The sequence below is a fragment of the Microbacterium sp. R86528 genome (genome assembly GCF_044596335.1).
Lineage (GTDB): Bacteria > Actinomycetota > Actinomycetes > Actinomycetales > Microbacteriaceae > Microbacterium > Microbacterium marmarense.
In genome coordinates this window covers 2,867,532-2,924,865 of sequence record NZ_CP138996.1, presented here as the reverse complement: position 1 = coordinate 2,924,865, position 57,334 = coordinate 2,867,532, and the positions used below count along the sequence as shown (strand labels likewise).

Here is a 57,334-nt window from a genome sequence, read left to right as displayed (position 1 = left end):
CCGGCGTACTGCGGGCTGACGACCTCCGGTCGCACATCTTCGAAGAAGATGCGGAGAAGGGACCGGAAAAGATCCTGGCTGTCGTACTCATCGTTCACCTCAATCGTGGCTCTCGAATCGTGTCGATGGGCGAGTTCGCGCTCAACCAAAAGCATCCGGTCGCCCAAGCTCTGAACGACTTCCACGGCGTCCATCTGGGCGTCAGCGAACGTGAGCCGCCCGACGGAATTCGCTGTGAGCAGATCGCCTCGAACGAACGCGGCAAGTGCGACAGCCAAAAGGCTCGCTTTCTCGCCCGTGGAGTTCTCGCACGCTTTGAAGTTCTTGTCGCCGAATGCGTTGACCTCATCTTTTCCACTCATGAAGAACGGCATATACCAGCCGTTCAGCGAGAACAGGCTCCGCATCTTGGGATGGCGCGCGAAGTCGCTTCCGTAGCGCCCTTCGATCATGGCATCAAGATCGTAGAGGCGGTCGTCACTAAACACCGCTGGCGCATCGCTACCGAACAGGTATCGGTACCGAGCCAAAATGGCCGGAAATCCGTAAGAAGCATTGTTCATGTTCCAGTGGACCCAGCGAGCGTCACGGATGAGGTTGGCGTGGTCGAAGAATCGCTTCAGCATTTCCTTCTCGCGAGCGATTGGATCGTCGTTCTGCGCCGAATTCGCGATAGAGAACACCTCGGCGCTCGCCTCGCCGCTTGTATCAGAAATCTCGGCGAGACCAATTGCTGCGATTGCCAAGGGCCGATCCTGCACGTCGTAAAAACTCTCGCATGAGTAGTGAATACAGAGGACGCGCTCTCCCTTCGCGAGGGCTCGTGTGATCTCCGCCGTGGCTTGCCTTACGTCGGTCAAGGTCGCTCCTGTTCAGATTGAAACTACTTCGCGGTTCGGAAAGACGACAATCGATAGAGGTGCCCCCGGAACGGCGCCACAGCCCGAATCGACGCAGACGAACTTTTCCGACATGAACGGCCTGCCGTCTCGTTGTACATAGTGCCCGGCGACGACGAGCTTCGGGAGTATCACCCGTGGTTCGAAGAGACTGGGGTGGCTTCCAAGCACGAGGTCTTTCCTCATACGGCTGGCAGGTTGCGTGGGATCGATGCCGGCGTGAGCGATGACAACCTCGGGCGTCTCCCAACACACATCGAGCTCGTTCAGAAACCGTCGATGGGTCGTCGGGAACGAATTACGCATCTGCGAGAAGGGCTCGTCCGAGACGTTGCTCCCGATGTAGCTGTTGAGGGTAGTCAGGCCGCCGTGAGCTAGCAGCGACGAAGGCGACGCGCCATTGAGGAAGTCCAGGAGGGCAAGGTCGTGATTGCCAAGGAGGAAGCTCGCTCGGTCTCCCAAGTCGGACTTCAGCTCTACGAGTAGGTCCAAGACTTCCCGGGAGTGCGCACCGCGATTGACGTAGTCACCCACAAAAATTAGGTCTGCAGGCCAGTCGCTGATCCAGTCGATCGCGCGTTCCAGGGAATGGATCTCCCCATGAATATCGCCGATGACAGCAAATTCTGATTTCAAAACGGTGGCACCGAAAGAGCGCTGTACTCGATCTCTCCTCCACCGAGAACGGTGGTGAACAGCGCAGCTAGATCGGGCGTGTTGGAGTTTGCGACTGCGTACGCGACGATCGACCGAAAGTCCGTCCGGATCGCAATGGGCAACACCCTCGCTAGGAGCCCTGACAAGACAGCGACGTCCGCCAAAGAGAATTCGGTGCGACGGCGCCACTTGAGCACTTTCGCGAGTCCGGGAACACTCATGCGCTCGGCTGCGATGTCGACGTCGAAGCATGCGGCTCCGCCTTCGATGGCGATGATGTAGATCGCGGTCCGGAGCGCATACAGTCCCAACCTGGCTAACCCTGACGCGTAGCGATCGGCGTCCTCCGCTCTCGGATTCACCGCGCCAGCAACGATTGACAATTGCCGCCAGATTGGTTCGTAAGATGCCGGCTCACGGTACTGGTCAAGCGCGGTTTGAAGAGCGCCCGTGGAGTCCGAAATCGTGACGCCGTCGGTTCGAAGATGAAGGACGAAGAGACTGCCTCGCTGGCCCATCGCTCCGAGATGCGAGGGCGTGTACTGCGTCACGTTGATCTCGCCCACCGCGTATGGGGCGGGCGAGTCGGCCACTAATTCCAGGACATCGACGTCGGAGCCAGCTTCATTACCTTTTCGCGCATGGCTTCCGTACAGCATCGCGGCGATTCTCCGCTCAGCAGTCGGCCGCAGCGCCGCTTCGACCTCCATGGCCGAGACCGACGGCATGAGGATACTGGACATGTTTGAAGACTAGCCGTGCCCGACGACAAAGCCGGAGCACGACATCGCGTAGCAGCCAAGCGCGCGTAGCTCAGTGGCGTGTGGCTCTACTCGCGACCCTGCCCTATGGGCCCGCGCTCAGCACTCCGACCCGACAAGCGACATTCACAACACACGCGATGCTCGATGGCCAGCCTCCTTGTGCTACGACCGCCGTCAGATCGCAGGATCTAGATCAGAATCGCGGTGGAGCCCGGGATCCTGGGCGCCCGCGCATCCGCCAAACTGGTGCTATGCCGACTGAACTCAACGACAGCCTCCCCTCGCATGAACCCGCTGAGGATGCGCTGGCCCTAGTCGTCGGCATTGGAATCGAAGCGATCCCAATCGTCGGCGGGATGCTTGGTCGTACATTCGACCATGCGCTCGCCACGCGGGATAAGGAGCGTCGCCACGCTTTCGACGTCAGCGTGGTGGCTGAGTTGCAGCGGGTGTCACAACTGCTCAATACGCCGGTGATAGTGGAGACAATCCTCTCCTCGGACGACTTCCTCGCGGCCCTTGCTCGTGCTCAGCGCATCGCTTCAGAGACCGGCAGCGTTAGTAAGCGGCATCGACTCGCCGCCTGTGTCGCTGAGGTTGGACCCTGGTCCAAGTTCGCATCCGCCGAGCTCGCCCAACACACCCTCCTCGTCGAGCGGCTTGACGACCTTCACGTCTGGCTACTGGCATACATCGCGCGCCAAGGCGGCAGCGTTATCGCGGGCAATGATCTGCCAAGCGACCCCGCGCCGATCGACTACGCGCTCGGCAGCGCCCTCGGAATCAATGGACCTGCGCCCGCGGTCGTTACTGACGCCGTGGAAGATCTACAGAGCCAGTTGCTAGTCAGCCTCTCGGCTAGCGCGTCGGGAGTCGACTCGATCACAATCTCTGACCGTGGTTCGCGGTTCGTCGACTTCCTAAGAGCCATCGATGCCGAGCAGAGCGATCCGCCCGCTATCTAGCGTCTCCCTCGTGTTCCGGCAGTAGAGGACTGCAGGAGCAGCTGCCGTCGGCGTTCACCTGTACGGCGTGGTTCGGGACGGTGAGTCATTCGCGCAACTCCGACGTTCACTTGCTAGCTCGATGGCGGGTCCCGTGTGACGCTGCCTCAAGTCGCTCGTGCAATCACATGGCATTAGCGCGTCAGATTTCGTTGACCCGACGGTGGGCGTCGCCTATCAGTGCCGCGAGCGCGTCGTCCGCCGCGCGCTTGCGCACGTCTGCGTCAGCGGGCGTAGCTGAGTCGGTGGAAATCGAGCGGCACAGCCTAATCAGCTCTTCTGCGTCGAGTACCAAGTGGCCGTCCTCGATTGGGCTGCCCACAAGCTGAAGCCGGAATGTAGCGCTGCGAGTCAGGGTCCGTTTGTCGTAAACGTCTCTGCGCGCTCGATCCCTCTGCTCGCCCTCAATCCCCTGGAACCTGCTCTTGGCACGGTCGTACTCGGATTGAATCAGCGTCGACACGGCTGAGGCGAGGGCAGTCGCCGCGTCGACGTAGTCCTCTCGGCGTCGATCGCGACGGGCCTCGTCCACTTGGCGAGCGCTGAGCCGACTCTGGAAAACGTAAACGAGTGTCGCACCGAGAAGGGTGCCGATCACTGCGACTAGGCTCGGGGCGACTTCGATCATCCCTGAAGTCTTCACCGTCGTACCGGCATGCGCCTCCAGGCGCGTCGAGACAGTCAGCACTTCGGGCGGCAAGCCGGCCCGACACGGCCGTATCTGAGTTCGCGGCCGCGGGCGAGGCTCGCGCGATCTACTCGTCCGGTGCGCAACCCAGAGCGCCGCCCGTCTCGCTACTGAACAGCCATGTATCGGGCCATGTTGAACGAGACAAGCGGCGTCCTGCCGGAACGGTAGAGCGGGTGCCAAGGGTTACCGGCCTTGGTGAGTTCGCCCAGCGAGACCCACTGGGTTCCAGCGGCGGTGGTCACCCCGACGATGTCACCGAGGAGCTCACGAAGGTACGGGCGTCTGTCGATGTTGTTCCCCCAGGCGGCCAGCAGCGTCGCACGCCCCTGGACGATCTGGGCGATCTGGCGCTCGTTCTCGGCCTTCAGGTCGGGACGGTGCTGGAGGTGCAGACCCTTCGGATCGGTGGAGATTTGCGGGTAGACGTTCAGCATGATCCAGCTGTCGAAGCCATTGGTAGCAGCGAACTTCGCGACCTGTGTAACGGTGTTGTCCAGTCCACCGGGCCTGGCCGTGCTCGGGTTGATCCCGAAGCACACGAGCGGGTTGGTACCGACGGTGCCGAGGACGAAGCGGGCCGACCCGTCGGCGGTGTGCTCATAGATCCACCGTTCAGTCACGGAGTGCTCCTTCTGGGCGCTCGGGTCGCCAGCGGGAGGCCTCGGTGGCCATGTCGGCGCGTGCACGGCTGAGGCGGGCGAGCTTGCCCGGGTTCTTGTCAAGGTTGATCGGCGGCGTAAAGCGCACGATCACAGCAGTCTCAACGTCGCCCAGTCGGACTGGCATGCCCGTTGGTGCTGGCCAGACCGCGAGCGTCAATCGGGCATGCATCCACTCGGAGAGCCGTGCGTCCCCGCCGTCGGCAAGAGCATAGTTCGCGAAACGTTCAGGCTTGACGAGGTTCCTCGGAACCGCGCGCAAACTGAGAACATCGCGGAGGAGTGCTGCGAACGAGCGGCGCACCGTGGAGCCGCCGGTGCGGGCCTTCGAGTTCGGGTTCGTGGCGAAGTGGCCGTTCAGATCGCGGGAGACTAAGCTCTCTTCGGCCTTGCCGACATAGAGCGGTTGATCCGGCGCCGGCGTGAGATCAAGGTCGCTCCAGGCCCGCTCGTCGCCGTAAATGGCGTACAGGCCCGGCGTACGGGGAACCCGCAACGAGGCATCCATGATCGCCCATCGCTCGCCGGTGAGTGCGTGGACGGCGGATGCGGCGAGGTCCGGCAAGGACGGCGTCGAAGTCACGCTCGTGACTTTACTGAGATCTGGCGACGTCGCCATACAACGCGAGGCCCGGATGCCTGAAAGAGCCGCCGCCACCGTGCTGAGCCGCCCGATCGAAAGCCGGTCGGTCAGCGGACCACGAGAGGAGTCATACGAGGGAGCCTGATGCCGGCCACTGCCACGCCCGAGTAGCCCGGACGAGCACTCGCCCGCTGAGCGCCCGTGAACCGAACGCCACTACAGCCCGATCCCACCTCCCGCACTCGGCGCGCCAACCACCGGCCCGTTCGCCATCGCCGCCGCATCCCGCACCCGCGCCGCCCGCCGCAACTCCGCCCGCGCCCCACGCACGGCATCCTGCATCGTCAGCTCCGGCGTGCCGCGCTGCATCGACTCGGCGAGACGCTCCCGGGCAGCATCATCCGTCCGCGCGACCACGATCGCAACATTCTGCACCCGCCCGCGAGTGAGACCCACGTACAGGCCCGCCGCGTCCACATCCGGCCCGACCACCGACGCATCGGCGGTGTCGCCCTGCACACCATGCACCGTCGACGCGTAGGCGAGCTGCAGGTGCTCGCGCGCGTACTCGGTGGACACTCCCCGCAGCTCGCCGCTATCGCCAATCGACACGAGGTCGACGTACTCGTCGCGGATGCCACGCACGATCCACTGCGCACGATTCTCGACACCCGTGAGCCGGTCGTTGCGGCGCGTTTGGACGGTGTCGCCGACGAGGATGCGCTGCTCCCCCATCCCCCACGCGACCACCCCGGCAACCAGCTCACCCTGATCAACTCGCCGCTGCTGGATCGCGTCGTTGATGACATCCGCCTCAGCGTTGGTGCCCGACACCAACGCCACCCGCTGCCCACGCGCGTGCCACTCAAAGTACGCGTCGATCATCCGCTCACGCGCCGCGTCGTGATGGTCGACCCGCTCGACGTGGCCGCGTTCCGCAAGCTCACCGGCAACGGCCATCGCATGATCGCGATCATGAGCCCCGCGCAGGCGCAGCGTGAGCGCCGCGTACTCGGGATCGCGGAACCGATGCACCGTGTCCAGCTCAACGGCGGCATTCGCATGCCGAATCGCCGACCCCATCGCACCGGAATGCCCGACCGGCAACGCCTGGTGCGGATCGCCGACGAACGCGAGCCCGACGTCCTGCTCGATCGCGAGGTCGACGAGCACGTTCGCGGTCTGCAGATCGACCATGCCCGCTTCGTCGACCACGATCCGATCGCGAGACCGCAACACGTACTGCGTCGGCCCGCCATACGCGACACCCGTGCTCGGGTCGATCTCCCCCACGCGTAGTCGCGTCCACACCTTCGCACCGACCTGATCGGAACCCCACCGGTATCCGTGATCTGAGAGCAGTGCATGGATGCTGGATGCCGCAGCCCCCACCTCGCGTGACGCCACCGAGGCCGCTTTCCTGGTCGGTGCGACGACGAGCATCCGCCGCCGTTGCGCCGAGAGCGCGGCGAACGCAACCCGCAACATCGTCGTCTTGCCGGTGCCCGCGGGGCCGGTGGCGGTGGATGTGCGGGTCGAGCGCCCGGGATCGGCGGTGCTGCAGCTCGACAACCTCGATGCGCGTGATCTCCTCGCGGATGAGCCCACCATGCCCGCGCCGCGCGTTGAGCTCGGTCTGCCACGTGAGCAGGATGCGTTCACGCAACCGGTCTTGCAGCGCCTCGAATTCCTCCGCGAGCTCGGGATGCAGCAGCGCCGCGATGCTATACGACTTCGGGTGGTTGAGCGTTCCGTCGAGCAGCAGGTCGGCGTCGGGGCTGAGTCGCTGGTGGCTTCGCTCCTCCCCCGTGATCGGGTCGTGCCCGGTGAGCCAGACACGAAGGCCGCCGGCCGTGAGTTGGTCGGTCGTGATGACGCCGTTGTCGACGATGAATCGAGAGACGGTGGAATCGGATGCTGCGCCATACCCCTCGAGCGCGTCGGCGCCCGTGTGGTGGGGCATGTGTGCGTCGCACGTGCCCTCGAGCGCGTACGAGATTGCCTGTCGAACGCCGTGGGATTCGACGCCCCTCTTCCACCGCTCGAGCCCTCCGCGCATGGCGCCAGAGTAGGCCAGGTTTTTGCGCTTATCCAGGTATTTTTGCGCGTTGCAGGCAACTGTAGCCAAGTGGTTTCAAGCGGCGTCGCCCACCATTGGTGCCTGCGTGCATTGCGGTTCATGGCGGGTCCTCTTGCGTTCATGGCGGTTCCAGCTCGGTTCTTTCATCTACTGCTACATGCGCTCGAGGCGAGGTCGCGCGTTCCGCCCTCAGACTTGAACGAATGCGAACCGCTGCGCGCAAAACCGCTAGGTTCGAGCAGACCGAAAAAAATATCTTGGGGGACCCCATGGTGAACGATATCTTCCAGACCCGAAGCGCGTACTCGCTTGAGCGGATCGACCAGCTGAAGCGGGCCATCAGCGGCCTCGCATCACCGATTCAGCTTCCCGCCCTCACGATCTTCACCGTTGGATCATACGGACGTCTCGAAGCGAGCGAGCACTCCGACATCGACCTGTTCTTCGTCTATGGGCATTCGGAGGACTCGAAGGAGCAGCGGCGCACCAACGAGTTGCGGCTATTCGGTCGGCTAATCGACGCGGTCGAAGAACTCGGGTTTCCGAAGCTTTCAAACGACGCTCAGTATCTGCAGTCACACGAGACGAAGAAGGTGCTCAAGCACCTCGGTAGCGCGATCGACGACTCACGCAACTACTTCACCACTCGAATGCTGCTGCTTCTCGAGTCGAAGCCCCTCTATGGCGATGAGAGCTATGAAGACGTAATGCGTGCGATGGTCGAGTCGTATTACCGAGACTTCCCTACGCATGAAGACAACTTCCGACCTTGGTTTCTCTTAAACGACATCATGCGCTTCTGGAAGACGCTGCTGCTGAACTACGAACACAAACGCAATCGCGGCGGCGACCCCGCAGATCCTAAGCCGCGCACAAAAAACTTCAAGCTCAAATACAGCAGGGCGACTACGTGCTTTGCGACGATTTGCGCGGTCGGCGCGGCACGCGGTTCCGTCGGCCAGGACGAATTGCTTGAGATCATGACAGCGACCCCGCGCGAACGATTGATGCGGGTCGCGACAGAGCGCCCGGAGCTGTCGAATGCGGTGGACAGCATCCTCGACGACTACGCGTGGTTCCTACAGCAGACAGCTCTGCCGACGGAGCAACTCGACGATCTGTTTCGCGACTCAGCGAGCAAGACCGCAATGTTCGAACGCGCAAGTCAGTACGGCGGCAAGTTGTACACTCTCGTCTCGCAGATCGACCAGATCTCGGAGGGAGCTCTCTTGCGGGCCCTGGTGGTGTAGTGGCGCGTTCAGTAGAGATTGCCTTTCTTCAGGAGTCGAGTATCTCGGGGGCGCTCGAACTATTCCGCAGGGTGCTCCAGCCAGCAAGTGTGTCGCTCCCCCACATCACACTCAGACACTCGAGCCGCTCGCGAAGTGCCATCTGGGCCGCGACAGCCGCCGGCACCACCCGCAGGGCGGAGATTGTGATCGAGGGGCCAGCCACCTTCGACGATGAGGGCGGCGAGCGTGGCATCCGGACGCTCGTCCTTGCCTGCAGCTCCGAAGACCTTGAGTTGGCGACCTACAAGCCAGATTTTCCCGCAAGCATTCCCCACATCACGCTCTACGATGGACCGCCGTCCGCTGTGGCGTCGGCTGCACTTCGATTGCTCACAGGCTTTCCATGGGGACTGAGACTCCACACGACGCTGAGCGTCCACGGCTCGTCACACGAAGCGCTTCTTCGGTCATCGGCGACCGATCGAGGGGGCATCGTAATGACGACGGCGGCCGATGCACTCCGTGGTTCGGTGTTCCTGGACCTAGGCCTCGGCGACATACCCATCGCGATGCTGACTGCGGATCAGCGGATCGCCGTAGTGGAAGCGATTGCTCGCGCCATTCATGTCGATGGGTCAGTTTCAGTCGCCAGCGCGCCAGCCACTTCGGGATTAACCCCGCTGACGACGGCTCCGGCCGGGCAACTCGCTTTCTGGAGCCCCGAGGAGGTGTGGTCAATTACAGGCGAAGGTCCACGTCATCGCCGCGCTGACCAACGCAAGAGAGGATCGTTCCCCACGCCCCCCGAGCTCGCCCGCGATGTAGCAGCCGCAGCCGCGAAGTACGCCAATCTTGACCCAAGCGATATGGTCGACTTCGGTGATCCGGCCGTGGGGAACGGAGTTCTGTACGCGGCGGCGCGGGAGGCGGTGGGCGGCGATCGCATCAACTCGGCACGGGTTGTAGAGATCGATGAGACGACTGCCAGGTCAACCAATCAACGTTGGCGTCGTTCTGGGATCAGTGTCTTGACTGGCGACTTTCTTGGAGTGCCCGCCGAGGAAGGAGCGTGGTCGCTCGTCCTCGCCAACCCCCCGTACCGACGCTCGCAAGACATCTCGCAGGATCTCTCGAACCTTCGGGGACAAATCGCATCCCGGCTCGGAATCAAGGTCACTGCGCGAGCTGATCTCTACGTCTACTTCGTGCTTCAGGCGGATGCCTGGATTCGGCAAGGGGGCGTAGCTGCGTGGATACTTCCGTCAGAGTTTCAGGTGACCGGCTACGGCGCGGCCCTCCGAAGCTATCTATCAACGAAGGTCGAGTTGTTGAGGCTCCACACCTACGACTCTCGTGACCCGCTGTTTGACAACGCGCTTGCCTCCACATGCGTAGTCATCTTGAGGAAGAATTCGCCATCACCCGGCAATCGGGTGATGGTCTCAACAGGTGGCACACTGTCGGCGCCGATAAGGGTCCGCGACGTCTCAACGAGGTCGCTGGCCCTCTCGCCGAGGTGGTCCTTCGCCGCGCTCGACCGCACCACGCACCCAGCGCCCGACCCTGGAGTCATTCGCCTTGGTGAGATCTTCACATTTCGTCGCGGGATCGCCACCGGAGCCAATTCTTACTTCGTGCTGAGCGACTCCCAGCTCGAGAAGATGGACGTACACAGGCAGTGGGTTCGTCCGCTCGCGCCTCGCGCCCGCGAGGTCAGAGGTGGGCGGATCGGGCGCGACATTGACGGAAATCCGATACCTGCCTCAGGCCGATGGCTCATCGACACACCTGCGACGATTGATGAGATTCGATCCCAGAGCCCCACTTTTGCTGAGTACCTGCAGCGCGTCGAGGCTGCCGTGGGTGACCGCTACCTGGTGGCCCGACGGCCATCATCGTTCAAGCAAGAGCCCCGCGAGCCCGCACCCTTTCTCTTCGTATACATGGCGAAGCGAGACGGGACAACACCTCGCTTTCTCATGAACGAAAGTCGCGCGATTCACCTCAACAACCTCATCGGTATGTACCCGAAGGAGTCGCTTTGGGAGAGGTTCGCAGACATGGAGGAAGTGTTCGCAGCGCTCCGCTCCATTGGCGTTGCGCAGCTCGAGCTCGCTGGCCGCAGCTATGGCAATGGCCTTCTAAAGCTGGAACCACGGGAGCTAACAGAGCTGCGGGTGGCCCCGGGTAAACAGAGTGGCTTCGGCGTCACGGAGACCCGCTCCACACGCATCTAGTTACCCCCTCTCGTGCGTATCGATCAGCCGCCTCCATTAATCGCTTCGTCTCGCGGTTGTGGCCGCCACGGGTGACCTCCCCGCACTCGGACCGGACGATCGCCCGGCGGACCATCAGTCACGTACAAGAGGCCCATCATGCGACCCATCCCGGACCATCTCACCCCGGGGTATCAGCCCCACTTAGGGCAGCAGCACCTCAGATGCACCTACCACCACCCGCTAGAGTCGAACACATGACGAATGTTGTTGCTCTAAGCAATGCCCGCGAGGAGCTCGTTCGGATCAATGGGTTTCTTAGGGAACCGCACCTTCTCATCGGTGGCCTCGCGGTCCACCGCTATTATCCAGCGCGAGACTCTTCGGATATTGACTTGGTATGCCCTGCAAAGACATCGATGGAACTCATCTCCCAGCTGTACCCGACGGACCGATTCACGGTAGAAGATCAAAACGACGATGTCATGCGGCCAGCGTGGGTTCTCCGAGAAAGAGGCAGCGGTCGCACAACTTTCATTGGGCCAAAGATCACCGAACGCGACACATACGCCTTCGTGGACTACGAGTGGGTGAAAGCCAACGCGGTGCCATACACGGCTCAAGGTCAGGAGTTGGCGAACCTCCTAGTTCCGACGCTCGAGTCTCTTGCGTTGCTAAAGTTGCTTGCCCTTATCGCCCGACTTCAACGCAGCCCAGAGAAGGGCAAACAGGACGTTCGCGATTTCGTCAACTTGACGAATCTTAGCGACTTCCGAGTAAACATCTTCCTCGACCTCATCCCGAGCGACACGCGCGAGCACATCACTGTTCGCCTCGCCCAGCTCACCGCGGAACACGAAGAACTATTCAGCGGATCGAGCCTGCGGACAGCGTTGGACTGTATCTTTCCACCACACGCCGAACCGCTGGGCACCGGGGTGGCCCGAGTCTTCTCACCCGAAGCGGCGATTGGTTTCTACGACGAGGTTGCCTCGCTCTACGACTCTCGCAACACCAGCTTCCTATATGCCGCGCATCAGGTTGTGATTGGCGAGATTCGCAAGAGTCTTGATGGTGGCGCAAAGGGAGTTATTGATATCGGGTGCGGAACGGGGCGAATGATCGCCGCGCATTTCGTGCATAGGGATATCGTTTGGCTGGGCGTCGATGGCTCGTCTGAGATGCTAGAGCAGTTCAACCAGAACACTGAAGTGGAGGCAAGTCCGCTCCGCGCTCAAACACAGAGAATGGATTTTGCGACCGCAGACTTTTCCCAGCTTGACATCTTCACATCGGTCGAGAGCTGGGTCGCGGTCTGGTCATTCGTCTTGACTAGCTTGCCATCCGATGAGGCTCTGGGCCGCATGGTCGCGCAAGTCTCGAGCTGCGATGAGCTCGTAATCGCTGACATTCACCCGCTCTATACGAACAGCAATCCGAACTACGACTTTGAGACCGCGAGCGGTTCGCTAGTTCTCACACCAAGGGCCGTCTATCCCGATGTCCTCGAAGATGTGCTCGCCAAAGCAGGTTTCTCTGTTGTGACGAGGCAGCTGATCCGCAAGGATCCATCGGGAGAGCCGTACGCGTTCGTAACGCGCTTTAGCGCAGCGCGCTCGCTCGATGGAGCTGGACAGGATGAGCCTGCTAACCGCGAGCGACACGACCATTGATGGGGATACGGAAAGCTTGCGTCTGAAAGGCGATCGAGCGCGTTCGTGGCATGGCAATCAGGCAGAAGCCATCAGCTGGAAGCGACCCGACGCTGTGCCGAAGAGTGTCGATATCGCGCTCAGAAGTACTCGCGGACATAGCCAAGCGCGCGCTCGAACACATCGTTGTCGCGGATCTTGAATTGCACGTAGAGCGTCTGGCGCAGTGCTTTCCGCACCTCCTGATCGCCGGCGATCGTGGACTGCCAGCCGTCGAATCGCACCGCCCGAACGACCTCGTCGATGCGGTCGACGACGTTTGAGACGATGATCGGGGTCTCGTCGCCCTTCAGAGTCTCGAACAACTCGGTCAGTGCTGCCTTGCCCCTCTCCTCTCGCGGGATCTCGTCCTCGGCCTTCTCCGCCGCGACCGTGTCCTTCGCGAGCTCAAGGAGATCACGGAGAAAGTCCAGGCTGGACTGTTGGATCTCGGCGTACTTCTCGCGCAGCGCGTTAAGGCGCTGGCCAAGTTCAATGAAGACCGGGTTGTTGAGATGGCGTGCGATACGCGCCGTGATCTGCTTCTCGATCTCTTCGGGCGAGACGTCCTCGCGCTTGCCGGTCATCAGGTCTTCGATCGTCTGCGCGTCAAGGACGATCGTCTCGTTGCCCCGCGGGATCTCAACGTGGATGCTCTCGTTGATTAGCTCGATCGTCTTCGCACCCAACGCGTGCCATACCAACCGCCCCGTGATGTCGGCTGGCCGCACCGACTCGTAGACATCGGTGAGCCACTTGTAGTCGTCGCGGGACTCCTTGAGCATCGGGTCGGGGCTGAGCGCCTCCCACAGCTGCGACACGACGCTGTAGGCCAAGCCGAACGCGTCCTTGATTCCGTCGGCGGCGATCGCCGCCTGCGCCTGGATGAGACCCGCGTAGCCGCCGATTGACCGATCGACCCCTGGGAAGAACGAGAGCGCCGCGGTCATCGCCGGCGCGAGTTCGGCCCTTAGCTCTTCGATGTTCGAGATGACCTGCTGGACCGCGGCCTCGTCGAACGCCAGCGACTTCGCGACGTCGTCGAAGATGCCGAGGTAGTCGACGATCAGCCCGTGTGTCTTGTTCGGCGGGTACACCCGGTTCGTGCGGGTGATCGCCTGGAGCAGCGTGTGTTCCTTGAGCGGCTTGTCCAGGTACTGTGTCTGCAGGATTGGCGCATCAAATCCGGTGAGCAGCTTCGCTGTGACGATGATGATCTTGAGTGGATCGGCCGGGTCGTTGAACCGTGCGACGGTCTGCTCGAGCTCGTCGGCACCCGGCGTCCACTGCGCCCAGGACGCGGGATCGGTACGCGCCTTCGACATCACGATGGTGGATGCCTCGGGCGGCAGCATCGTGTCGAGCGCTTCCTTGTACGCGACGCACGATGCCTTGTCGTAGGCGACCAGCTGCGCTTTGAAGCCCTCCGGCTCGACCCTCTCAGCGAAATGGGTGACGACGTCGTCGGCGATCTGACGGATGCGGTCGGGCGCCTTGATGAGCACCTCGATCGACGCTGCCTTCTTCGACAGCGTGGTCTTCTCACCCTCGGTCAGGTTGCGCTCCGCGGCGAGCTCCTCGAACGCAGCGTCGATCTTCTCCTGGTCGAGGTGGATTTCACTCAGGCGCGGCTCGAAGTGCAAGGGCAGTGTCGCTCCGTCGCGGATCGAGTCTTGGAATGAGTACCGCGACAGGTATCCGCCCTCGTCTTCGGGGGAGCCGAACCACATGAACGTGTTGTGGTCGCGCCTATTGATCGGCGTGCCGGTGAGACCGAACAGGAACGCGTCCGGCAGCGCCTCGCGCATCCGCTGTCCGTAATCGCCCTCCTGCGAGCGGTGGGCCTCGTCAACCATCGCGATTATGTTGTGGCGGTCGTCGAGCACCCCGTCGATCTCGCCGAACTTGTGGATCGTCGTGATGATGATCTTCCGCGCGCCCTGGCTGAGCAGTGTCTGCAGTTCCTTGCGCGAGTCGGTCGACACGAGCCCGGGAACGTCGGATGCGTTGAAGGTCCCGGTGATTTGCGTGTCGAGGTCGATGCGATCAACGACAATGAGGATCGTGGGGTTCGTCAGTTCCGCCATCGCACGCAGCTTGAGCGCCGAGAAAACCATGAGCAGCGACTTGCCTGAGCCCTGGAAGTGCCAGATGAGTCCCTGCTTGATGCGGCCGTGCAGCACTCGCTCCACGATGAGGTTCGTGGCCCGGAACTGCTGGTAGCGCGCGATGACCTTGATCTTGCGGTGCTTCGCGTCGGTCGCGAACACGGTGAAGAACCGCAAGAAGTCGAGAACGGATGCTGGAGACAGCACGCCTCGGACCGCGTCGCCGACCGCCTCCAGACCGACCTTCGCTGGCGCAGTCGGATCGGACTCCTCCTCGCGCCACGGCCCCCACAGCTCCACCGGCATGCCGACGGAGCCGTAGCGGAAGTCCTTGCCCTCGGTCGCGAACGACAGCACGTTCGACACGAAGAACTGCGGAACGCTCGCCTCGTAGTCGTCGTGGATCTGCGCGGCCGCGTCGATCCATGAGTAGGCCGCGCGGATCGGGGTCTTGGCCTCGCCGACGACCAGCGGGAAGCCGTTGCACCACAGCACCACATCGAATCGCTTGCCCAGCGCGCCGAGCTGGAACGTCACCTCGGTCGAAACGATCCACTGGTTCGACGAGTCGTCTTTGACGTGATCGAAGTCGATGAGACGCACCGTCGTGTGCTCACCGTTCGGGCCGAACGGCATGGATTTCTGGCCCGTCAGCCACGCCATGCACTCTTCGTTCGCGACGACCGGATGCGGGCTGTTGCGCGCCGAGATCAGGATTGCGCGCAGCACATGGATGACCTCGTCAGCCTTGCGCGGATCGGCCGCGATCTCGGGGTTCAGGCGCATCAGTGCGCCCGTGACGAGTCCCTCGAGCAGTACCTCGTCGGTGCGCCGCGGAAGCTGACTGCCGGGCACGAACGGTACGTCGGGGGACGTGACTAGGTCACGGAGGAAATCGCGGATCGAGTTCGCCTCGTTGAATTGCGCCATCAGTTGCCTCCGAAGGTCTCAGTGATGATCGAGGCCCTCAGGGTCGACAGCGCAGCCGCTTCAGACATCAGGGCAGACCGTCCGTGGTCGATCGAATCGAGTCGTGCGAGGAGTCGATCCTGGAGCTCAACGGGCACTGCCGGTACCGGCATGGACTTCAGCACGGTGCCGTTTATCGTGTTGAGACCGCTGGTGCTCTTGGCAACGGTTCGTATGTAGCCCCGACCGCCCACGCTATTGATCCACTCCAAGATGAAGTTGGGGCGGAACCCCTCCGAGGCTCGCACGCGGAACAGGTGGTTTTGGAAGAGTGGCGAATCATCCCGCTCCCAGATCGCGGCACGTCCGATCTCGTCCACGGATGCGTGCCCTTCGACAACGAGAACATCGCCCGGACGAACGCCTTTGCTAGCGGCTTCCGGCGCTGTCGCACCAACCTGCTTGATCTCGCTCAGATCCAGGTTCCCGCGCTGAACATTGGCAACGCGCAAGTAGGGGGCGGTGTCAGGCAGCGAACGCCTGGCTGGACTGAGCGTCACACCCGAAGTGATTGAAGCGGCGTCTCCCAAGGGAACGGTGCTCGAGTTCAAGGGGAGGTTTGCTTCGATGTACGTTCCTCGCAGGTGCTCGACCCTCGCGCATTCGCCCGAGATCACCTGAAGATGACGCTCAACGACCCAAAGAAGGTCGGCGATTCGCCTCTGCTCATCGAGTGACGGGAGGTCGAACTCGAAGTTCGCGAGGTCGCGCCAGTTCGTGCGCGGTGACAGCGACCCGGCGGAGGTGTCGAGCGCATGGTCGAAGAACGGATCGGACTGCACGATGAACGGCAGGAAATTGCCGAGCATGCGATTCTCGTCCGCCTCGAACGTGTATATGTCGCCGGAGCAGATCGCGTCGAACTCGGCGTAGGAAACCTTGCGCTGATAGGCGCGGCGCTTGCCGAAGAGGGTCTGCCCGGGGCGAACCCGCCGAGTGAACGTGGTTCCCTCGGCGACATCTCCCCAGCGTTGGATCTTGAGTTCGCCGGGATCCATGTGCTCCATGGCGATGACCCGATCGATACCGTTGGCTGCCGCGTGCTTCAACGTCTCGTTGACATTGCGCACGACGTCGCCGAAGGCGACCCGTTGCCACGTGGACTTGTCGAGGTTGAGGCTCACGCGTCGACCTCCGCGCGGAGCAGCGCTATCACGTCTACAATCGCGTCGTCCGACGCATCCGCTTCCTGTCGCCAGTCGTCCACTGCGTCGACCACGTCAATCTGCTCCCCTGCGTCTGCCGCCTTTGCGCCAGCCACGTACAGCGGAATCGCGAGGCTGTACGCCTTGTCGGCGATCTGGCTGAGGGTGGCGACCGTGGTGAACTGCGGCACGTCGGCGAAGCCACGGTACGCGTCGAGAGTCTTTGTCTGGTGCGAGTCGCGCAGGAAGGACTGCGCCTGTTCGCGCGCGACCTCGTTGACCGCGTTGATGAACAGCACCTTTCCGCGGTGGTTCGCAGGCTTGTTGGCTCGAAGCGTGATGACGACAGCCTCCATGGGCGAGTTGTAGAAGAGTCCCGCGCCGAGTCCGAGCACGCACTCGATCAAGTCCGACTTCACAAGCGCTTCGCGCAGCGCGGCCTCTTCGCGACGGAACAGTACACCGTGCGGGAAGAGGATCGCCGCGCGGCCGGTCTTGGGGTCGAGGCTCCTGGCGATGTGCTGGAAGAACGCGTAGTCGGCGCGCCCCTGCGGCGGCACGCCCCACATGTTGCGGCCGTACGGGTCTTTGGCGAAGGCGTCCCGGTTCCAGGCCTTAATCGAGTACGGCGGGTTGGCGAGTACGACGTCGAACGTGCGCAGGCCACCCTTCTCGTTCAGGAACGCAGGCCGAGCGAGCGTGTCGCCGTGCGCGACCTGTCCGTCGGCGATGCCGTGCAGGAAGAGGTTCATACGGGCGATCGCCGAGGTGCCGTAGTTGAGCTCTTGTCCGTAGAGCTTGAGGTTGCGCCACTCCTTGCCCTGGCGCTTCACCTCGGCCGCCGTCGAGATGAGCATGCCACCAGTGCCGCATGTCGGGTCGTACACCGACTCGCCAGGCTGGGGCTCGAGCATGAGGGTCATCAGGTGCACGAGGGTGCGGTTCGTGTAGAACTCTTGCGCGGTATGCCCGGAGTCGTCGGCGAACTTCTTGATGAGGTACTCGTAGCCGTTGCCCAGTTCATCCTCGGGCAGATTCGCGATCGACAGGGTCTGCGTCGAGAAGTGCTCGATCAGGTCAGCGAGCGTGGAGTCGGGCAGTAGGTTCTTGTTGCCCCAGTCCCCGTCGCCGAAGACCCCGGGCAGCGTGTCGGGGTTCGCGGACTCGATCGCCCGCATCGCCCGCAACACCGTTGCGCCGATGTTCTCGGTAACTGCACGAACATCGTGCCAGTGGCATCCGTCCGGAATCGCGAAGCGATGATTCTCGGGCAGATCGGCGAACTCTTCTTCACCGTACGTGTCGAGGGCGGCGGCGCGCTCTTCGTCGTACACGTCCGAGATGCGCTTATGGAACACCAGCGGGAAGATGTACTGCTTATAGTCGCCAGCGTCGATGAGTCCGCGAAGGATGACGGCGGCGCCCCAGAGGTAGTTCTCGAGTTCGCGCTGGCTGATCCGGCCGGTCATGCGCTCAACCCCCACTTCGCGAGCTCGGTTTCCAACGCGGCTCGCGTTTCCTTGGCCCGCTCGTGCGCGGCCTCCAGGTTCACCAGCGCGTCCGCGAGCGTGATCTTCTCGCCCGCCTCTGCCGGAGCCACGTACAGCGGGATGTTGAGGTTGAAGCCGTGGCCCTCGATCTCGGCGAGGTCGGCGACGTGAGCGCGGCCCGGGATGTCGGTGAACCCGCGGTAGGCGTCGAACAGCTTGTCCGCGTGCTCGGGTTCGAGGGTGTTCTGGTTGCGGCCCTTCTTCATGAGGTCTTCGCCGTTGATGAACAGCACCTTGTCCTCTTGGTCGGCGGGCCTCTGGTGGCGCAGGATCAGCACGCACGCGGCAAGGCCCGTCCCGTAGAACAAGTTCGGCGCCAGACCGATCACCGCTTCGACCTTCTTGCCATTCAAGATGTGGGTGCGGATGCGTGCTTCGGCTCCCTGCCGGAAGAGCGCGCCCTGCGGCAGCACGACCGCGACCCGGCCGGTGTTCGGGTCGGCCGAGGTGAGCATGTGCTGCACCCACGCCCAGTCCGCATAGCCCTTCGGCGGGACCCCGCCGAGCTGGCTACGACCCCACCGGTCAGACGCCCACTCAACATCACCCCACGCTTTGAGTGAGAACGGCGGGTTGGCCACCACATTGTCGAATCGTGCGAGTCGGTTGCCTGTGTAGTACGCCGGATTGCGGAGCGTGTCTTCGCGGACGATCTTAAAGTCTTCGACGCCGTGTAGCAGCAGGTTCATGCGTGCGATCGCGGAGGTGGCGAGGACCTTCTCCTGGCCGTAGAGTTTGCCCCACAAAGTTTTCGGACTGCCGCCGGCATCCTTCACATGCTCGATGACTTCGATGAGCATGCCACCCGTCCCGCATGCGGGATCGTAGACGCTCTCGCCCTCCTGCGGATCGAGGATGTTCACCAGCAGGCCCACGACTGAGCGAGGGGTGTAGTACTCGCCGGCCTTCTTGTTCGACTGGTCGGCGAACCGCTTGATGAGGTACTCGTAGGCGTTGCCGAAGACATCCGGTGCGACGTTCGCACTACTCAGGGTCTTCGTCGAGAAGTGCTCGATGAGGTCGGCGAGCTTGCGGTCGGGCAACTTGTCCTTGTTCGTCCAGTTCGCATTGCCGAAGATGGCGTATAGGGTCTCGGGGTTTGCCTTCTCGATCTCGCGGAATGCCGTCTGCAGCGCGGTGCCGATGTTCTCGGTCTTCTCACGGACGTCTGCCCACAGGTTTCCGTCGGGGATTGCGAAGCGGTGATTCTCGGCGAACGCCGCGAACTCGTGGTCGCCGCCGGAATCTTCGAGCGCCTGCTCGAACTCTTCGCGGTAGACGTCGCTGATCCGCTTGAAGAACATCAGCGGGAAGATGTACGCCTTGAAGTCCGCCTGGTCGATGCTGCCGCGGAGGAGGTCGGCGGCGCGTGCGAGGTATTGCTCCAATTCCGTGAGAGACATGGGATCAATCCGCGATGCTCGCGGGTCGGCCGAATGCGGGGCATCCATGCTCACGTGCGTTCCTCCGTGATTTCGGCAGCGACGATGTCGTGGAGGCTTGGCTTGCGTCCTTCGGTGAGTTCGACAGCCGCCCGGCTGACCAGCTGGGCGCGAGCGGACAGGAAAGCATCGAAGTGCGGTCTCACCAGCTCAGCGAGCTCGGAACCCTCCACATCGAGCGGGTATGGCCCTGCCGCGACGAGCAGTTCATACGGCACGAGGTGGGTGGTGAGACGTGCACGGACGTCGCTAGGGTCGGGCGCCTTCTGCGCGCGGTCTTCCAGATACTGGATGGGATCCAGCCGGCCGATCGTGCGATTAGTTTTCCAGGTGATGAGCGCGCAGTTGAGAGCGAGGTAGGAGTTGATCCCGGCTGCACGGAGCAGGGCGTCGGGAAAGAGATGGTGATACTCGCGGCGACCAACGTTGTCCGCCGAGAGTTTCGTGTCGTCGGCGAAGTCGCGTGCACCGAAGTAGGTCGTTGTTGCGAGCACTGCCCGTCCGAGTCGATCGGCCTTCTTCGACCAGTCCGCCGCAAGCAGATCTCTGTGCGTCGGCAGCGGGTACTGCTCACGGTCGAATACGGGAACGCTCTCGAGTTCGCCTACACCATCGAGATGCGCCCGAAGGGGTGCGTAGTCGGCGGCAGCTCGCGTCGCGGCTGCACCGACATAGCGAGTGGTGAAGAACGCCGACCAAAGATACCTACGCACGAGTTGGTCGACGCGCGCTCTGTCGTCGCCATCCTCCGCTGAACTCGCGAGGAGAGCGGCAGCGACGGGCAACGGGGGCCCACTCGGAATCTGCGACGATGTGAAGATGCCTTCGCCCGCGAGCAGTTCGGTGAGCCGCTTGAGCCCCGCCGCCATCGTGTTCCAATCGGCGACGAACTTGGAGTAGTCGAGCTCGTAGTAACCCTTCTGATTGGGCTGCTTGCCCTGCATGAGCGCAGAGACCTGCAAAACTGCGTCACCGACATCGCCGAAGTATCGGGCCAGCGCAGGCTGGGTCTCGTTCAACGCTCGCAGCCACTCTCGTAGACGCACCCCCGTAGCGTTCTCGAGCTCGGCGACGACAATGTCGTACGCCCGCAATGGCTTGGCGTTCGTGTTCATGTTGATGAACACGCGTAGCGCAACGTCCTTATGGGTGGCAGCCGGGAGCCTGAGGTACGGCAGGTTGTAATGCCTCACCCGCTCGCGGAGCGGGCCAATCCACTGTTCTTTCAGAACGCTCCTGCTCGCACTGACTGCGCGCTCCGCAAGAAGTGCCTGTACTTGTTCCTCGGCGCTCGCTGCTTCATCGATGATGGGCGCAGGGTACGCGGCATCCACCCAGCGGTCGATCTGATCTCCGCTCGGGTCGAGAAGGCGAACTGGAACCAATCCGCGTCGTCGACACTCTGCCGGGTCATCAGCCCACAACGGCTTGACGCCGCGACGATCGCGCCAGCGAACGACCGCTCTCACTGACAGACCGTGATCGTCATTGTCGGGATCTTCGTCCAGCTCTGGCACGTGAATGAAGTACGTCACGTCCGCGCTCGTTGCCTTGAGCGCTTGCCACAGCGCCGTCAATCGCTGCTGACCATCGAGCAGGTGCTCGGTGACCTTCGAGCTCGGCTCCGGCGCGGTCTCAAGCGGGCGAGAGTGGAACTTCTCCTCGTCGCCAACATCCAGGATCAGGGTGATACCTAAGGGGAGATCCTGGATGATCGTGGTGAGCATGGATGCAACTCGACCCCGGTCCCAGGCGACGCCCCGTTGGAAACTCGGAAGTCGGAGCTGACCGCTGCTGATCCGATGCAGCCAATCGTCGATCGGGCGATTCAGGGCCTCGCTACGGTTACGCTCGTCGCTCACTGCGCAACTCTTCTCTTCTCTACTCACCTACGTTGGCAACTTCTCCAGCCTAGTGATGAGAGCCGCTACCCGACGCTCGGTACACGCGCAGGCGACGATTTCGCTCCGACAATCAGCCACCCAGCGCTCGGGCGCGGCGCAGTGCTCGCCGGCGAACGGCTGCAAATCGGCGCGCGCCAGCGCGGAGTCTGCAAGGAGTGAGCGTCGAGAACGGAGACGCGATCGATCGCTACACTCCGGCGTCGGAGGGAGGCGCTCCTCTCCCCCAGCGCCACTTGACGACGTTCTCCCCCATCTATCCACATCTGTCATCCGCGGCGTTGACGACGTCCCATCAGTGTCCGACACTGGATCGATACTGACCGTTGAGCCGGCATGAGCGGAGGCCGAGATGGGCAGCATCAGCCCGTACGAATCGGCGAAGGGCCGCCGCTACCGAGTGCGCTATCGCAAGCCGGATCGCACCGAGGCGGAGAAGCGCGGCTTCACGACGATTCGCGAAGCGCAGCTGTACCTCTCGATGGTCACGGTGTCGAAGGCGAAGGGCGAGTACATCGATCCGGCGGCGTCCAGGGTGCCGGTGCGAATGTTCGCGGACAGCTGGCTGCGATCCAAGCAGCCGCCGATGACGAAGCCCTCGTACTACATGACTCTCGAGCGGGCGTGGAAGAACCATGTCGCACCTGTCTGGGCCGACCGCGAGATCTGGTCGATCCGGCGCTCCGAAGTGCAGGACTGGGTGTCCGAGCTCGCATCACAGAAGTCGCGCACGGTGGTTCTTCGCGCCCTGGGAGTGCTCGCCGGCATCCTCGACGTCGCGATCGACGATCGTCGTCTCGCGGGCAACCCGGCGCGGAATGTGCGCAGCCTCCCCCGGAGCGGCCCGGGCAAGCGCCGCGTCTACCTCACGCACGACCAGGTGGCGACCCTCGCGGCATGCTCGGCGCATCCAACCCTCGTTCTGACGCTCGCATACACGGGCCTGCGCTGGGGTGAGGCGACCGGGTTGCGAGTGCGCAGTGTGAACCGCCTGCGCAAGCGCTTCGTCATCGAGGAGAACGCGGTGATGATCGGATACATGATCCACGTGGGGACCCCCAAGACGCACGAGAAGCGGTCGGTCCCCTACCCCGAGCGCCTTGCTCCGATGATCGAGCAGGCGTGCGCCGGCAAAGGACCGGAGGGGCTGCTGTTCGGTGACGGTGTCAATCACATGCGCAACTCGGGCGCACAGGGCTGGTTCGCGAACGCGGTAAAACGTGCGCAGGCGGCCGACCCGTCGATCCCGCGGCTGACCCCTCACGATCTTCGCCACACCGCCGCATCGCTCGCGATCAGCTCAGGAGCGAACGTGAAGGCGGTGCAGCGGATGCTGGGGCACGCGTCGGCAGCGATGACCCTCGACACCTACGCCGATCTTTTCGACGACGATCTGGATGCCGTCGCAGCCCGCCTGAACGCCGCCATGCCGTTGGTGGCGCTGCCGTCCGGGCCTCAAACCCGCTACGTCCGGCCGACGACCCGCTGAAAGCAGGTTGCTCTTTTTTGCGCGAGGCACGAGACGCCAGAATTGCTCGGTTTCGGTGTTTCGAGACGTCGAATGACGCGTCGTGAAGGGCCTTGTTTCTGCCCTCAAAGTTTCAGAATGCGGGCAAAAAGCGGGCAAAAACGCATTCTGCGCGGTCTGACCACAGAAGAAATTCCTGGTCAGAGGAAAAAAAGGGCTGTGCCCCTGGAGGGACTCGAACCCCCAACCGTTTCCTTAGGACGGAACTGCTCTTCCATTGAGCTACAGAGGCTGGCGGCATCCAGTCTATCCGCACCTCCCCGGCCGGCTACACGCGACCGGCGAGCGCTAGCGGTGCTGGTCTACGAGAATCTGATTGCCATCCGGGTCGACGATCACGAAACTCGCCGGGCCCGAATCGGGGGCATCGATCGTGCTCTCGAACGCGACATCACTCTCTGCGAGCGCCTTCTGCAGCTCGCGGATGTCGGTGAACGAATCGGCCTCGTTGCCCTCAGCATCCCACCCAGGATTGAAAGTCAGAATGTTCTTGGGAAACATGCCTTGAAACAGCCCGATGGTCGCGTTGCCGTTGTGCAACACCAGCCAGTTCTGCGACTGATCGCCACCAACCTGCTCGAACCCGAGCTTCTCGTAGAACGCTCGTGATGCTGCGATGTCTTGCACGGCCAGGCTGACCGAGAACTTGCCGAGATCCATGTTGTCTCCTCTGTGACACAGCCAGACTGCTAGCCGCAGGCGAGCGCGTCAACCTCACCCCCGAACGACCCGCACACAAAAGGCCGTCCCCCGCGCAGAGCACGCGGGGGACGGAACTACTCAGCAGATCACCAGAGCCAGGTCTTGTCTCCGACGATCTCGCGCCACTTCGGAGCGAGGCTGAAGAGCTGACCATAGACACCGAAGAACACAATCGCCATGACGGTGATGTCGGTGATGTGGCTGTCCATGAGCGGGTTGGTGGCCCCGGTCAACGTCAGTGGAAACTCTGCGAAGTACATGAAGAACAACATCGCGGCACCAGCGATCGTGCCGATGCGAACGCCGATTCCGAGCATCAGCGACACGCCGACACCGAGCAGACCTGCCATGAAGAGCACGTTGACGGCCGGGTTGCCGGCGATCGCAGCGAAGACGCTCGCAAGCGGGCTCTCAGTTGCGCCCGACAGGTAGCCCAGCGTGGGGTTTCCTCCGTTGATCCATGCGCGCTCGGCGGGTGTCGCGAACCCCAGCCCGAACACCTTGTCGATAAAGGCCCAGAAGAAGTAGAACCCCATCAGAATGCGGGCGACAGCGATGGCGATCGGCAAGCCCCTGCGGGTCGCGACCGGCGCGTTGGTGGCATTTGCGCCCGGCAGAACGGGGGCGGCAGTAGGGGCGAACATGATGTGACCTTTCTTCTTCGGTTGCAGCGGATCCTGTGTGATTGCCGCCTTCGGATACCTCAAGTTTCCCGCCAACTGAGAGAAACCTGCGAAAAGTCTGTGCAAACCCCTAATGTGGTCTGACCACATGCCCGGAGATTTGTTCACACCCTACGAACGCCGGATTTCTCGCTCTCTAGCGCCGCCTCTCGCGGCCCCGAGGCGTGCTCCACCGCCGCCGAAACCACTGTCTGAACCTCCGCGTTACGTGTGAGTGGCGGCCAATGGTGTGTCAGAGTGTGCGATCGCCGCAGATTCTCGGCATCGTTGCCTCTTCCCGATCCACGGAAGGAGAGCACCAATGCTCACACTCACCGAGAACGCCACCACCGCAGTAAAGAACCTCCTCGCTCAGATCCCGGTCGACACGGCTGGACTGCGCATCAGCGAGGCCACCACACCCGACGAAGGCTTCGCCCTGAACCTGGCGGATGCCCCCGAAGCAGGCGATACCGTCGTCGAAGACTCGGGCGCCCGTGTGTTCGTCGACACCGTCGCGAACGTTCAGCTCGATGACCGCGTGCTCGACGCACGCGTCGACGAGAACGGCGGCGTGGGCTTCGCGCTCGCTCAGCAACGCTGAGCAACACCGCGACGAAAGTTTTGCGCAGCGCCCTGGGGCCGATCACGGCTTCGGGGCGTTGCCGCGTTCAGCGGAAGTCCCGCGACTGGTGCTTCACACCCACCCGCAGGTCTTCGAACCGGTCAGCCAGCAGATTCGTGACGCCCTCGACCGACCGCTCGAGAATCCCCCGCACGATCAGCGCCGGCGAATCACGCACCACCCGGCGATAGCGATTCCACACCCCCGTTGAGCAGATCACGTTGACTAATCCGTGCTCGTCTTCGAGATTCAAGAACGTCACGCCCGCGGCTGTCGCCGGCCGCTGCCGGTGCGTGACCAGCCCCGCCACCTCAACGCGCCGTCCCGTCTCATGCGAACGCAATCCTCGCGAGGTGATCACCCCGCGCGCATCGAGCCCCGAGCGATAGTGCGTGAGCGGGTGATCATCCGTCGAGATGCCGGTCGCCCACAGATCTGCCGACAGCTGCTCATAACTGCTCTGATCGGCAAACAGCGGCGGCTGCACCGACATCACCGTATCGGGGAGGAACTGCGCACGGTCTTGCGCCGCAGCACCCGCCAGCCAGATCGCCTCACGACGAGTGAGCCCCAGACACTCGAACGCTCCCGCGGTGGCGAGCGCTTCGATCTGCGCTTCGGTCACATCGGTGCGCCGCACCAGGTCACGCAGATCGACGAAGTCGCCCTCTGCCTCGCGCGATGCGACGATGCGTTCGGCGACCTTCGCGCCGATCCCCTTCACCGCGGCAAGCCCCAATCGCACCGCGAAGTTGCCGTCACGGCGATGCGCGACATATTCATCTGGCGCATCGATGTCGAACAGACCCACCGGAGGTTGCAGTCGCTGCGCACACGCATCCAAGCCCGTGGGCTCTTGCACCGCGAGCGCATTCTCGTCCAGCCCCTCGAGCACCGGCTCCACCCCCGAGCGCAGCAGATCGGGCCGGTGCACCTCCACGCCGTGACGACGAGCATCGGCCACGAGCGACGCGGGCGAATAGAACCCCATCGGCTGAGCGCGCAGCAGCCCGGCGAGAAACGCACCCGGGTAGTGCAGCTTGATCCACGACGAGGCATAGACCAGCAGCGCGAACGACAGCGAGTGCGACTCGGCGAACCCGAAGTTCGCGAAGGCCTGAATCTTGGCGTAGATCGCGTCGGCTGCCGCGCCGACCAAGCCGTTGTCTGCCATGCCTTCATACAGCTTGATCTTCAACGAGTCGATGCGCTCTACGCCGCGCTTCGAGCCCATGGCGCGGCGCAACAGATCAGCATCCTCACCCGTCAGCCCACCAATCGCCATGCCCATCTGCATGAGCTGCTCTTGAAACACCGGAATGCCCAGGGTGCGCTCGAGCACCGGCTTCAGCTTCGGGTGCGCATAAGTCACCTCTTCAAGCCCCAGCTTGCGCTTCACAAACGGATGCACCGCCCCACCCTGAATGGGCCCGGGGCGAATCAACGCGATCTCGATCACCAGGTCGTAGAAGCGACGCGGCTGCAACCGAGGCAACAACCCCATCTGCGCGCGCGACTCGACCTGAAACACCCCGATCGAATCGGCACGGCAGAGCATGTCATACACCGCGGCTTCTTCTTTCGGCAGGGTCGACAGCTCCCACCGCTCCCCCGTGGCGGCGTGAATCATGTCGAAGCAGTACTGCAGCGCGGCGAGCATGCCGAGCCCCAGCAGGTCGAACTTGACCAGGCCCATCCAGGCGGCGTCGTCTTTGTCCCACTGAATGACCGTGCGGTTGTCCATGCGGGCGTGCTCGATGGGCACCACCTCGCCCACGGGACGATCGGTGAGCACCATGCCTCCCGAGTGGATGCCGAGGTGTCGCGGCGCCTTCAGCAGTTCACTCGCGAACTCGATAACCTGCGCGGGAATGTTGTGTGTCGCGCCTGGCTCCACCACAGCCGACCATCCTTCAATCTGCTTCGACCAGGCGTCTTGCTGGCCCGGCGAATGGCCGAGCGCTTTCGCCATATCGCGCACCGCGTTCTTGGGCCGGTACTGAATCACGTTCGACACCTGCGCCGCGCGTTCGCGCCCGTACGTCTGGTACACCCACTGGATGATCTCTTCGCGGCGATCAGAGTCGAAGTCGACATCGATGTCGGGCTCTTCTTCACGCAACGATGACAGAAACCGCTCGAACGGCAACTCGTAGGCGATGGCATCAACGGCGGTGATGTCGAGCAGATAGCAGATGGCACTGTTGGCGGCAGAGCCACGCCCCTGACAGAGGATGCCGCGCCGCCTGGCCTCTTGCACGATGCCGTGCACGATCAAGAAGTATCCGGGAAAGTCCTTCATCTCGATCACACCGAGCTCTTTGTCGATGCGGGCCCGGTTGTCTTCGGTGAGGTCTGGATACTTGCGCGGCACTGCCTGCCACACCAAATGCCGCAACCAGCTCATCGGCGTGTGCCCGGCGGGCACATCGAGTTTCGGCAGCGCGGGTTTGGCGCGCCGAAGCGGAAACGCCAGCTCATCGGCGAGCGCGACAGTGCGCACCACGGCATCGGGATGCCGCACAAACCGCTCGGCCATCTCGGCGCCAGAGCGCAGATGCGCGCTCGCGTGCGCGGGCAACCAGCCATCGAGTTCGTCGAGGCCTCGATTGGCACGCACAGCAGCCACCGCAGCCGCGAGCAACTGCCGCTCGGGAACGGCGTAGTGCACGTTGTTGGTGGCCACCGTGGGCAGACCGCGCGCTCTCGCGAGCGACACCAGCATGTCGTTGTGACGAGTGTCGAGTGGGCTGCCGTGGTCGATGAGTTCGACATAGACCCCGTCAGGACCGAACAACGCCACCAGCTCGTCGAGCTCGCGCGCCGCGGCATCAACCCCCTCATCGGCGAGCGCGCGCCGCACCGCACCCTTGCGGCATCCGGTGAGCACCGCCCAGTGGTCACGCCCCTGCGACGACAGCTCGTCAAGGTTGTAGAGCGGTCTGCCCTTCTCTTCGCCCTGCAGCTGCCCGTGCGTGATGGCCTTCGCGAGCCGGTGATAACCCTCTTCGCCTCGAGCCAGCACCAGCAGGTGCGAGCCCACCGGGTCGGCTTCGCCCTTCTGTGGTGCGGGAAGCCCCAACGACAGCTCGGCGCCGAACACGGTGTTCAGCTGCAGCGATTCGGCGGCCTCGGCGAACCGCACAATGCCATAGAAACCGTCATGGTCGGTGATCGCCAGTGCGTGCAGCCCGAGCCGCTCCGCCTCTTCGGCCAGGTCTTCGGGTGACGATGCCCCGTCGAGAAACGAGAACGACGAGTGCGCGTGCAACTCGGCGTAGGGCACCGTGTCTTCTGGGCGCTCAATCGTGGGCGGCACGTAGGGGCCGCGTTTGCGTGACCATGCCGGGCTGTCTCCGCCGTCCGCACCCGCGGGTGCGCCCCCTGGCCGCTGCCGATCGCTGAGCAGCCGCTCCATCTCTGACCACGACACCGCGGGATTGTTGAAGCCCATCAGCGCCACCCACCCGAGACGTCAGTCATACCGAGCCTCGGCCGTCCACGAACCGCGGTCGCACACGAGCAGCCAGCCGGTGCCGTCAGCATCCACCACTTGAAAGCGATGCGCGCGGCGAGTGCGCGCGGCATCCCACCCTCGCTCCACCACCGGCCACGGCCCCGCCCACTCGGCGATCGCGCGCTTGCGCCCGGCCTCGACAAACAGCCCGGGCACCGCCGACATGTTGCCGCGCTCATCAACCTCAACGAGGTAGCCACCCAGCGATGTCACCTCGACCGTGCGCGACTCAGGAAACACCGTCGCCGGCAGCGGATCGGGCAGGCTGCCCGGCCACGGTCTGGCGCGCTCTTTGGTCACCACCGCGCGATCGCCCCAGGGCACCAGTACCTGACGCTCTGCCAGCCAGCGCCCGCCGCCGACCGCGGGGGTCAGCACCCCGCGGTGACCCAGCATCGCCTGCACGCGCGACAGGGCATGGTGCACGCGTTCTTCTGGGCCGGTGCCGAAGATGGCGGGGCGGTGGTGCGAGGCAGCATCCACTGCTTCAGGAGAGATGCGCACGAGCGCCACCCCGCTGCGCAGCCTGCCCTCGTCTTCACCCAGCTGCCAGCGCACGCGGTCAACGACGGCGGCCGCGTCAAACGATGCCGGGTGCAGCCACACCCGTTCGCTGCGCTCACCCCGGTCACCCAGAAGCTCCACTCGCAGCTCAGTGCACACCAGATCTGCTGCACCGATGCCCGCGATGAACTCTTCGGCCGCGATGCGCATGCCGAACGCCACCTGCTCGGCGATCTCAAGCGGTGGTTCGAAAGCTACTTCGCGGTGCAGCTCGGGCGGAGGTGTGCGGGGTTCGATGGCGCGTGAGTCGCTTCCCCCGGCCAGCGCGTGCAGCCGAAGACCACGGTCGCCGAACCGCTCGCGCACCCGTTCTTCGCTCATCGCCGCGAACTGCCCCAGCGTGTGCACGCCCAGCCGATCGAGCAGCCCGACCAGGTCGGTGCCCGTCGCCGTTGCACCCCGCGTGGCACGCGGCGCCGCACTCAGCTCAGACATGCCACCGAGCACCCGCACCGGCAGCGGTGCCAAGAACTGCGCCGACTCACCGGTCAACACGATGCAGGTAGGGTCTGCCGGCCGGGTAAGCCGTGCCGCCTGCTCTGCAGTGAACGGACCATCGGCGATGCCGGCGCGCACGCCCTGGAGCCCGCGCTCTCGCAGCGCTTCTTGCAGCACCTTCGCCGCCTCTGCCTCACCGCCGTAATAGCGCGCGGGCCCCCGCACGCGCAGCGCGCACATGCCGGGGCGAATGATCTGCACCCCGGGCGCCTGCTCTTCGATGCTCGACACCACCGGCGAGAACGCTCGCTGATCGCGCGCCGCATCGCTGGCGACCACCACAAGCCGCGGGCACCGTGCTTGCGCATCGCGCCTGCGCTGCCCACGCTTCACACCGTCAGCCCGCGCTGCCGCGGAGCACGCGACCACGAGGTTGTTCTCGACGACCGCGATCGGGCGTTCGAGGTTCATCGGCTCTGGTCCATCGAGGGCTAGAGCCGTCACCGGCCAATCCGGAAACCACAGCACCAGGGTGCGCACCGCAGCCACCTCAACCCACCGCCCGAATCGGTGCGGGCGCGATATCGCGCGCTCGGTCATGCCACGACGAGACGGTCGCAGCTTCAGGTGCCGACACGATCGTGCCGTCGAGGTTCGGCAGCAGCATGGTGCGCCGCCGAGGCACCGGCCACCGTTTGCTCGATGACGTGACCGTCAGCGTGCGCGTCGCGAGATAGCCGTGGCCCTTGCCCAGGCCTTCCCACCGCGCCTCGCTCACCGCCAGCGTCGCCTCTGCCTGCGGCCAGGGCCCCTGCACGAGCATGACTCCCCCGCGATCGCGCAGTCTCGCGCTCAATCGTGAGATCTCGGCGTTCCCTGCCCTCGAGAGCGGACGCACCGCCACCACGGGCAGCACCTCAGCCAGCGTCGCCGCAACCGCAATCCACCGTTTGCCGGGCTCAGGCACCAGCACCAGCCGCTCCAGCTCGACGCCCAGCCGCTCTGCCGCCTCGATGCCCACCTCGGGCATGCCGATGATCCCGCACCACGAACCGTCTTGAGACGGCCGCGCAAGCAGCCCGAACAGCAGCGATGTGGCACCACTCAGCGAATAGACGCCACCGGGCATCAGCCCGCCGCCGGGAAGAAGCTCTGACAGCACCGGATGCACCGGCAACACCGGAGCATCCAGTTTTCGACCCTGCACCCGCTCAAGCTGGGCGCGCAGAGACGCAAGATCTGCCTTCTCTGCACGTTCGCGCATGATCGCCGCCATTCAGTGATGATAGAACAGATGTTCTAAACTATCCACGTTCATGACAACGCTAAAGCCACCCTCCGACATCAAAAGCCGAAGAAAAAGAAGCTATGTTCTAGGTTACGCTGACCCCGCGAGCACATCGGCAGTGGTCGCGATGCGCGCAAACCCGCCACCCTGCAGAGTTACCGCGGTCGACGCCATCAGCTCATCCGCCGTGCGGGTAACAACGCCCAGCCCAGGAATGTTCTCACTGAGATCGAAGGTGCGCGTCGCATCCAACACCACCGTCACGTCATAGCCGAGATTGCCCGCCATGCGCGCGGTCGTCTCCACACACATATTGGTTTGGATGCCGCACACCACCAGCTCGCTGATGCCGCGCGCGCTCAACCACTCGTGCAGATCGGGGTCGCCATAAAACGCTGAGTTCACGTTCTTCGTGACGAAGAGCGCAGGATCGACAGCGGCCACACCCCGCACCAGGGCATTGCCGGGCGATTCGGGATGCAGCGGCGACTCTGCCGAGCGGGAATCGTGGCGCACCACCACGATCTCTTCACCCGAGCTCTGCCACGCCTTCACGAGCGCTTCGACGTTCGCCTCGCACGAAGGGTTCGTCGTCGTGCCCCAGAACGACAGGTCGTCAAAAGCGCGCTGCATGTCAATCACGATGAGTGCTCGGGTCATGTATCCATCACACCACGCAGCGCCGACGCCGATACCGACGCCGACTAAAATGGCAGGAAGATGCCTGATGCCCGCAGTTCTGAAACGCCGTTCTCAGGCAACGCCGCAGAGTATCTGTCTGCCGATCTCGTCGCGCGCCGGTTCAATCCCCTCGTGCGCGCCGCGCGCTATATCGCCGCGTTTGCACTCTCTGCCTTCGGCTTCGGCGGCGAAAGCGCTCTTCCTGGTTTCGAACTCGTCGTCATCAGACTCGACACGGGCGCCGAGGTGCTGCGTATTGCGGTAGGACAGTTCGAAGAGGCCACCCACGTGCTCGCCAATGTGCGCGACGATCTCTCGCGCCTGACGGTAGAGCAGTTCGTGCGCGAATGGCGTCACATCGACGCGTGAGTGGCAACTAGGCCGCGAGCTCCAGGTAGGGCTCCCAGCTGGGGTCGGTGCGGTCAGTGCCGCGCACCGTCCACTGCGTGCCCCGCGGCGGGCGAGGAATGATGCGCAGCGACCAGTTCATCTCTTGCGGTGTGCGATCGCCCTTGACGTTGTTGCAGCGCAGGCAGCACGCGACCAGGTTCTCCCAGGTGTCCGCTCCCCCGCGTGAGCGCGGCAGCACGTGGTCGATGGTCGAGGCCGACTTGCTGCAGTACGCACAGCGCTGACTGTCGCGGCGCAGCACACCACGTCTGGTCACCGGGATGTTTCGCGCCCCGGGCACGCGCACATATCTGGTCAGAATGATCACCGCGGGGCGGTCATACGCCTGCTGTGTTCCCTTGATCGGATTGTCATCGACGTGCTCGATAACAGCAGCCTTCTCGTTCATCACGAGCACAATGGCCCGTTTGAACGACACAACAGCAAGGGGCTCATAGCCCGCGTTCAGCACCAGAGTGCGCATTCATCTTCCTCTCGAACGGCCGAGACGGCTTCTCGGCTCTTTCGACATGCAGACGTTCTCCTCATGCGCAGGGGTACAAAAAAGGCGCTGTCTTATAGACAGCGCCAGTGATCCACGGTCAACCCGTGGCAGTCGATCGTACGATGCCTAAGAACAAGACGGCCGAGCGCATCCATGGTTCGGATGCGTGGTGTCGTGCTCATCGGCTTCCCTTCGCGTGTATTGAGCGTCGGGTTCAGGGTAACCCACGTGTGCGAACAGCAGGCGAATGCGACCCTAAGGAATGCGAAAGGCGTGTCGCAGCAGATGCTGTGACACGCCTTTCGAGAAAAGAACTAGCTGGCGTTTGCCTGCAGCCACGCCCACGGGTCGACAACCGAACCACCGATGTGCACCTCGAAGTGCAGGTGGTTCGCGGTCGAGCTTCCGGTGCTTCCCACGAGGCCGATGAGCTGACCGGCAGAGACGGTTTGACCTGACGAGACCTGACGGCTGCCATACGTCATGTGACCGTAAAGGGTCGACACGGTCTGGCCGTTGATCACGTGGTCGATGGTGACGGCAACGCCGTAGCCACCGAAGCTTTCTTGCGAAACACGCACGACGCCATCAGCGGCGGCGTAGAGCGGCTCACCCGCATTGGCCAGCAGGTCAACGCCCTGGTGGTAGCCGGAGTCCCACAGGCCGCGGCCCTGGGTGAAGTTGATGATGGGCCAGCGCACTTCGCCGCTGCCCGGCGACACCATCGTGACGTCGACAGCAGGCGTCTCGGTCGAAACGCTGGTCGTTGTTGCCGCTACACGGGCACGTGCGGCTGCAGCGGCCTCGGCTGCGGCCTTGGCTGCGGCGGCTTCTTCTTCAGCCTTCTTCTCGGCGATCTCTTCTTCAGTGGTCGCTGAGTAGCTGTCGCGAGCCAGGTCGTTGCCAGAGACATCAGAGGCGACGACGAGCGACTGCGCGTCTTCGACAGCCATCTGCTGCACGGTGACGGCCTCTGCATCGGGGCGCACAGCGGCAAAGGCGGGCAGCGCGACCGTCGCGACGAGGCCACCGACCATCGACAGAACGACGAGACTGCGAAGCGGCTTCGCGATGCGTCCGCTCGCGGCAGCGGCGGGACGAGTGCGTGGTTTAGCGGGGATTACTGCCTGCGAGCGCACAGCAATACTGCGACGGGAGCGCGTGCTTCGTCGGGTCAGCGATGCATCCTGCTCTTGCTCGCCCGCGGGCGATTCGTTCTGGTCAGCCAAATTATCCTCCGGCGCCTCTACGCCGGAGCGCTGACTCGTCGGCAATCCGTGTCGGGGCACGATCTGCGGTTGCACCGTACGAACGACGAGCCAGGGAGGCAATTCGTGCGGGGTCCTATGGCGGGCTTCTCACCTGGTGGACTCTAAGAGGCTACCCGAAGGTAACGAATATGTCACGCTCAGCTGATTTCTCGCGTCGCGTTCCCAGCAATTGTGCTATTCAGCGACCAAAAAGACGTGTGAGGCAAGCTCGATCGGAAGCTCAAGACCCTCGGCGTTGCCGTCCATCTCGACCAGCACATAGCCCTCGTTGTAGCGGAAGCTGCCGTGCGCCCCGGGCATCACGCCGGCCGATTTGAGCTGCTGCAGAAGCTCGGGATCGACCTGGGCTGGTTCGGCGAGACGACGCACGGTACCGGTGATCGGGCCGCCCACCGCGTTCATCTGGCGCACCAGACCCACAACGCCCTGCTCAAAGGTGGCCGAGGGCACATCGCCCAGCTGGTCGAGGCCGGGAATCGGGTTGCCGTAGGGCGATTCGGTCGGGTGGCCCAGCAGCTCGACGAGACGGCGCTCGACCTGCTCGCTCATCACGTGCTCCCAGCGGCACGCCTCGTCGTGCACGTAGGCCCAGTCCAAGCCGATGACGTCAGAGAGCAGCCGCTCGGCCAGCCGGTGCTTGCGCATCACATCAACGGCTTTCTGACGGCCCGCGTCAGTGAGCTGCAGACTGCGGTCATCTGAGACGACGACGAGCCCGTCACGTTCCATGCGACCAACGGTCTGCGAAACAGTGGGGCCCGAGTGACCGAGGCGTTCTGAGATGCGTGCGCGCAGCGGGGTGATGTTCTCTTCTTCAAGCTCGAGAATCGTGCGCAAGTACATCTCGGTGGTGTCGATGAGATCTGTCATGTTGCGGGGTCCTCGCCTGTCGAAAGGGGCACCCCCAGACTATCGAATCCCACTGACATGGGATTGCCTGCCACTTAGGCGTCACACTCGCCACACGAACAGCAACGGCACTCCCCTCTTGCCTAGACTTAGCCCATGCCCCAGGTTGAGTTGCCCCGTGAACTGCTGCCCACCGATGGACGATTCGGTTGCGGCCCTTCGAAAGTGCGCGCCGCGCAGCTCGAAGCGCTCGCGATCCGCGGCGCGACGCTGTTCGGCACCTCGCATCGCCAGGCGCCCATCAAGAACCTCGTCGGCTCGACGCGCGAAGGCCTTGCCGAGCTGTTTCGAATTCCCGAGGGTTACGAGATCATCCTCGGCAATGGTGGTTCGACGGCGTTCTGGGATGCTGCTGCCTTCGGCCTGATCAACTCCCGCGCGCAGAACCTCGTTTCGGGAGAGTTCGGTGCAAAGTTCGCCGCGGCAGCCGGCGCCCCGTGGCTCGAGGCGCCCGATGTGCGCAAAGCCGAGCCCGGCAGCCGCGCTTCGGCCGAGGTCGTCGCGGGCGTAGACGTATACGCATGGCCGCACAACGAAACCTCCACCGGCGTCGCTTCTCCGGTCACCCGCGTGAACGGCGATGAGGGCGCGCTGACCGTCATCGACGCCACGAGCGCCGCCGGCGGCATCGACTTCGACGTCACCGAAGCTGACGTCTACTACTTCGCCCCGCAGAAGAACCTGGGCTCAGACGGTGGCCTCTGGTACGCAGCCGTGTCGCCCGCCGCCCTTGAGCGCATCGAGCAGATCGCTGCATCAGGTCGATACATTCCCGAGTTCTTGAGCCTCAAGAATGCGGTCGACAACTCGCGCCTCAACCAGACGCTGAACACCCCTGCCGTGTCAACGCTCTTCCTGCTCGATGAGCAGGTGCGCTGGATTCTCGACAACGGCGGCCTCTCGTGGGCCGCTGCGCGCACCGCAAAGTCGTCACAGGCGCTCTACACCTGGGCGGAGCAGTCGAGCGTCGCAACGCCGTTCGTGGCGAACGAGGCTGATCGCTCACCCGTCGTGGTCACGATTGATTTCGATGAGTCAGTGGATGCTGCGGCGATCGCCAAGACGCTGCGCGCCAACGGCATCGTCGACACCGAGCCCTACCGCAAGCTCGGACGCAACCAGCTGCGCGTCGCCACCTTCGTGTCGATCGAGCCAGAAGACGTGCGCAAGCTGATCAGCAGCATCGACTACATCATCGAGCGCTTCTAGCCGGCGCGAACGGCAGTCGCCTCAGTCTTCGTCAGAAGCTGAGGCGACTTCTTCGTTGTCGTCTGACGCTGAGTCGTCTTCGGAGTCGGACTCGGACTCGTCTTCGTCTTCGTCGGACTCGTCTTCGTCTGCGTCTTCGTCGGACTCGGAGTCGTCGTCCGAATCGTCGTCATCAGACTCATCGTCTTCGTCGTCGGAGTCGTCGTCTTCGTCGTCATCAGACTCGGAGTCGTCTTCGTCCGAGTCGTCTTCGTCCGACTCGTCGTCATCAGACTCGTCGTCGGAGTCTTCGCCTTCAGGGTCGACGGCGTCTTCGTCGAGTTCGTCGATATCGACACCGTCAAGATCGCCCGCGTGAAGAATCGGCGAACCGTCGTTGTCGAAGTCGGCAGCATCCAAATCGTCGAGGTCGTCATCGAGGTCCGAATCTTCGGACTCGTCGAGGCCATCGCCCGTGGGGGCTTCTTCGGCGAGCGCTTCTTGAGCGGCGTGGTATTCCGCCAGACGCACCGCCCACGGCACCCACTCGGGCGCCACCAGGGCGCCGTCGCTCGGCAGAAGTTCCACCTCGAGCACGGTCGGCTCGGCGCCTTCGACGCGCGCGAGACTGACCGTCCACAACCAGCCCGGGTACCCGGGCATGCGGTTGCGGAAGCGCAGGGAAACAACACCGTCTGCTTCGACGCGGTAGTCGGCGGGCTCGCCGATAGTAGACGCCGCGGTGATCTCGCTGAGTGCAGCGATCGCGAGATCGTGAGCGGTCAGCAGCGCCTGATCAGGTTCGATGGGCTCTGCTGGCGTGGGCTCAGACTCAGGCGTCAAGTTCATCCGCGACCTTGCGCAGCACTGCTACGACGGTTTTGGCGTGGCTGCCGCTGGGGTAGCGGCCGTGGCGCAGGTCGCCGCCGATCTTGTCGAGCAGCTTCACCAGGTCTTCAACGATGACCGCCATGTCGTCAGCGGGCTTGCGTGATCGCTTCGACATGCTCACCGGAGCCTCGATCAGGCGAACCGAAAGTGCCTGCAAACCCCGCTTGCCATCGGCGACGCCGAACTCAAGTCGTGTGCCGGGCTTAGGCGCCGCGGCACCTGCGGGAAGGGCGGTGGCGTGCAGGAAGACGTCCTGGCCATCATCGGTGGCGATGAAGCCGAACCCCTTCTCCTCGTCGTAGAACCTAACCTTGCCGGTGGGCATGGAAACCTCGCTGTAGCTGTTGCCCACGAGTAGCGGGCATGACGGATTGCGGGATCAACGGATCCCCCTACAAGACTAAGGCACGCACGGCGCGCGGTAGGCTATTGCGGATGAGCGAGCGCACCCCTGAGAACGATGTTCCGATCCGAAAGGTGGATCGGATCCTGGCATTCATGTCGCTGGGACTCATCGTGCTGTCGATCCTGTCGTTTCTCGCGGTGATCATCGGGAGTTCCGCGGGCGCGAACATGTCGACGCCGCTGTGGAATGCCGTCGGCATCGTCGTGATCGTCGCGCCCATCATTGCGTTCGTGCTGTTGCTGACGGTGCTCATCTCGAGCTTCGTGCGGAGGGCTCGGGCGAACCGAGGCGACTAGATGGTTTCTGACGAGCGAGGTCTCGCGACGTGGCTAGCCGCCCGCGACGACGCTCAGCTCGCCCAGACACTCGCCGCCCGCGAAGTTGCCGCGCACGCCTCGTGGGACAACTTCTTCGACGCCGCAGAGGCGTTGCTCGATGCCGCGGCGGTTGATCGTGCGCTGACGAGCCTGCACCGAAACGCGCTGTCTCACCTTGCCCATGGCGATGACCCCGACTCAACGCCGCATCTTGAGCTGCTCGCGCTCGTCGATGCCACCGGCACCCCATACGCCGCAGTGACCGCCCGTGTAGAAGCACTGGCCGCGACGCAGCCCGACGCGTTTCGCCACATCACGCCGGCGAATTCGTTCACTCCCGCCGACGCACAGCAGACGGCCGCGACAGCCGAGTGCGCCTTCGAGGCGACAGGCTCGCTGGCTGACGTGCTGCTGGCATGCCTGCACTCCCCCATCACTCGCACGGGTGCGGGCAGCGTCAGCGCTGCCGACCGAAAGCGACTGCTCGATTCCGGAGCAATCCGCTCACAGGAAGACCTCGACGACATTCTGATCGCCGCCGCGGCCGGTGGGCTCGCCCACGCTCACGATCGCGTGTGGACGGTGACGACCCGCGGCGAAGAGTGGCTTGAAGCCACCACCATCAGTCGCTGGTCTGACATTGCCGTGGGCATTCGCGCATCTCTGCCCGCGGGCATGCGCACCGCGGGCGGCGGGTTCGCCGACTTCGCAGACTGGCCGGCGCTGCATCCGCTCGATAGTGATTGGCCCGCGCGCGCCGCACGGTACCGGCGTATCGCTGAGCGGTGGGGATTTGTGGATGCCTCTGGCGCCGTTCCCACATGGACGACCGCACTGCGCGAAGGCCGGCCGCTCGACCCCGATGAGTTGGCACAGCACCTGGTGGCTGAGATCGACCAGGTGTATCTGCAGGCAGATCTCACCGCGATCGCGCCAGGCCCGCTGCATCCTGCCCTTGATCTTCGACTGCGCACGATCGCCGAACGCGAATCGCGTGCTCAGGCCTCGACCTACCGCTTCACGGTCGACTCGCTCGGTGCCGGAATGACCGAAGGCGAGACGGCGGCATCGATTCGGCAGTTTCTGACGCAGCTGTCGCTCACCGGCATTCCGCAGCCTCTCGACTATCTGATTGAGAGCACGGCTGGTCGTCACGGACTGGTGCGCGTGCGCGACGATCACGCGAGCGAGCGCACCAGGATCGAAAGCACCGACCGCGCAATACTCGAGACGATCGCCGTCGATCAGGCGCTGCGCCCCCTGGGCCTGCTGCCAGACGCTGACGCACTCAGCTCGCGGGTCGCCCGCGATGCGGTGTATTGGTCACTGGCCGACGCGCGCTACCCCGTTGTCGCCGTGAACAGCGAGGGAAACCCCGAACCCGTGCGCCGACGCTCGGTGGGTGCTCCCGCTGAACCCGCAACCGCACCCCTTGACGTCTATGCCCGCCTCATCGAAACGCTTCGCAACGGCCACGGCACCGAGGGCGAAGCCGGATGGCTGGAACGAGAACTCGAACAGGCCGTGCGACTGCGCGGCGAAATCGAGGTGACGGTGCGCATGCCCGACGGATCGGAGCGCACACTCACCCTCGAAGCAACAGGTCTCGGCGGTGGCCGGCTGCGTGGCCGCGATCGCGCCGCAGACATCGAGCGCACCCTGCCGGTTTCGAGCATCGCCAACGTCGTTCCGCTGACTCGTTGACAACCTCGACAGTCGGCCTCGGCGACCGGCATGCGACTCAGTACCGGTAGACTGAACCGTTATGGCTGATGGCCCCCTGATCGTTCAAAGCGACCGCACTGTTCTGCTCGAAGTCGCGCATGCCGACGCTGAAAGCGCCCGCCACGAGCTGGCGATCTTCGCTGAGCTCGAACGCGCCCCCGAGCACATCCACACCTACCGTGTCACCCGTTTGGGACTGTGGAATGCGCGTGCCGCAGGCCACGACGCCGAAGACATGATGGCCACACTTGAGAAGTGGTCGAAGTTTCCGGTGCCGCCCTCGGTGTCGATTGACATCCGCGAAACCGTGGGGCGCTACGGCCGCCTCGTCATCGAGCGAAACGATGATGGCGAGCTCGTGCTGAAGTCCACCGACTCTGCTGTGCTGGCAGAAGTGTCGCGCAACAAGCGCATCGGGCCGCTGCTGATCGGTCACCCCACCCCCGACACCTACATCGTCGACGCGTGGGCGCGCGGGCAGATCAAACAGGAACTACTCAAGATCGGCTGGCCCGCAGAAGACCTCGCCGGCTACACCCCCGGCACGCCCCACCCGATCGAACTCGACGAAGACGGCTGGACGCTGCGCCCCTACCAGCGCCACGCGGTCGACATCTTCGCCGAGGGTGGCTCTGGAGTCGTCGTGCTCCCCTGCGGTGCCGGCAAGACGCTCGTCGGCGCGGCGGCGATGGCCGAGACCAAGACCACCACTTTGATCCTCGTCACCAACACCGTCAGCGCGCGCCAGTGGCGCGATGAGCTGATCAAGCGCACGTCGCTCACCGCCGAGGAGATCGGCGAGTACTCGGGTCAGTCCAAAGAGGTGAAGCCGGTCACGATCGCGACCTACCAGATCCTCACCGCCAAGCGAAAAGGTCAGTACGCGCACCTCGCACTGCTCGATGCGCTCGATTGGGGACTCATCGTCTACGACGAAGTGCACCTGCTGCCCGCCCCCGTCTTCAAGCTCACCGCTGATCTGCAGGCACGGCGTCGCCTGGGACTCACCGCCACGCTCGTGCGCGAAGACGGCCGCGAAGGCGACGTGTTCAGCCTGATCGGTCCCAAGCGCTTCGACGCGCCGTGGAAAGAGATCGAAGCGCAGGGCTTCATCTCGCCCGCCGTCTGCTACGAGGTGCGCGTCGACCTGCCCGCAGATGACCGGCTGGAATACGCTGCCGCTGCCGACGACGAGCGCTACCGACTGGCGGCTACCGCTCCCGCAAAAATCGATGTCGTGAAGAACCTCGTCGAGCGTCACAAAGATGAGCGCATTCTGGTGATCGGCCAGTATCTCGACCAGATCGAGGTTCTTGCCGAGGCGCTCAACGCCCCGAAGATCACCGGCGCCACTCCCATCGACGAACGCGAAGAGCTGTATCAGGCCTTCCGCGTCGGCGAGATCTCGCTGCTGGTCGTCTCGAAGGTCGCGAACTTCTCAATCGACCTGCCAGAAGCATCCGTGGCGATTCAAGTCTCGGGCTCTTTCGGCTCGCGTCAAGAAGAGGCTCAGCGGCTCGGCCGCCTGCTGCGACCCAAGCAGACGAGCAAGACCGCAAGCTTCTACACGCTCATCGCACGCGACACGGTCGATCAGGATTTCGCTCAGAATCGCCAGCGTTTCTTGGCCGAGCAGGGGTACGCCTACACGATTCTGGATGCCGATCGGGTGGATGCTGCCTAGCAGCATCCATCAACTTCTCAAGGCTTTCCGCACGATATCCAGGCGCTCCATCAATAACATCGCCATAATGAAGGCATGACTGCACCGCGAATCCTCGTAGTTGATGACGAGCCGAACATCCGCGACCTGCTCATGACGAGCCTCAAGTTCGCGGGCTATCAGGTGAGGGTCGTCGCGAATGGCGCCCAGACCATCTCGGCTGTCTTGGAGGAAGAGCCCGACCTCATCGTGCTCGACGTCATGCTGCCCGACATGAATGGCTTCAGTGTCACCAAGCGCCTTCGCGGTGCGGGATACACCGCGCCGATCCTGTTTCTGACGGCAAAGGACGAAGTCGAAGACAAGATCGCCGGCCTCAACGCGGGCGGTGACGACTATGTGACCAAGCCGTTCAGCCTCGACGAGATCGTGGCACGCATTCAGGCGATTCTGCGCCGCACCATGCAGGCCGACGAAGAGTCGATCATTCGCGCCGGCGAGCTCACCATGGATCAAGACACCCACGACGTGCGTGTCGGCGAGGTGTCAATCGACCTCAGCCCCACCGAGTTCAAGCTGCTGCGCTACCTGATGCTCAACCCGAACCGCGTGCTGTCGAAGGCTCAGATTCTTGACCACGTGTGGGAGTACGACTTCAACGGCGACGCAGGAATCGTCGAAAGCTACATCTCTTACCTGCGCCGCAAGATCGATCCGCACTCGTCTGAAGCCCTCATTCAGACCAAGCGTGGCTTCGGCTACATGCTGAAAGCGGGCAAACCCGCCTGATCTGGCGGATTGGTTGAGCGGTGTCCGCTGTGAGCAATAAACCCGATGCGGTCACCCACTGGTGGCGTGGCATCAGCCTGCGCGCGAAGGTCACCGGCGTCACCGTCATGCTGCTGGCTGTGGGGCTGTTTGCCGCCGGCATCGGCACCATGGCGTTTCTTCGCACCACCCTGATCGCAAGCGTCGACACGCAGGTGGCCGCGCTCGCGCGCACCGACGTGGGCACACCGCTCATGAACTTCGACGTCGACGCGAACGGCAACTTTCAGGCGTCTAAGAAGACTCAGGCACCCGCCACCGACTACTTCGTCGCCGTCTATGAGCCCGACGACGGGCTGCTCGAAGCGACCGCCGGCGGCCGCGGGGCGCCGCCGCCCGATTTTCCGGACACCTATCCGCTCGACAGGGCGATCTCGAACGAGCTTCGCATCGTCAGCCTGCTCTCAGAAGATGGTGAGGCCGAGTACCGCGCGACCGTGACGCTGCAGCCCTACGGCAACGGCTCGCTGTACTACACGCAGATGGTGGCGGTGCCTCTCGCAACCGTGAACCGCACGATCGCATCGTTCTTGGGCATTTACAGCGTGCTCGCGCTCATGATAATCATCGGCGGCGCTCTGCTCACTCGATTCTTGGTGACCCTCACGTTCCGCAGCCTCGGCGAAGTCGAATCCACCGCCGAGGCCATTGCCGCCGGTGACTTCAGCCAGCGAATGACGCACGTCGAATCGACCACCACAGAAGTCGGGCGCCTCAAGACCGCGATCAACGCCATGTTGGGAAGAGTGGATGCTGCGATTTCGCAGCGCGACTCGACGGTGCAGCAGATGCGCCGCTTCATCGGCGATGCGAGCCATGAGCTGCGCACCCCTCTGGTCACCGTGCGCGGCTACGCCGAGCTCTACCGCATGGGCGCGGTGCACGGCGAAGAAGAGGTCGCCAAGTCGATGGACCGCATTGAGAAAGAAGCGGTGCGCATGGGGCTGCTCGTCGAAGACCTGCTCGCGCTTGCCCGTCTCGACGAGCGACGAGATGTCGTGATCGCGCCCGTTGACCTGCGCCCGATCGCACGTGACGCTGCCCTCGATGTGCGCGCCGCATCGCCGCAGCGCCCGGTGACGGTGGTCGACACCACGCTTGAGACCGCTGCCATTGCCGAGGTGCACACCACAACCGACCCCACCCCCACACGTTCGACTCGCACCGGCACGAGCCGCTCGTCGAAGAACGCGGGCGGTTCATCGGCGCGCGGAGCATCGTTCTCGCTGCTCAGGCGCAAGCCGAAGCCGGTTGCGGCGGTGCCCGCGGCTAGCGAGAACGATTCGCACGCGCCTTCTGCCGCTATGACCGAGCCGATCGTCACCGCGTCTGCGTCCCGTCTCGAGCCCATTGTTGAGGGTGATGAGAACCGCATTCGCCAGGTGGTGACGAACCTGCTGGGCAACGCGCGTCGATTCTCAGCCACAGACTCGCCCATCGAGCTGCGCGTCGGCGTCAACCCCCTTGCCCGCACCGGCTGGGTTGAGATCATCGACCACGGTGACGGCATTCCCGACCAGATCAAAGACAAGATCTTCCAGCGCTTCTGGCGCGCTGACACCTCGCGCGCTCGCGAGACCGGTGGCACGGGGCTCGGACTGTCGATTGTCTCGTCGATCGTGGATGCCCTTCACGGCACGGTGGGTGTCTCTGACACGGAGGGCGGCGGCGCGACCTTCCGCGTGGAGTTCCCCCTGGTGCAAAAGCGTGATGTCGCTGAGCACCTGCTGCTTGAAACGCAGCCCATCGAACGACCCTCAACCACGAATGACTGAGCACTCCTCCACACGCAACGCCTGGGAGCGCCTGTGCACACTCGCTCCCCCGCTGAGGCCGCATGTGCCCGCGTCGCCATAGCTTGGTTTGCACGCAGGCCAGGCGCTCCCGCCGGCCGAAAGGTTCAGAGGAGGACCCATGGCCGTATTCTCCGTCGACAGCGACGCTGTTCTTGCCGCCACCGCCGCCGTGCGAGGCACCGTCGACCGGCTGAGCGCCGAGTCAAACGCGATGCACGCCCAACTCACCCAGTTGCAGTCCACGTGGACAGGTTCCGCTTCGGTGGCATTTCATGGTGTCGTCGAACAGTGGCGGGCCACTCAGCGGCAGGTAGAAGAATCGCTCGCGAGCATCAACGCGTCGCTCGCCGCCGCGGGCAGGCAATACGCCGACGCTGAGATGGCAACCACCAGTCTGTTTCGTTGATCTGAGTCGGTGGGGCACCCGATCATCCGCCGATTCACAGAGAAAGGCCCCCGACACCTTTGCAGGTGTCGGGGGCCTTTCTCGTAGTTGACTTAGAAGTCCATGCCACCCGTGGGGTCGCCTGCCGGAGCAGCAACCTTCTCGGGCTTGTCGGCGACAACGGCCTCGGTGGTGAGGAAGAGACCGGCGATCGATGCTGCGTTCTGCAGCGCCGAGCGCGTTACCTTCACCGGGTCGTTGATGCCAGCAGCGAGCATGTCGACGTATTCGCCGGTCGCAGCGTTCAGGCCGTGACCCGAAGGCAGGTTGCGAACCTTCTCAGCGACGACACCGGGCTCAAGGCCTGCGTTCAGCGCGATCTGCTTGAGCGGAGCGTCGATAGCGACCCGCACGATGTTCGCGCCGGTTGCCTCGTCACCCTCGAGCTGAAGGCCCTCGAATGCGGTCTTGCCAGCCTGGATGAGTGCAACGCCACCACCGGCGATGATGCCCTCTTCGACGGCTGCCTTCGCGTTGCGCACAGCATCTTCGATGCGGTGCTTGCGCTCCTTGAGCTCGACCTCGGTTGCGGCACCAGCCTTGATGACTGCAACGCCACCAGCCAGCTTCGCGAGGCGCTCCTGGAGCTTCTCGCGGTCGTAGTCGCTGTCGGTGTTGTCGATCTCACGACGGATCTGTGTAACGCGGCCTTCGATCTGCTCCGCGTCACCCGAACCTTCGATGATGGTCGTCTCGTCCTTGGTGATGATGACCTTGCGGGCACGACCAAGCAGGTCGAGGGTGGCGTTCTCAAGCTTGAGTCCGACCTCCTCGGTGATGACCTGTCCACCGGTGAGGATGGCGATGTCCTGCAGCTGCGCCTTGCGACGGTCGCCGAAGCCAGGAGCCTTGACGGCAACCGACTTGAAGATGCCGCGGATCTTGTTGAGCACGAGAGTAGCGAGTGCTTCGCCCTCGACGTCCTCAGCGATGATCAAGAGTTCCTTGCCATCCTGGATGACCTTGTCGACGATCGGAAGAAGATCCTTGATGTTCGAGATCTTCTGGTTCGCGATCAGGATGTAGGGGTCTTCGAAGACCGCTTCCTGACGCTCCGGGTCGGTAACGAAGTACGGGTTCAGGTAGCCCTTGTCGAAGCGCATGCCCTCGGTGAGCTCGAGCTCGGTGCCGAAGGTGTTGGACTCCTCAACGGTGACCACGCCTTCCTTGCCGACCTTGTCGATCGCCTCGGCGATCAGGGCGCCGATCTCAGCGTCGCCGGCCGAGATGGACGCGGTGGCAGCGATCTCCTCCTTGGTCTCAACCTCCTTGGCGTCGGCGAGAAGCTGAGCGGTGATGGCCTGAACGGCCTTCTCGATGCCCTTCTTGAGCGAGATCGGGTCTGCGCCGGCTGCGACGTTGCGCAGACCTTCGCGAACGAGCGCCTGCGCCAGAACGGTAGCGGTGGTGGTGCCGTCGCCAGCGACGTCGTCAGTCTTCTTGGCGACCTCCTTGACGAGCTCGGCACCAATCTTCTCGAACGGGTCGTCCAGTTCGATCTCCTTGGCGATGGACACGCCATCGTTGGTGATCGTGGGGGCGCCCCACTTCTTTTCAAGCACGACGTTGCGACCGCGCGGGCCGAGCGTCACCTTGACGGCGTCGGCCAGAATGTTGAGGCCGCGCTCGAGGCCACGGCGGGCCTCCTCGTCGAAAGCGATGATCTTTGCCATGTGTGTGTCGTCCCTCCCGGACGTTGGGCTTGCATTATTGGCACTCTACGAATGCGAGTGCTAAGCCATTCTGGCACTCGACCCCATCGAGTGCAAGCCACGCACGCGGTGTGGTGACACACAGAAACGCCGATACCTTTCGGTACCGGCGTTTCTCAAGTCATTGCCGCTCGTCAGATGACGCGAACCGTCTCAGCTTGGGGGCCCTTCTGGCCAGAACCGACGGTGAATTCCACGGCTTGGCCCTCTTCGAGCACGCGGAAGCCGCTCATATCGATATTCGAGTAGTGAACGAAAACGTCCTGCCCGTCGGAGACGGTGATGAACCCGAATCCTTTTTCAGCGTTGAACCATTTGACGGTGCCCTGAGCCATGCGATCTCCTGTGTGTGGTGCGACAAGAATCATCGTATGGAGCGTTGCGCAGCGACGAACGCCAGATCGGCATCTGTTGACACGCGCGCACCAAAGTATTTACGCGGGCGAAACACATCAGCATTTGCTGGCGAAACGCGTCGCCACCCTTCGAGTGCGCCGACTAGGGCGTGGGCGTTGCGGTACCGGCTGAGGCGCGGTCCACACCGATCACGATCGTGAGTTGCTGCTCGTCTGCTGTCGCGGGTTGATATACGTCGGTCTGCGCGACCTCGGCACCACCGATGACATTCGCCAGACCCAAAGCCGCCGCTTCGTCTTCGTCGTTCAGGTAGTAGACCGTCGTCTCAGCGAAGTCTTCTGAACCTGCTTCACTCGCGGTGACCATCTCATCGGCCCAACCCGCGGCAACGACGACATCTTTCAACTGGGTCGCAAGCCCGCTCTCGGGCGTGGCGTTCAAGATCACCACATCGAATGACGTATCGACGACCGCTTCCACATCGGGTGTGGGTTCAACGGTCGCTGCCGGCTCGGGGGCGCCCAGCTCGATCCGGCCGGAGGCAATCAGTGTGGCGAAGATGCCGACGGTGATCAGCACGATGGTGGCAAGCGCCGCCCACAGCAGAACGACCCACCCGCGCATATGCGGGTTCTCGGCGCGGTGCGCACCAATACGCCCTGACTCAGGGAGGTCGTCGAAGCGATCCTTCGGCACAGACGTTTTCGGCACCAGAGAATGTTACCTGCCCACGTTATGAAGCCGAGTATCGCGCTGTCTGCGCAGTCGCTTCACCAGCATCGGGTCGAATTCCTGCGCGGGCACCGTATCGATGAGTCGTCCGAGCAACTGATAGTAGCGAGCGGGCGAGAGGGCAAGCTCCGCTCGAATCGCCTCTTCTTTCGCTCCGACATGGCGACGCCACTCTCGCTCGAATTCGAGAATGGCGCGTTCACGGTCGGTCAGGGGCACCCGATAACGCTAACGCGCAGCATCCACCTCGACTGCCCGCCACTCCACGTAGCCGCCAAGGGGATCAACATTTGCCATCGCTTCGCCATTGAGCGAGAGAACGAACCGGTCCCAAGACTCGTCCAAGGTGGCACCGGCGAGCTGCGCGAGAAGTCGGGGCGGGTCGATGCTGATCCATTCAGCATCCATCGAACGAATCGTCTCGACAAGCCGCTCGCGGTCTGCGTGGGCAATATGCGGCAGCACTCCGGGCGTCGTCACCACGAGCGTGGCATCTCGCGGCGCCGAGGCTGCGGCCGCCCGCAGCACGGCAGCGTCTGTCGCATCGCCCGCGTCGATTACGAGTGCCTCTCGTGCTGCGATATCGAGCGCGCCTGAAATCCTCTCGGATCGACCGATCTCTCCCGGCCAGACGAGCGCTGAGAGAAAGCGGCGGTCATCGGCGCACGAGGCGTCGAGCGGCTGCAGATCGATGCCGCGGCGCCAGACGATCTCTGGCATTCGCAGCGCGGGCCGGCCAACCAGCTCGCAGTCGAGCAACACCGTTGAAGCGGCCGCGCGAGGATCAAGCTGTGTGCCGTCGCCGTAGCGATAGGAATAGCGGTCAGGCACTAGACACAGCCCGGCGCTCGCACCGATCTCAAGCAGCGCGATGGGCCCGGCAATAAGGCTCAGCGCGGGCATCAACGCCGCACAGCGCAACGGCTCATTGGTCTGCAGACTGCGCTGAGAGGCCTCGGCGACAACCGCTTCGGCGTGCTCTCGCAACCACCGTGACCACTCGGTGAAGGTTGTCTCTGGTGCACCGAGCATGCGGCAAACGGCGAATACCAACGGTGGCTGACGGCGTGTGGGCGGCAGGCGTGCAATGGTGCGAGCAGCCGCACCACCTGCCGCGACCCCCATCGCCCACTCTTCATACAGCGCCGAGCGGCCGGGGGCCTCATCGCGGGCGAAGCGGCCGTACCGCGCCATGACGACTTGTTCCGCAGACTCATGCACTCCCCCATTCTCGTGGCGAATGCACAGCACTCACGGAACATACGCGCACACCGTGCGGTTGAATGGACGAAGACCCAAGGAGGACTCATGAACTACGCCGTCAACAAGACCGACGCCGAGTGGCGCGCCGAACTCACCGACGAGCAGTACGCGGTGCTGCGCAAAGCGGGGACAGAGCGCGCGTGGACGGGCGAGCTTCTCGACGAAAGCCGCTCTGGTTTCTACACTTGCGCCGCATGCGATGCTGAGCTGTTCAAGAGTGGCACCAAGTTCGACTCCCACTGCGGGTGGCCGAGCTTCTACGAATCTGTGCGCCCCGAGGCCGTCGAACTGCTCGAAGACAACGCCCACGGCATGCAGCGCACCGAAGTGCGTTGCGCGAACTGCGGCTCACACCTCGGGCACGTGTTTCCCGACGGATTCGGCACCCCGACGGGTGACCGCTATTGCATGAACTCGCTGTCGCTAAACTTCACCCCGGAAGCCTCTTAGTGAGCGAGCCCGAGCGGGTGGCCCCGGCGCTCGAAGCGGTTCGCGCTCGTCGCTCGTGGTCGAAAGTCACCGAACAAGCGCCCGCCCGCGCCGAGCTCGAGATCCTGGTGAGCGCAGCGGGCCGCGTCGCGGACCACTCCTCGATGCGACCGTGGCGACTGATCGAGCTGCGCGGCGCCGACCGCGATCGGCTCGGCAAAGCCATCAACAAAGCCGAGGGACGCAAAGGGGCCTCAACCAAGCCGTTGCGAGCGCCTCTGCTGATCGCTGTCGTGGCCACCTACCGCAAAAGCGACAAGGTTCCGCGGTGGGAGCAAGAGGCCGTGGCGTCGGGCGTCGCCCACATGCTGAGCCTGTTGCTCGACGAAGCTGGCTGGGGCGTACTGTGGCGCACCGGTCATTACACCCGCTCGAAGGCCGTTGCCAAGTTGCACGGGCTCGAGGCGAACGAAGAACTTCTCGGCTGGCTATACGTCGGCGGCAAGCCACCGCGCGCTCGCATCGGACGTCGCAAGCCGATTGAAGCCCGCAAGCATCTCTCGCGTCTGCCGAAACCGAAGTCGAAGACGAAGCCCAAGCCCAAGAAGTCGTGAGGCTTCAGGGTCGTCGCAGCCGCCACGGCGCAGCTGCGACGACTACCGACAGCAGCGCTATCGCGACGATCACTATCTGAGTGAGCAATGGCGGGCTGGACGCTGTCGGCCAGATGGCGTCGAGGATGACCGCGGTGACAAGCAGCCCGACCACCGAGCCGAGCCCGAGCAGCAGCACACCCGTGTGCTGCACCAGCGCCGCAGACAAGAAGATGTAGACGACGCCGAGGGCGCCCCCGGCGTAGATCCATGCTTCAGCAGGAAGCGCCTCGGGCATGCCGACGATCGCGACGTCGATCACTGCCGCGACGGCAAGAAACGTTGTGCCGCCGGCAAAGTTGACCAGTGTCGCCGTCAGCGGGGTGCCCACCTGCTGACGCAGGCGGCCGTTGGTGGCTTGCTGCCATGCAATGCCCGCACCGGCAAAGAACGGCAGAATCAGCATCCACACTGGAATGCCCTGCACGGTGTCGCCGACGAACACCGACCCGACGGCGACCAGAGCGATTGCCGCTCCGATCACGCGCGGCATTGTCACCGCGACAACCCCGCCAGGTCCGTAGCCGGTGCGGTCCAAGACGAGACCGTTCACGGTTTGACCGGCCACCATTCCCACGGTGAACAGGCCTACCCCGATGATGCCCACCGACAGGCCCTGGGTGGCCACGGCGAATGCTCCCGCGGCGCCGCCCAGCAGCATCCACCAGGGGATCGTCGCTGCGCGCACTCCGTCAACCAGATGGCGCACTCCCCCGCGCCCGGCGGGGAACAGTGCGCTCAGCACGATCAGAATGACAAACCCCGAGCCGAAGGAAATGAACGCGGCGACAAAGCCGTCGTCTAAGGCGACACCGAGTTGCCCGTTCACTCGCGCTTGCATCGCGGTGAGAGCACCCACACTGATTGCACCGCAAATCGCCACCCAAGTGGGCAAGATCCGCGGATTCTTCCTCATTGAGCCGACTACGGGACTTGAACCCGTAACCCCCATATTACAAGTATGGTGCGCTACCAATTGCGCCAAGTCGGCAGAAAGACCATCTTACCGATTCGCGGGGATGGTCCTGCGCATTACGAGCTCGGTGTCGGCGTTGGAGTCGGAGTCGGCGCCTCTTCGTAGTAGGTGTCACTCGCGATCGTCAGCACGAATTGCGCGAACTCTTTAGGGTCGGTGAGCTCTCCCATGTAAGGCTCGCCGTTGACAAGCACCATGGGCGTTCCGGTGAGCGCGAGACCGTCAGTATCGGGAATCTCTTGAAGGGCACGCTCGGTGGCGTCCTTCGCCCAGGCGGAATAGTCCTGGTCTTCGATGCAGGCGCGCACAACTTTGGGGTTCTCTGCGCCGGTTGCGATCGCGAGCGCTGCAAGGTCGCCGTCGACCATTCCGTCGGAATCCATCTCAGGCTGCTGGGCGAGCAGGGCGTTCGTAAACGCAAAGAACGAATCGGGAGCATAGGTGCCCACGCACGCGGCTGCGCCAGCCGCACGCTGAGAGTACTTGGTGCCGTTCGACTTCGACGTCAGCATGGCGACCGGGTAGTACGTCACGGTCGCGGCTTCTTCAGTCACCCAGTTCGAGAGTTGCTGAACGTTCGCAAGCTGAAAGTCGCGAGCCCCCGATGCGAGGTAGTCGACGTACACCCGCACCTCGATCGCCGGCAGATCCACGGCGGTTTCGGATGCCTCTGGCGTAGCCGTCGCTTCAGCATCGTCGGTTTCAGCGTCGTCGGGCTCAGCGTCGTCAGCCACACCGTCGTCGGCAGAGGCGAGGCCAATGCCTTGCACGCCGGTAACGGCAAAGCCGTCGTTCGTCGCGTTGGCGGGCTTGAGCGTCGGCTTGGATGCTTCAGAAGACACCGTCATCGTGATCGCCATCGCACCCGCCACCACGACAGCGATCGCGGCGACCGCAATCGACGACGCGCGAATCAAGCGCGAGCGGGACTGGCGCGCACGAACCTGCTGCGCCTTTTCGCGCACCGCGTCGCGGCGTTCGCTCGGTGCGGAAGCGTTCGGTGTCTCGTCGCTCGACATGGAACCTCTCGGTGCTGACGTGGCAGAAAATGGCGTGGACTCCGGGGGAAGACCGTTGACGATGCTATCCAGGCAGTCTGGGAAATGACCAGACAGAGGCTCCACTTATGCCGTGCCACAGGGAGCTTTGCGAACACCATGGCATACTAGGTGAGCGCCCAATGACGGGCGTGTGGGAGTTCCCACATCCATCACTACGGATCGTCCGGCACGTACCTGCCGGTGAAGGAGAAGAAAACATGGCGACAGTCACGTTCGATAACGCCTCGCGCGTCTACCCCGGCGGCACCCGCGCCGCTGTCGACAAGCTGAACCTTGAGGTTGCAGACGGCGAGTTCCTCGTGCTCGTTGGCCCCTCGGGTTGCGGTAAGTCCACGTCCTTGCGCATGCTCGCTGGCCTCGAAGAGGTCAACTCGGGCCGCATCATGATCGGCGATCGCGACGTGACCGACGTTCCCCCGAAAGACCGCGACATCGCCATGGTCTTCCAGAACTACGCGCTCTACCCCCACATGACGGTTGCCGAGAACATGGGCTTCGCGCTCAAGATCGCAGGCGTGAACAAAGACGAGCGTGCCGCTCGCGTGCTCGAAGCCGCGAAGCTGCTCGACCTTGAGGACTACCTCACTCGCAAGCCGAAGGCACTCTCGGGTGGTCAGCGCCAGCGTGTCGCCATGGGTCGCGCAATCGTTCGCCAGCCGCAGGTGTTCCTCATGGACGAGCCGCTGTCGAACCTTGACGCCAAGCTCCGTGTGCAGACCCGTACCCAGATCGCCTCGCTTCAGCGTCGCCTCGGGGTCACCACGGTCTACGTCACGCACGACCAGACCGAGGCACTGACCATGGGTGACCGCATCGCGGTGCTCAAGGACGGTCTGCTGCAGCAGGTTGGATCGCCGCGCGACCTCTACGAGAAGCCCAACAACGTGTTCGTCGCTGGCTTCATCGGCTCGCCCGCAATGAACCTGTTCACCTCGAACCTCGCTGAGGGTGGCGTTGAATTCGGCACCGAGGTCGTTCCGCTCGACCGCGACACTGTCGGCCGCGCACACGGCAGCCAGGTCACCATCGGTGTTCGCCCCGAAGACATCGTCGTCGGCCCCGCCGACGGCAAGGGTCTCTCGGTGACCGTCGACCTCGTTGAAGAACTTGGTGCCGACGGCTACCTCTACGGTCACGCTGATATCGGTGGCACACGCACCGACCTCGTCGCTCGTGTCGACGGCCGCAACCACCCCAACGCGGGCGAGACGGTCACCCTCGCGGCGACTGCAGGTCACGTTCACGCGTTCGACGCTGAGACCGGCGAGCGCCTCAACGACAAGGCAATCGCTTCGGCGTAAGTATCGCCATCAGCAACGGCGCGGCGGGATCACTCCCACCGCGCCGTTGCTCATTTCAGGGAGAGTGAATGTCTGAGGCATTGAGCATTACGGCAAGCAGAGTTGATCCTGCGCTGCTGGAGTTGCCCTGGTCGACCCCACTGGCCGACTGGCCATCCAGCCATATCGTCTTTCTCCCCAAGGGCATTTCACGACACCTGGTGAGGTTCGCAAACCTGTCGGGGCGTGTAGTTGCGATCAAAGAGACCACCGAAGCGATGGCACGCCGCGAGTACGACATGCTCGGCAACCTCGATCGCCTCGACGTTCCCTGCGTGAACCGCATTGCCGTGATCGCTGGACGCACCGACGCCTCAGGACAGCCGCTGCCTGCGGCGCTGGTCACCGAGCACCTCAAGTTCTCACTCCCCTACCGCGCCCTGTTCACGCAGATCTTGCGTCCCGACACTGCGACACGTCTCGTCGACGCCCTGGCAGCGCTGCTCGTGCATCTGCACAACATCGGATTCTTCTGGGGCGATGTCTCGCTGTCGAACACCCTGTTTCGCCGCGACGCGGGTGCGTTCGCGGCCTATCTGGTGGATGCTGAGACTGGCGAACTTCATGAGAGCGGTTTGACGCGTGGGCAGCGAGCCCATGACCTCGACGTGGCGCGCACGAACATCGCCGGCGAGATCATGGACCTCGAAGCCGGTGGACGACTCGAAGGAGGCGTCGACGCGATCTCGATCGCCGACGGCATCATGTCGTCGTATCACGCGCTCTGGGCGGCGCTCACCGACAAAGAGACGTTCCGTGCCGACGAGTCATGGCGACTCACCGAGCGGGTACGCCGTCTCAACGATCTGGGCTTCGACATCGGCGAGATGTCGATCGAAACCAAGTCCGACGGCACGAAGGTGTCGATCCAGCCGAAGGTGGTCGATGCCGGGCACCATCAGCGTCGCCTCATCCGGCTCACCGGTCTCGACGTCGAAGAGAACCAGGCACGCAGACTGCTGAACGACCTCGACGAGTTTCGCGCGCGCAGCTCGCGCTTCTCTGAAGACGAAGAGATGGCCGCACACGAGTGGATCACTCGGGTGTTCGAGCCGGTGGTGAAGTCGATCCCATGGGATCTGCGCTCCAAACTCGAACCCGCTGAGGTGTTCCACCAGGTGCTCGAACACCGCTGGTACGTGTCACAGCGCAGCGGGCGATCGGTGCCGCTCGCCGAAGTGCTCTCGAGCTATATCGACGACGTGCTGCGTCACCGCCGCGACGAAGCCACGCTGATGTCGCCATTGACCGAGACAGTGTCGCTGCCGATCATCACCGACACGCACGCCATCATCGACGAAGACGACGATGGCGTCGACTGGCGCGACCTGGTCTAGCTCGGCCGCCGCTGACTACGCCAGGCGTCTCAATATCCGACAGAGAAGCGCTCGCGTGAGTGCTTCGGCTGCTCGACCTCGTCGATCACAGCAACGGCAAGGTCGGCGCCCGAGATGAACGACTCACCGGCAGCATCCGTCACGATCACATCGCCACCGTCGCGGTAGCTTCCCGTGCGCTCTCCGGGATTCCACGGGCCGAATCCCCCGGCGGGGTGCACGTAGAACCAATCGCGACTGGCGGGGCCTGCCTGCAAGTCGTCGAGCACGCCGATGGCTTCAAGGGCCTCGGGCTTGTACTCGTCGCTGAATGACTCTTGGTCAACCAGGCGCTCACCGCCAGCGGCGATGAGGCTGCCGCCCGCTCCGCCGATCACTCCGAGACGAACCTCGCTGGGCAGCTCAGCGGCCAACTCGGCGAGGTTCACCCGCAGCCGCCCGAGCATGGCGCCGCGGGCTGCTACGGCAGAGATGACCACGTCGACGCCTTCGAGTTCGCTGACAAGCCACGGCACATCGAGCAGCGTGCCCTCGATGTACGTAGCGCCGGCCACGCGCTCAGACGGCAGCGAACGCGCCACCGACACCGCGGTGTGACCTCGGCTCACCGCTTCGGCCACAATGTGACTGCCCGCGTAGCCGGTTCCTCCGATAACTGCGATACGTGCCATGCCGTGCCCTACTTCTCGAGCTCCGCACGCATCGTCGACACCTGGTACAGGGCAACAGATGCGGCGATCCCGGCGTTCAGCGACTCGGCGCCCGAGATCGGAATCGAGACGATCTGGTCGCAGGTTTCGGTGACCAGGCGCGAAAGACCCTTGCCCTCCGAGCCAACGACGATCACGACGGGCCGATCGGCGAGCCCTAGTACGGGCAGCGAGACATCGCCGCCGCCGTCAAGGCCGAGAATGAACACCCCCTGCTTCTTGAACTCTTTGAGCGTCGTCGTCAGGTTCGGTGCGAGAGCGACCGGCGTGCGGGCGGCGGCACCCGCACTGGTCTTCCATGCGGCAGAGTTCACGCTCGCCGAACGGCGCTGCGGCACAATCACACCGTGCCCGCCGAAAGCAGCCGTCGAGCGAATGATCGCACCGAGGTTTCGCGGGTCTGTGATGCCATCGAGAGCGACGAGCAGGGGAACCTGGTCTTCATCGATGATCTGCTCGAGCAGATCTTGCGGATGCGCGTACTCGTAGGGCGGCACCTTGAGCGCGACTCCCTGGTGTACGCCGTCGAACCCGGCCATGCGGTCGAGCTCGGGGCGGGTCACCTCGAGCACCGGGATGCCGCGGTTCGTCGCAATCGAAAGCATCTCTTTGACGCGGTCATCCATCTCGACGCGCTGCGCGATGTAGAACGCGCTCGCGGGAATCTTGGCGCGAAGAGCTTCGAGCACTGAGTTGCGACCGGTCACCGTTTCGGTGTCGTCGTCTTTCTTCGCCGAGCGCTGACGCGAGCCCGTCTGACCGGAGGGTTTTGGCTTGCCGCCAGCCGCCACGTAGCGATCAGCAGCAGCCTTGCGCTTGCCGGCGGGGTGCCATGCCCGGTCTTCTGCCTTGGGCGTCGGCCCGCGACCTTCGAGCGAACGCTTGTTCTTCCCGCCCGTGCCCTTGGTGGGGCCCTTCTTGCTGCCCTTGCTTGCGCCGGGGCGTCCTTGCTTAGCCATCGAGACTCCAATGTGTTCCGTTTGCGCTGTCTTCCAGCGAGATTCCTGCCGCGGCGATCGCATCGCGGATGCGATCAGCCCCAGCCCAGTCTTTGTTCGCTCGCGCTTGTGCGCGTTGCGTGATCATCGTCTGCACGAGGGTGTCAAGCGCCGTCGCCTCGGCTGTGCCGTTCGTCGTGGCCCACTCAGCACTCAACGGGTCGAGGCCGAGAATCTGCAGCATCTCGCGCACCTGCACAGCCGCAGCGTGAGCGGCGTCAGCGTCGCCTGAATCGAAAGCCGAATTGCCGGCGCGCACGGTCTCATGCACGACGGCGAGCGCCTGTGGCACGCTCAGGTCGTCGTCCATCGCCACCGCGAACGCTTCGGGTAGCGCTGGCGCGGCGCGGTCATCGAGCGACGCGACTCGACTCGCACGTTCGAGGAACGTGCGCAGTCGCTCGAGCGCAGCATCCGCTTCTTCAAAGGTCTTGTCTGAGATGTCGAGGCTCGAACGGTAGTGGGCAGCGGCAAGCGCGTATCGCACCACGAGCGGATCGCGAGATGCGAGCAGATCGCCCGCAAGCACGAAGTTGAACAGCGACTTCGACATCTTCTGCCCGTCGACGGTGACAAGACCGTTGTGCACCCAATAGCGAGCAAACGCATCGCCGGCCGCCGTGGATTGAGCCAGCTCGTTCTCGTGGTGCGGAAAGCGCAAGTCAAGACCGCCGCCGTGAATGTCGAACTCGTCACCGAGGTAGCGTCGCGCCATCGCCGAGCACTCAATATGCCAGCCGGGCCGGCCGCTGCCCCAGGGCGAGCTCCAGACCGCCGATGCAGGCTCTTCGGGCTTGCTGCTCTTCCACAGCGCGAAGTCCTGCGGATTGCGTTTGCCTCGCGCATCGGCATCGCTCGCCGTCTCCATCGCGTCGAGCGATTGTCGCGTGAGTTCGCCGTAGGCGGGCCACGAACGCACGTCGAAATACACGTCACCCGCCACCGCATAAGCGTGCCCGGCGTCGATCAGTCGCTGAATGAGCTCGTGCATCTGAGCGATCGATCCCGTCGCTCGCGGCTCGTAGGTCGGCGCCTGAATGCCGATCGTCTCGTAGGCGCGAGTGAACTCACGTTCCATGCGGTAGGCCAGCGCCCACCACGGCTCGCTGTCGGTCGCGTTGGCCAACACCTTGTCATCGACGTCGGTTACGTTGCGCACGAACGTTACTCGCGCATAGCGATGGGCCAGCCAACGACGCAGGATGTCGAAGCTCAGCGCGCCGCGCAGATGACCGATGTGGGGACCCGACTGCACCGTCGGCCCGCATACATAGATCGTGATGTTTCCGGGGTCGATGGGTACGAAATCGCGCAATGCCTGCGCCTTGGTGTCATAGAGCCGTACCGTCACCGCACCAGCCTACCCGCGGGTCCTGTGTCAACACCCGGAGCGACCAGCCGGTAGAACTGTATGGTGCCCTACGTTCTCGCCGTTCTTGCCGCCGCTCTGCTGTTCGGCACCACCGGCACAGCGCAAGCGCTCGGGCCTGACAGCGCCACCCCCCTCGCGCTGGGCGTCATGCGCATGGTGTTCGGCGGAACCGGCCTTGCACTGATCGCGTTCACTCTCGCAGCACGAATGTCGAAGAGACGAATGGATGCTGCGCCGCGCCCGCGGCTTGGCGCTCGGCCGCTCTCACTGATGCTGCTGACCGGTGTGTGTCTTGCGCTGTACCAACCACTGTTCTTTCTGGGCACCGAACGCAATGGCGTCGCGATCGGCACCGTGATTGCGTTGGGCTCGGCACCGATTCTTGCCGGATTGCTCGAGTGGGCGCTCACCAGGCGCATGCCGTCGTTCACGTGGGTCTCGGCCACCCTGCTCGCGACTGTCGG

General features: G+C 63.7%; 52 protein-coding genes, 2 tRNA genes and 1 pseudogene (2 of these 55 only partly in view). 19 read left to right on the top strand and 36 right to left on the bottom strand.

Features of this window, described 5'->3' with window-relative positions:
- The 3 genes from SJY18_RS13540 to SJY18_RS13530 form a co-directional block, all read right to left on the bottom strand.
- A protein-coding gene (locus SJY18_RS13540; protein ID WP_396667941.1) for a hypothetical protein crosses the window boundary here: on the bottom strand, positions 1–746 show its 5' portion. It extends 271 nt beyond the left edge of the window; only the first 746 of its 1,017 coding nucleotides appear in the window; the start codon lies at positions 744–746; its stop codon lies off the left edge, out of view.
- A 126-nt stretch (positions 747–872) separates the two neighbouring features.
- A complete protein-coding gene (locus tag SJY18_RS13535; protein WP_396667940.1) occupies positions 873–1,535 on the bottom strand; it encodes a metallophosphoesterase family protein in 663 nt (220 codons plus the stop codon).
- Positions 1,532–2,299, bottom strand: coding sequence for a hypothetical protein (locus SJY18_RS13530; RefSeq protein ID WP_396667939.1), 768 nt, complete (start codon positions 2,297–2,299; stop codon positions 1,532–1,534). Before SJY18_RS13530 ends, SJY18_RS13535 begins: the two co-directional genes overlap by 4 nt.
- A gap of 272 nt (positions 2,300–2,571) precedes the next feature.
- Between SJY18_RS13530 and SJY18_RS13525 the strand changes: the two genes are divergently transcribed.
- Positions 2,572–3,285, top strand: coding sequence for a hypothetical protein (locus tag SJY18_RS13525; protein WP_396667938.1), 714 nt, complete (start codon positions 2,572–2,574; stop codon positions 3,283–3,285).
- A gap of 181 nt (positions 3,286–3,466) precedes the next feature.
- On the opposite strand, the gene SJY18_RS13520 is transcribed toward SJY18_RS13525, so the two are convergent.
- The 5 genes and pseudogenes from SJY18_RS13520 to SJY18_RS13500 all read right to left on the bottom strand — a co-directional run.
- Positions 3,467–3,952 carry a hypothetical protein gene (locus SJY18_RS13520; RefSeq protein ID WP_396667937.1) on the bottom strand — a complete coding sequence of 162 codons (486 nt, stop codon included), beginning with the start codon at positions 3,950–3,952 and terminating at the stop codon, positions 3,467–3,469.
- Positions 3,953–4,119: 167 nt separating this feature from the next.
- Positions 4,120–4,635, bottom strand: a complete 516-nt coding sequence (locus SJY18_RS13515) for a DUF1643 domain-containing protein (protein WP_396667936.1) — start codon at positions 4,633–4,635, stop codon at positions 4,120–4,122.
- Positions 4,628–5,257, bottom strand: coding sequence for a GIY-YIG nuclease family protein (locus tag SJY18_RS13510; protein WP_396667935.1), 630 nt, complete (start codon positions 5,255–5,257; stop codon positions 4,628–4,630). Before SJY18_RS13510 ends, SJY18_RS13515 begins: the two co-directional genes overlap by 8 nt.
- A 216-nt stretch (positions 5,258–5,473) precedes the next feature.
- Complete coding sequence (locus tag SJY18_RS13505) at positions 5,474–6,745, bottom strand: ATP-dependent RecD-like DNA helicase (protein WP_396667934.1); 1,272 nt, start codon at positions 6,743–6,745, stop codon at positions 5,474–5,476.
- Between the two features lie 88 nt (positions 6,746–6,833).
- A pseudogene (locus SJY18_RS13500) lies at positions 6,834–7,220 on the bottom strand (relaxase domain-containing protein); the annotation flags it as partial.
- A gap of 386 nt (positions 7,221–7,606) precedes the next feature.
- On the opposite strand from SJY18_RS13500, the gene SJY18_RS13495 reads away from it, so the two are divergent.
- From SJY18_RS13495 to SJY18_RS13485, 3 genes are all read left to right on the top strand, one after another.
- Positions 7,607–8,587, top strand: coding sequence for a nucleotidyltransferase domain-containing protein (locus SJY18_RS13495; RefSeq protein WP_396667933.1), 981 nt, complete (start codon positions 7,607–7,609; stop codon positions 8,585–8,587).
- A 185-nt stretch (positions 8,588–8,772) separates the two neighbouring features.
- Positions 8,773–10,806: an Eco57I restriction-modification methylase domain-containing protein gene (locus tag SJY18_RS13490; protein WP_396667932.1), complete on the top strand. Its 2,034-nt coding sequence runs from the start codon at positions 8,773–8,775 to the stop codon at positions 10,804–10,806.
- A 203-nt stretch (positions 10,807–11,009) separates the two neighbouring features.
- Complete coding sequence (locus SJY18_RS13485; protein ID WP_396667931.1) at positions 11,010–12,458, top strand: nucleotidyl transferase AbiEii/AbiGii toxin family protein; 1,449 nt, start codon at positions 11,010–11,012, stop codon at positions 12,456–12,458.
- Between the two features lie 119 nt (positions 12,459–12,577).
- Here the strand turns inward: SJY18_RS13485 and SJY18_RS13480 are convergent, their stop codons facing one another.
- The 5 genes from SJY18_RS13480 to SJY18_RS13460 are packed head-to-tail and all read right to left on the bottom strand — an operon-like array spanning position 12,578 to position 21,552.
- A complete protein-coding gene (locus SJY18_RS13480) occupies positions 12,578–15,514 on the bottom strand; it encodes a type I restriction endonuclease subunit R (RefSeq protein WP_396667930.1) in 2,937 nt (978 codons plus the stop codon).
- Positions 15,514–16,677, bottom strand: coding sequence for a restriction endonuclease subunit S (locus SJY18_RS13475; RefSeq protein WP_396667929.1), 1,164 nt, complete (start codon positions 16,675–16,677; stop codon positions 15,514–15,516). The genes SJY18_RS13480 and SJY18_RS13475 overlap by 1 nt, the downstream gene beginning before the upstream one ends.
- Entirely contained in the window at positions 16,674–18,167 is a 1,494-nt protein-coding gene (locus SJY18_RS13470) for an N-6 DNA methylase (protein ID WP_396667928.1), read from the bottom strand. Before SJY18_RS13470 ends, SJY18_RS13475 begins: the two co-directional genes overlap by 4 nt.
- The gene (locus SJY18_RS13465) at positions 18,164–19,699 is read right to left on the bottom strand and encodes an N-6 DNA methylase (protein WP_396668926.1); all 1,536 of its coding nucleotides are present in this window, start codon (positions 19,697–19,699) and stop codon (positions 18,164–18,166) included. Before SJY18_RS13465 ends, SJY18_RS13470 begins: the two co-directional genes overlap by 4 nt.
- Before the next feature lie 2 nt (positions 19,700–19,701).
- A complete protein-coding gene (locus SJY18_RS13460) occupies positions 19,702–21,552 on the bottom strand; it encodes a DUF262 domain-containing protein (protein ID WP_396667927.1) in 1,851 nt (616 codons plus the stop codon).
- A 439-nt stretch (positions 21,553–21,991) separates the two neighbouring features.
- Between SJY18_RS13460 and SJY18_RS13455 the strand changes: the two genes are divergently transcribed.
- The gene (locus SJY18_RS13455) at positions 21,992–23,080 is read left to right on the top strand and encodes a tyrosine-type recombinase/integrase (RefSeq protein ID WP_396667926.1); all 1,089 of its coding nucleotides are present in this window, start codon (positions 21,992–21,994) and stop codon (positions 23,078–23,080) included.
- Between the two features lie 199 nt (positions 23,081–23,279).
- On the opposite strand, the gene SJY18_RS13450 is transcribed toward SJY18_RS13455, so the two are convergent.
- The 3 genes from SJY18_RS13450 to SJY18_RS13440 form a co-directional block, all read right to left on the bottom strand.
- Positions 23,280–23,351 (bottom strand) — tRNA-Arg (locus tag SJY18_RS13450).
- Between the two features lie 56 nt (positions 23,352–23,407).
- Positions 23,408–23,779 (bottom strand): VOC family protein, encoded by a 372-nt coding sequence (locus SJY18_RS13445; RefSeq protein WP_396667925.1) that lies wholly within the window; start codon positions 23,777–23,779, stop codon positions 23,408–23,410.
- Positions 23,780–23,907: 128 nt separating this feature from the next.
- Positions 23,908–24,465, bottom strand: coding sequence for a hypothetical protein (locus tag SJY18_RS13440; protein WP_396667924.1), 558 nt, complete (start codon positions 24,463–24,465; stop codon positions 23,908–23,910).
- A 340-nt stretch (positions 24,466–24,805) separates the two neighbouring features.
- Here SJY18_RS13440 and SJY18_RS13435 point away from each other — a divergent pair, with 340 nt between their 5' ends.
- Positions 24,806–25,087, top strand: a complete 282-nt coding sequence (locus tag SJY18_RS13435; RefSeq protein WP_337337546.1) for a Fe-S cluster assembly protein HesB — start codon at positions 24,806–24,808, stop codon at positions 25,085–25,087.
- A 67-nt stretch (positions 25,088–25,154) separates the two neighbouring features.
- Here SJY18_RS13435 and SJY18_RS13430 read toward each other — a convergent pair whose 3' ends face one another.
- The 4 genes from SJY18_RS13430 to SJY18_RS13415 all read right to left on the bottom strand — a co-directional run bounded on the left by SJY18_RS13430 (position 25,155) and on the right by SJY18_RS13415 (position 31,575).
- Positions 25,155–28,562 (bottom strand): error-prone DNA polymerase, encoded by a 3,408-nt coding sequence (locus SJY18_RS13430; protein ID WP_396667923.1) that lies wholly within the window; start codon positions 28,560–28,562, stop codon positions 25,155–25,157.
- Positions 28,563–28,583: 21 nt separating this feature from the next.
- Positions 28,584–30,227 carry a DNA polymerase Y family protein gene (locus SJY18_RS13425; protein WP_396667922.1) on the bottom strand — a complete coding sequence of 548 codons (1,644 nt, stop codon included), beginning with the start codon at positions 30,225–30,227 and terminating at the stop codon, positions 28,584–28,586.
- A complete protein-coding gene (locus SJY18_RS13420; RefSeq protein ID WP_396667921.1) occupies positions 30,178–30,903 on the bottom strand; it encodes a hypothetical protein in 726 nt (241 codons plus the stop codon). Before SJY18_RS13420 ends, SJY18_RS13425 begins: the two co-directional genes overlap by 50 nt.
- A gap of 102 nt (positions 30,904–31,005) precedes the next feature.
- The gene (locus tag SJY18_RS13415) at positions 31,006–31,575 is read right to left on the bottom strand and encodes a cysteine hydrolase family protein (RefSeq protein ID WP_396667920.1); all 570 of its coding nucleotides are present in this window, start codon (positions 31,573–31,575) and stop codon (positions 31,006–31,008) included.
- 60 nt (positions 31,576–31,635) lie between these two features.
- Between SJY18_RS13415 and SJY18_RS13410 the strand changes: the two genes are divergently transcribed.
- Positions 31,636–31,965, top strand: a complete 330-nt coding sequence (locus tag SJY18_RS13410) for a hypothetical protein (protein ID WP_396667919.1) — start codon at positions 31,636–31,638, stop codon at positions 31,963–31,965.
- A 7-nt stretch (positions 31,966–31,972) separates the two neighbouring features.
- Here the strand turns inward: SJY18_RS13410 and SJY18_RS13405 are convergent, their stop codons facing one another.
- The 3 genes from SJY18_RS13405 to SJY18_RS13395 form a co-directional block, all read right to left on the bottom strand.
- Positions 31,973–32,470, bottom strand: a complete 498-nt coding sequence (locus SJY18_RS13405) for an HNH endonuclease (RefSeq protein WP_337337540.1) — start codon at positions 32,468–32,470, stop codon at positions 31,973–31,975.
- A 335-nt stretch (positions 32,471–32,805) separates the two neighbouring features.
- Positions 32,806–33,720 (bottom strand): M23 family metallopeptidase, encoded by a 915-nt coding sequence (locus SJY18_RS13400; protein WP_396667918.1) that lies wholly within the window; start codon positions 33,718–33,720, stop codon positions 32,806–32,808.
- 216 nt (positions 33,721–33,936) lie between these two features.
- Positions 33,937–34,632 (bottom strand): metal-dependent transcriptional regulator, encoded by a 696-nt coding sequence (locus SJY18_RS13395; protein ID WP_337337538.1) that lies wholly within the window; start codon positions 34,630–34,632, stop codon positions 33,937–33,939.
- A gap of 135 nt (positions 34,633–34,767) precedes the next feature.
- Between SJY18_RS13395 and serC the strand changes: the two genes are divergently transcribed.
- Positions 34,768–35,880, top strand: coding sequence for a phosphoserine transaminase (gene serC / locus SJY18_RS13390; protein ID WP_396667917.1), 1,113 nt, complete (start codon positions 34,768–34,770; stop codon positions 35,878–35,880).
- A 21-nt stretch (positions 35,881–35,901) separates the two neighbouring features.
- On the opposite strand, the gene SJY18_RS13385 is transcribed toward serC, so the two are convergent.
- Positions 35,902–36,708: a DUF3027 domain-containing protein gene (locus SJY18_RS13385; RefSeq protein ID WP_396667916.1), complete on the bottom strand. Its 807-nt coding sequence runs from the start codon at positions 36,706–36,708 to the stop codon at positions 35,902–35,904.
- Positions 36,692–37,075: a cold-shock protein gene (locus SJY18_RS13380; protein WP_396667915.1), complete on the bottom strand. Its 384-nt coding sequence runs from the start codon at positions 37,073–37,075 to the stop codon at positions 36,692–36,694. Before SJY18_RS13380 ends, SJY18_RS13385 begins: the two co-directional genes overlap by 17 nt.
- Before the next feature lie 110 nt (positions 37,076–37,185).
- Here SJY18_RS13380 and SJY18_RS13375 point away from each other — a divergent pair, with 110 nt between their 5' ends.
- The 6 genes from SJY18_RS13375 to SJY18_RS13350 all read left to right on the top strand — a co-directional run bounded on the left by SJY18_RS13375 (position 37,186) and on the right by SJY18_RS13350 (position 43,891).
- Positions 37,186–37,452: a multidrug ABC transporter ATPase gene (locus SJY18_RS13375; RefSeq protein ID WP_337337534.1), complete on the top strand. Its 267-nt coding sequence runs from the start codon at positions 37,186–37,188 to the stop codon at positions 37,450–37,452.
- Positions 37,453–39,177, top strand: coding sequence for a helicase-associated domain-containing protein (locus tag SJY18_RS13370; RefSeq protein ID WP_396667914.1), 1,725 nt, complete (start codon positions 37,453–37,455; stop codon positions 39,175–39,177). It abuts the gene before it with no gap.
- A gap of 61 nt (positions 39,178–39,238) precedes the next feature.
- Entirely contained in the window at positions 39,239–40,882 is a 1,644-nt protein-coding gene (locus SJY18_RS13365; RefSeq protein ID WP_337337532.1) for a DNA repair helicase XPB, read from the top strand.
- A 75-nt stretch (positions 40,883–40,957) separates the two neighbouring features.
- A complete protein-coding gene (locus tag SJY18_RS13360) occupies positions 40,958–41,650 on the top strand; it encodes a response regulator transcription factor (protein WP_337337531.1) in 693 nt (230 codons plus the stop codon).
- 29 nt (positions 41,651–41,679) lie between these two features.
- Positions 41,680–43,464, top strand: a complete 1,785-nt coding sequence (locus tag SJY18_RS13355) for a sensor histidine kinase (RefSeq protein WP_396667913.1) — start codon at positions 41,680–41,682, stop codon at positions 43,462–43,464.
- Positions 43,465–43,603: 139 nt separating this feature from the next.
- Positions 43,604–43,891 (top strand): WXG100 family type VII secretion target, encoded by a 288-nt coding sequence (locus SJY18_RS13350; protein ID WP_396667912.1) that lies wholly within the window; start codon positions 43,604–43,606, stop codon positions 43,889–43,891.
- A 92-nt stretch (positions 43,892–43,983) separates the two neighbouring features.
- On the opposite strand, the gene groL is transcribed toward SJY18_RS13350, so the two are convergent.
- From groL to SJY18_RS13325, 5 genes are all read right to left on the bottom strand, one after another.
- A complete protein-coding gene (groL, locus tag SJY18_RS13345; RefSeq protein ID WP_337337528.1) occupies positions 43,984–45,603 on the bottom strand; it encodes a chaperonin GroEL in 1,620 nt (539 codons plus the stop codon).
- 173 nt (positions 45,604–45,776) lie between these two features.
- Entirely contained in the window at positions 45,777–45,977 is a 201-nt protein-coding gene (locus SJY18_RS13340) for a cold-shock protein (RefSeq protein WP_337337527.1), read from the bottom strand.
- 163 nt (positions 45,978–46,140) lie between these two features.
- Positions 46,141–46,710, bottom strand: coding sequence for a LytR C-terminal domain-containing protein (locus SJY18_RS13335; RefSeq protein WP_396667911.1), 570 nt, complete (start codon positions 46,708–46,710; stop codon positions 46,141–46,143).
- Between the two features lie 9 nt (positions 46,711–46,719).
- Positions 46,720–46,950, bottom strand: coding sequence for a DUF3263 domain-containing protein (locus tag SJY18_RS13330; RefSeq protein WP_396667910.1), 231 nt, complete (start codon positions 46,948–46,950; stop codon positions 46,720–46,722).
- A gap of 9 nt (positions 46,951–46,959) precedes the next feature.
- Positions 46,960–47,952 carry a DUF2332 family protein gene (locus SJY18_RS13325; protein ID WP_396667909.1) on the bottom strand — a complete coding sequence of 331 codons (993 nt, stop codon included), beginning with the start codon at positions 47,950–47,952 and terminating at the stop codon, positions 46,960–46,962.
- Between the two features lie 87 nt (positions 47,953–48,039).
- Here SJY18_RS13325 and msrB point away from each other — a divergent pair, with 87 nt between their 5' ends.
- Positions 48,040–48,444, top strand: coding sequence for a peptide-methionine (R)-S-oxide reductase MsrB (msrB, locus tag SJY18_RS13320; protein WP_337337523.1), 405 nt, complete (start codon positions 48,040–48,042; stop codon positions 48,442–48,444).
- The gene (locus tag SJY18_RS13315; RefSeq protein ID WP_396667908.1) at positions 48,444–49,037 is read left to right on the top strand and encodes a nitroreductase family protein; all 594 of its coding nucleotides are present in this window, start codon (positions 48,444–48,446) and stop codon (positions 49,035–49,037) included. The genes msrB and SJY18_RS13315 overlap by 1 nt, the downstream gene beginning before the upstream one ends.
- 4 nt (positions 49,038–49,041) lie before the next feature.
- Here the strand turns inward: SJY18_RS13315 and SJY18_RS13310 are convergent, their stop codons facing one another.
- The 3 genes from SJY18_RS13310 to SJY18_RS13300 form a co-directional block, all read right to left on the bottom strand.
- Positions 49,042–49,992 (bottom strand): DMT family transporter, encoded by a 951-nt coding sequence (locus SJY18_RS13310; RefSeq protein WP_396667907.1) that lies wholly within the window; start codon positions 49,990–49,992, stop codon positions 49,042–49,044.
- Positions 49,993–49,994: 2 nt separating this feature from the next.
- Positions 49,995–50,067 (bottom strand) — tRNA-Thr (locus tag SJY18_RS13305).
- A 41-nt stretch (positions 50,068–50,108) separates the two neighbouring features.
- Positions 50,109–51,071 (bottom strand): DsbA family protein, encoded by a 963-nt coding sequence (locus SJY18_RS13300; protein WP_396667906.1) that lies wholly within the window; start codon positions 51,069–51,071, stop codon positions 50,109–50,111.
- Positions 51,072–51,310: 239 nt separating this feature from the next.
- Between SJY18_RS13300 and SJY18_RS13295 the strand changes: the two genes are divergently transcribed.
- Together SJY18_RS13295 and SJY18_RS13290 are read left to right on the top strand one after the other, a co-directional pair.
- Positions 51,311–52,414 (top strand): sn-glycerol-3-phosphate ABC transporter ATP-binding protein UgpC, encoded by a 1,104-nt coding sequence (locus SJY18_RS13295; protein WP_337337519.1) that lies wholly within the window; start codon positions 51,311–51,313, stop codon positions 52,412–52,414.
- A gap of 68 nt (positions 52,415–52,482) precedes the next feature.
- Entirely contained in the window at positions 52,483–53,790 is a 1,308-nt protein-coding gene (locus SJY18_RS13290) for a DUF4032 domain-containing protein (RefSeq protein ID WP_396667905.1), read from the top strand.
- Between the two features lie 29 nt (positions 53,791–53,819).
- On the opposite strand, the gene SJY18_RS13285 is transcribed toward SJY18_RS13290, so the two are convergent.
- From SJY18_RS13285 to cysS, 3 genes are read right to left on the bottom strand one after another with little or no spacing between them, the layout of a single operon-like run.
- Positions 53,820–54,461, bottom strand: coding sequence for an NAD(P)-dependent oxidoreductase (locus SJY18_RS13285; protein ID WP_396667904.1), 642 nt, complete (start codon positions 54,459–54,461; stop codon positions 53,820–53,822).
- An 8-nt stretch (positions 54,462–54,469) separates the two neighbouring features.
- Positions 54,470–55,459 carry a 23S rRNA (guanosine(2251)-2'-O)-methyltransferase RlmB gene (gene rlmB / locus SJY18_RS13280; protein WP_337337516.1) on the bottom strand — a complete coding sequence of 330 codons (990 nt, stop codon included), beginning with the start codon at positions 55,457–55,459 and terminating at the stop codon, positions 54,470–54,472.
- On the bottom strand, positions 55,452–56,849 hold the full coding sequence (gene cysS, locus SJY18_RS13275; RefSeq protein WP_396667903.1) for a cysteine--tRNA ligase: 1,398 nt from the start codon (positions 56,847–56,849) through the stop codon (positions 55,452–55,454). Before cysS ends, rlmB begins: the two co-directional genes overlap by 8 nt.
- Positions 56,850–56,912: 63 nt before the next feature.
- Here cysS and SJY18_RS13270 point away from each other — a divergent pair, with 63 nt between their 5' ends.
- A protein-coding gene (locus SJY18_RS13270; RefSeq protein WP_396667902.1) for a DMT family transporter crosses the window boundary here: on the top strand, positions 56,913–57,334 show its 5' end (the start). It continues 508 nt past the right edge of the window; the window shows 422 of its 930 coding nt (coding positions 1–422); it begins with the start codon at positions 56,913–56,915; its stop codon lies off the right edge, out of view.

Bases quoted from the DNA above. Each gene is read 5' to 3' on its own strand.
- SJY18_RS13530 (WP_396667939.1), bottom strand. From the start codon at position 2,299: ATGTCCAGTATCCTCATGCCGTCGGTCTCGGCCATGGAGGTCGAAGCG.
- SJY18_RS13525 (WP_396667938.1), top strand. From the start codon at position 2,572: ATGCCGACTGAACTCAACGACAGCCTCCCCTCGCATGAACCCGCTGAG.
- SJY18_RS13520 (WP_396667937.1), bottom strand. From the start codon at position 3,952: ATGATCGAAGTCGCCCCGAGCCTAGTCGCAGTGATCGGCACCCTTCTC.
- SJY18_RS13505 (WP_396667934.1), bottom strand. From the start codon at position 6,745: ATGTTGCGGGTTGCGTTCGCCGCGCTCTCGGCGCAACGGCGGCGGATG.
- SJY18_RS13495 (WP_396667933.1), top strand. From the start codon at position 7,607: ATGGTGAACGATATCTTCCAGACCCGAAGCGCGTACTCGCTTGAGCGG.
- SJY18_RS13485 (WP_396667931.1), top strand. From the start codon at position 11,010: ATGCACCTACCACCACCCGCTAGAGTCGAACACATGACGAATGTTGTT.
- SJY18_RS13480 (WP_396667930.1), bottom strand. From the start codon at position 15,514: ATGGCGCAATTCAACGAGGCGAACTCGATCCGCGATTTCCTCCGTGAC.
- SJY18_RS13470 (WP_396667928.1), bottom strand. From the start codon at position 18,167: ATGACCGGCCGGATCAGCCAGCGCGAACTCGAGAACTACCTCTGGGGC.
- SJY18_RS13465 (WP_396668926.1), bottom strand. From the start codon at position 19,699: ATGGATGCCCCGCATTCGGCCGACCCGCGAGCATCGCGGATTGATCCC.
- SJY18_RS13445 (WP_396667925.1), bottom strand. From the start codon at position 23,779: ATGGATCTCGGCAAGTTCTCGGTCAGCCTGGCCGTGCAAGACATCGCA.
- SJY18_RS13440 (WP_396667924.1), bottom strand. From the start codon at position 24,465: ATGTTCGCCCCTACTGCCGCCCCCGTTCTGCCGGGCGCAAATGCCACC.
- SJY18_RS13435 (WP_337337546.1), top strand. From the start codon at position 24,806: ATGCTCACACTCACCGAGAACGCCACCACCGCAGTAAAGAACCTCCTC.
- SJY18_RS13430 (WP_396667923.1), bottom strand. From the start codon at position 28,562: ATGGGCTTCAACAATCCCGCGGTGTCGTGGTCAGAGATGGAGCGGCTG.
- SJY18_RS13425 (WP_396667922.1), bottom strand. From the start codon at position 30,227: ATGACCGAGCGCGCGATATCGCGCCCGCACCGATTCGGGCGGTGGGTT.
- SJY18_RS13420 (WP_396667921.1), bottom strand. From the start codon at position 30,903: ATGGCGGCGATCATGCGCGAACGTGCAGAGAAGGCAGATCTTGCGTCT.
- SJY18_RS13415 (WP_396667920.1), bottom strand. From the start codon at position 31,575: ATGACCCGAGCACTCATCGTGATTGACATGCAGCGCGCTTTTGACGAC.
- SJY18_RS13410 (WP_396667919.1), top strand. From the start codon at position 31,636: ATGCCTGATGCCCGCAGTTCTGAAACGCCGTTCTCAGGCAACGCCGCA.
- SJY18_RS13405 (WP_337337540.1), bottom strand. From the start codon at position 32,470: ATGCGCACTCTGGTGCTGAACGCGGGCTATGAGCCCCTTGCTGTTGTG.
- SJY18_RS13395 (WP_337337538.1), bottom strand. From the start codon at position 34,632: ATGACAGATCTCATCGACACCACCGAGATGTACTTGCGCACGATTCTC.
- serC (WP_396667917.1), top strand. From the start codon at position 34,768: ATGCCCCAGGTTGAGTTGCCCCGTGAACTGCTGCCCACCGATGGACGA.
- SJY18_RS13385 (WP_396667916.1), bottom strand. From the start codon at position 36,708: ATGAACTTGACGCCTGAGTCTGAGCCCACGCCAGCAGAGCCCATCGAA.
- SJY18_RS13380 (WP_396667915.1), bottom strand. From the start codon at position 37,075: ATGCCCACCGGCAAGGTTAGGTTCTACGACGAGGAGAAGGGGTTCGGC.
- SJY18_RS13375 (WP_337337534.1), top strand. From the start codon at position 37,186: ATGAGCGAGCGCACCCCTGAGAACGATGTTCCGATCCGAAAGGTGGAT.
- SJY18_RS13370 (WP_396667914.1), top strand. From the start codon at position 37,453: ATGGTTTCTGACGAGCGAGGTCTCGCGACGTGGCTAGCCGCCCGCGAC.
- SJY18_RS13365 (WP_337337532.1), top strand. From the start codon at position 39,239: ATGGCTGATGGCCCCCTGATCGTTCAAAGCGACCGCACTGTTCTGCTC.
- SJY18_RS13360 (WP_337337531.1), top strand. From the start codon at position 40,958: ATGACTGCACCGCGAATCCTCGTAGTTGATGACGAGCCGAACATCCGC.
- SJY18_RS13350 (WP_396667912.1), top strand. From the start codon at position 43,604: ATGGCCGTATTCTCCGTCGACAGCGACGCTGTTCTTGCCGCCACCGCC.
- groL (WP_337337528.1), bottom strand. From the start codon at position 45,603: ATGGCAAAGATCATCGCTTTCGACGAGGAGGCCCGCCGTGGCCTCGAG.
- SJY18_RS13340 (WP_337337527.1), bottom strand. From the start codon at position 45,977: ATGGCTCAGGGCACCGTCAAATGGTTCAACGCTGAAAAAGGATTCGGG.
- msrB (WP_337337523.1), top strand. From the start codon at position 48,040: ATGAACTACGCCGTCAACAAGACCGACGCCGAGTGGCGCGCCGAACTC.
- SJY18_RS13310 (WP_396667907.1), bottom strand. From the start codon at position 49,992: ATGAGGAAGAATCCGCGGATCTTGCCCACTTGGGTGGCGATTTGCGGT.
- SJY18_RS13300 (WP_396667906.1), bottom strand. From the start codon at position 51,071: ATGTCGAGCGACGAGACACCGAACGCTTCCGCACCGAGCGAACGCCGC.
- SJY18_RS13295 (WP_337337519.1), top strand. From the start codon at position 51,311: ATGGCGACAGTCACGTTCGATAACGCCTCGCGCGTCTACCCCGGCGGC.
- SJY18_RS13290 (WP_396667905.1), top strand. From the start codon at position 52,483: ATGTCTGAGGCATTGAGCATTACGGCAAGCAGAGTTGATCCTGCGCTG.
- SJY18_RS13285 (WP_396667904.1), bottom strand. From the start codon at position 54,461: ATGGCACGTATCGCAGTTATCGGAGGAACCGGCTACGCGGGCAGTCAC.
- rlmB (WP_337337516.1), bottom strand. From the start codon at position 55,459: ATGGCTAAGCAAGGACGCCCCGGCGCAAGCAAGGGCAGCAAGAAGGGC.